This window comes from Rhodococcus sp. IEGM 1406 (assembly GCF_030056745.1).
Classification (GTDB): domain Bacteria; phylum Actinomycetota; class Actinomycetes; order Mycobacteriales; family Mycobacteriaceae; genus Rhodococcus_F; species Rhodococcus_F erythropolis.
This window is the reverse complement of sequence record NZ_JASHKO010000002.1, coordinates 715283-772241: the sequence shown is the minus strand read 5'-3', so window position 1 is coordinate 772241 and position 56959 is coordinate 715283. Positions and strand designations below refer to the sequence as shown.

General features: G+C 62.2%; 59 protein-coding genes (2 of these 59 cut by a window edge). 28 read left to right on the top strand and 31 right to left on the bottom strand.

What is annotated here, in order from left to right:
• A protein-coding gene (locus QM596_RS12950; RefSeq protein WP_283309322.1) for a multidrug effflux MFS transporter crosses the window boundary here: on the bottom strand, positions 1–78 show its 5' portion. Its footprint begins 1095 nt before the window's first position; 78 of the gene's 1173 nt are visible here — the first part of the coding sequence; the start codon lies at positions 76–78; the stop codon falls past the left edge of the window.
• A gap of 84 nt (positions 79–162) precedes the next feature.
• On the opposite strand from QM596_RS12950, the gene QM596_RS12945 reads away from it, so the two are divergent.
• Both QM596_RS12945 and QM596_RS12940 read left to right on the top strand, forming a co-directional pair.
• Complete coding sequence (locus QM596_RS12945) at positions 163–1089, top strand: tyrosine recombinase XerC (protein WP_031331262.1); 927 nt, start codon at positions 163–165, stop codon at positions 1087–1089.
• A 122-nt stretch (positions 1090–1211) separates the two neighbouring features.
• Complete coding sequence (locus tag QM596_RS12940; protein WP_019747985.1) at positions 1212–2321, top strand: MinD/ParA family ATP-binding protein; 1110 nt, start codon at positions 1212–1214, stop codon at positions 2319–2321.
• A gap of 25 nt (positions 2322–2346) precedes the next feature.
• Here QM596_RS12940 and QM596_RS12935 read toward each other — a convergent pair whose 3' ends face one another.
• Complete coding sequence (locus tag QM596_RS12935) at positions 2347–2847, bottom strand: M23 family metallopeptidase (protein ID WP_024487342.1); 501 nt, start codon at positions 2845–2847, stop codon at positions 2347–2349.
• A 307-nt stretch (positions 2848–3154) separates the two neighbouring features.
• On the opposite strand from QM596_RS12935, the gene rpsB reads away from it, so the two are divergent.
• The 6 genes from rpsB (at position 3155) to QM596_RS12905 (ending at position 8202) form a co-directional block, all read left to right on the top strand.
• Positions 3155–4012, top strand: a complete 858-nt coding sequence (gene rpsB, locus QM596_RS12930) for a 30S ribosomal protein S2 (RefSeq protein WP_003942709.1) — start codon at positions 3155–3157, stop codon at positions 4010–4012.
• Between the two features lie 152 nt (positions 4013–4164).
• Positions 4165–4992 carry a translation elongation factor Ts gene (gene tsf / locus QM596_RS12925; protein WP_019747987.1) on the top strand — a complete coding sequence of 276 codons (828 nt, stop codon included), beginning with the start codon at positions 4165–4167 and terminating at the stop codon, positions 4990–4992.
• A gap of 200 nt (positions 4993–5192) precedes the next feature.
• On the top strand, positions 5193–5921 hold the full coding sequence (gene pyrH / locus QM596_RS12920) for a UMP kinase (protein ID WP_019747988.1): 729 nt from the start codon (positions 5193–5195) through the stop codon (positions 5919–5921).
• Positions 5922–5964: 43 nt separating this feature from the next.
• Entirely contained in the window at positions 5965–6522 is a 558-nt protein-coding gene (frr, locus tag QM596_RS12915) for a ribosome recycling factor (protein WP_003942777.1), read from the top strand.
• 48 nt (positions 6523–6570) lie between these two features.
• A complete protein-coding gene (locus QM596_RS12910; RefSeq protein WP_003942673.1) occupies positions 6571–7467 on the top strand; it encodes a phosphatidate cytidylyltransferase in 897 nt (298 codons plus the stop codon).
• A gap of 6 nt (positions 7468–7473) precedes the next feature.
• The gene (locus QM596_RS12905) at positions 7474–8202 is read left to right on the top strand and encodes a class I SAM-dependent methyltransferase (protein WP_029255139.1); all 729 of its coding nucleotides are present in this window, start codon (positions 7474–7476) and stop codon (positions 8200–8202) included.
• A 79-nt stretch (positions 8203–8281) separates the two neighbouring features.
• On the opposite strand, the gene QM596_RS12900 is transcribed toward QM596_RS12905, so the two are convergent.
• Both QM596_RS12900 and QM596_RS12895 read right to left on the bottom strand, forming a co-directional pair.
• Positions 8282–9124, bottom strand: a complete 843-nt coding sequence (locus QM596_RS12900; RefSeq protein WP_030244636.1) for an HpcH/HpaI aldolase/citrate lyase family protein — start codon at positions 9122–9124, stop codon at positions 8282–8284.
• Between the two features lie 95 nt (positions 9125–9219).
• Positions 9220–9630 carry a LapA family protein gene (locus QM596_RS12895; protein ID WP_020969349.1) on the bottom strand — a complete coding sequence of 137 codons (411 nt, stop codon included), beginning with the start codon at positions 9628–9630 and terminating at the stop codon, positions 9220–9222.
• A gap of 102 nt (positions 9631–9732) precedes the next feature.
• Here QM596_RS12895 and rlmN point away from each other — a divergent pair, with 102 nt between their 5' ends.
• Positions 9733–10842, top strand: a complete 1110-nt coding sequence (gene rlmN / locus QM596_RS12890) for a dual-specificity RNA methyltransferase RlmN (protein ID WP_019747992.1) — start codon at positions 9733–9735, stop codon at positions 10840–10842.
• A gap of 80 nt (positions 10843–10922) precedes the next feature.
• Here the strand turns inward: rlmN and QM596_RS12885 are convergent, their stop codons facing one another.
• A complete protein-coding gene (locus tag QM596_RS12885) occupies positions 10923–11192 on the bottom strand; it encodes a DUF2631 domain-containing protein (protein ID WP_283309178.1) in 270 nt (89 codons plus the stop codon).
• 120 nt (positions 11193–11312) lie between these two features.
• Between QM596_RS12885 and dxr the strand changes: the two genes are divergently transcribed.
• The 5 genes from dxr to QM596_RS12860 all read left to right on the top strand — a co-directional run bounded on the left by dxr (position 11313) and on the right by QM596_RS12860 (position 17766).
• Entirely contained in the window at positions 11313–12470 is a 1158-nt protein-coding gene (gene dxr, locus QM596_RS12880) for a 1-deoxy-D-xylulose-5-phosphate reductoisomerase (protein WP_020969350.1), read from the top strand.
• A gap of 7 nt (positions 12471–12477) precedes the next feature.
• Positions 12478–13689: a M50 family metallopeptidase gene (locus tag QM596_RS12875; protein ID WP_141487410.1), complete on the top strand. Its 1212-nt coding sequence runs from the start codon at positions 12478–12480 to the stop codon at positions 13687–13689.
• Positions 13690–13776: 87 nt separating this feature from the next.
• Complete coding sequence (gene ispG, locus QM596_RS12870; protein WP_283309177.1) at positions 13777–14934, top strand: flavodoxin-dependent (E)-4-hydroxy-3-methylbut-2-enyl-diphosphate synthase; 1158 nt, start codon at positions 13777–13779, stop codon at positions 14932–14934.
• 111 nt (positions 14935–15045) lie between these two features.
• The gene (locus QM596_RS12865; protein ID WP_003942692.1) at positions 15046–15882 is read left to right on the top strand and encodes a GNAT family N-acetyltransferase; all 837 of its coding nucleotides are present in this window, start codon (positions 15046–15048) and stop codon (positions 15880–15882) included.
• 69 nt (positions 15883–15951) lie between these two features.
• Entirely contained in the window at positions 15952–17766 is a 1815-nt protein-coding gene (locus QM596_RS12860; RefSeq protein ID WP_020907378.1) for a penicillin-binding transpeptidase domain-containing protein, read from the top strand.
• A gap of 4 nt (positions 17767–17770) precedes the next feature.
• Here the strand turns inward: QM596_RS12860 and QM596_RS12855 are convergent, their stop codons facing one another.
• On the bottom strand, positions 17771–18580 hold the full coding sequence (locus tag QM596_RS12855; protein WP_046378400.1) for a LuxR C-terminal-related transcriptional regulator: 810 nt from the start codon (positions 18578–18580) through the stop codon (positions 17771–17773).
• A 178-nt stretch (positions 18581–18758) separates the two neighbouring features.
• Between QM596_RS12855 and QM596_RS12850 the strand changes: the two genes are divergently transcribed.
• Positions 18759–20381 carry an AMP-binding protein gene (locus QM596_RS12850; RefSeq protein WP_019747998.1) on the top strand — a complete coding sequence of 541 codons (1623 nt, stop codon included), beginning with the start codon at positions 18759–18761 and terminating at the stop codon, positions 20379–20381.
• A gap of 57 nt (positions 20382–20438) precedes the next feature.
• On the opposite strand, the gene QM596_RS12845 is transcribed toward QM596_RS12850, so the two are convergent.
• The 6 genes from QM596_RS12845 to QM596_RS12820 are packed head-to-tail and all read right to left on the bottom strand — an operon-like array spanning position 20439 to position 26181.
• Positions 20439–21224, bottom strand: coding sequence for an ABC transporter permease (locus QM596_RS12845; protein ID WP_029255145.1), 786 nt, complete (start codon positions 21222–21224; stop codon positions 20439–20441).
• The gene (locus QM596_RS12840; protein ID WP_019748000.1) at positions 21199–22101 is read right to left on the bottom strand and encodes a 2-aminoethylphosphonate ABC transporter permease subunit; all 903 of its coding nucleotides are present in this window, start codon (positions 22099–22101) and stop codon (positions 21199–21201) included. Before QM596_RS12840 ends, QM596_RS12845 begins: the two co-directional genes overlap by 26 nt.
• A complete protein-coding gene (locus tag QM596_RS12835) occupies positions 22098–23273 on the bottom strand; it encodes an ABC transporter ATP-binding protein (RefSeq protein WP_283309176.1) in 1176 nt (391 codons plus the stop codon). Before QM596_RS12835 ends, QM596_RS12840 begins: the two co-directional genes overlap by 4 nt.
• Before the next feature lie 2 nt (positions 23274–23275).
• Positions 23276–24325, bottom strand: coding sequence for a 2-aminoethylphosphonate ABC transporter substrate-binding protein (locus tag QM596_RS12830; RefSeq protein ID WP_003942754.1), 1050 nt, complete (start codon positions 24323–24325; stop codon positions 23276–23278).
• Positions 24326–24350: 25 nt separating this feature from the next.
• Positions 24351–25028 (bottom strand): phosphonatase-like hydrolase, encoded by a 678-nt coding sequence (locus QM596_RS12825; RefSeq protein ID WP_003942707.1) that lies wholly within the window; start codon positions 25026–25028, stop codon positions 24351–24353.
• A gap of 25 nt (positions 25029–25053) precedes the next feature.
• Entirely contained in the window at positions 25054–26181 is a 1128-nt protein-coding gene (locus tag QM596_RS12820; protein ID WP_003942786.1) for a TIGR03364 family FAD-dependent oxidoreductase, read from the bottom strand.
• 96 nt (positions 26182–26277) lie between these two features.
• Between QM596_RS12820 and QM596_RS12815 the strand changes: the two genes are divergently transcribed.
• Both QM596_RS12815 and QM596_RS12810 read left to right on the top strand, forming a co-directional pair.
• Entirely contained in the window at positions 26278–27021 is a 744-nt protein-coding gene (locus QM596_RS12815) for a GntR family transcriptional regulator (RefSeq protein WP_283309175.1), read from the top strand.
• Positions 27021–27623 (top strand): methyltransferase domain-containing protein, encoded by a 603-nt coding sequence (locus QM596_RS12810; protein ID WP_283309174.1) that lies wholly within the window; start codon positions 27021–27023, stop codon positions 27621–27623. The genes QM596_RS12815 and QM596_RS12810 overlap by 1 nt, the downstream gene beginning before the upstream one ends.
• Before the next feature lie 20 nt (positions 27624–27643).
• Here the strand turns inward: QM596_RS12810 and QM596_RS12805 are convergent, their stop codons facing one another.
• The 7 genes from QM596_RS12805 to QM596_RS12775 all read right to left on the bottom strand — a co-directional run bounded on the left by QM596_RS12805 (position 27644) and on the right by QM596_RS12775 (position 36073).
• Positions 27644–28771, bottom strand: a complete 1128-nt coding sequence (locus QM596_RS12805; protein WP_283309173.1) for an FAD-dependent oxidoreductase — start codon at positions 28769–28771, stop codon at positions 27644–27646.
• 9 nt (positions 28772–28780) lie between these two features.
• On the bottom strand, positions 28781–29467 hold the full coding sequence (locus QM596_RS12800) for a TetR/AcrR family transcriptional regulator C-terminal domain-containing protein (protein WP_283309172.1): 687 nt from the start codon (positions 29465–29467) through the stop codon (positions 28781–28783).
• 305 nt (positions 29468–29772) lie between these two features.
• Positions 29773–30918 carry a serine hydrolase domain-containing protein gene (locus tag QM596_RS12795; RefSeq protein WP_283309171.1) on the bottom strand — a complete coding sequence of 382 codons (1146 nt, stop codon included), beginning with the start codon at positions 30916–30918 and terminating at the stop codon, positions 29773–29775.
• Positions 30919–31044: 126 nt separating this feature from the next.
• Positions 31045–31950: a hypothetical protein gene (locus tag QM596_RS12790; RefSeq protein ID WP_283309170.1), complete on the bottom strand. Its 906-nt coding sequence runs from the start codon at positions 31948–31950 to the stop codon at positions 31045–31047.
• Positions 31951–32075: 125 nt separating this feature from the next.
• Positions 32076–33434, bottom strand: coding sequence for an L-serine ammonia-lyase (locus QM596_RS12785; protein WP_283309169.1), 1359 nt, complete (start codon positions 33432–33434; stop codon positions 32076–32078).
• Positions 33431–34645, bottom strand: coding sequence for an amidohydrolase (locus tag QM596_RS12780; RefSeq protein ID WP_283309168.1), 1215 nt, complete (start codon positions 34643–34645; stop codon positions 33431–33433). The genes QM596_RS12785 and QM596_RS12780 overlap by 4 nt, the downstream gene beginning before the upstream one ends.
• A gap of 84 nt (positions 34646–34729) precedes the next feature.
• Positions 34730–36073 carry a DUF3100 domain-containing protein gene (locus QM596_RS12775; protein WP_069146081.1) on the bottom strand — a complete coding sequence of 448 codons (1344 nt, stop codon included), beginning with the start codon at positions 36071–36073 and terminating at the stop codon, positions 34730–34732.
• A gap of 136 nt (positions 36074–36209) precedes the next feature.
• Between QM596_RS12775 and QM596_RS12770 the strand changes: the two genes are divergently transcribed.
• Positions 36210–37208 (top strand): Lrp/AsnC family transcriptional regulator, encoded by a 999-nt coding sequence (locus QM596_RS12770; protein WP_235867880.1) that lies wholly within the window; start codon positions 36210–36212, stop codon positions 37206–37208.
• A gap of 36 nt (positions 37209–37244) precedes the next feature.
• Here QM596_RS12770 and QM596_RS12765 read toward each other — a convergent pair whose 3' ends face one another.
• Genes QM596_RS12765 through ppk2 form a run of 4 tightly spaced genes read right to left on the bottom strand, consistent with a single transcriptional unit; the run spans position 37245 to position 43570 of the window.
• Entirely contained in the window at positions 37245–38210 is a 966-nt protein-coding gene (locus tag QM596_RS12765; RefSeq protein WP_283309167.1) for an endonuclease/exonuclease/phosphatase family protein, read from the bottom strand.
• Positions 38211–38258: 48 nt separating this feature from the next.
• Positions 38259–39953 carry a SulP family inorganic anion transporter gene (locus tag QM596_RS12760; RefSeq protein WP_166502178.1) on the bottom strand — a complete coding sequence of 565 codons (1695 nt, stop codon included), beginning with the start codon at positions 39951–39953 and terminating at the stop codon, positions 38259–38261.
• Positions 39954–39970: 17 nt separating this feature from the next.
• The gene (locus QM596_RS12755) at positions 39971–42712 is read right to left on the bottom strand and encodes a cation-translocating P-type ATPase (protein WP_283309166.1); all 2742 of its coding nucleotides are present in this window, start codon (positions 42710–42712) and stop codon (positions 39971–39973) included.
• Positions 42713–42739: 27 nt separating this feature from the next.
• Positions 42740–43570, bottom strand: a complete 831-nt coding sequence (gene ppk2, locus QM596_RS12750; protein WP_225320393.1) for a polyphosphate kinase 2 — start codon at positions 43568–43570, stop codon at positions 42740–42742.
• Positions 43571–43761: 191 nt separating this feature from the next.
• On the opposite strand from ppk2, the gene QM596_RS12745 reads away from it, so the two are divergent.
• Entirely contained in the window at positions 43762–44013 is a 252-nt protein-coding gene (locus QM596_RS12745) for a three-helix bundle dimerization domain-containing protein (RefSeq protein WP_007734945.1), read from the top strand.
• Positions 44014–44146: 133 nt separating this feature from the next.
• Complete coding sequence (locus QM596_RS12740; RefSeq protein ID WP_020969370.1) at positions 44147–44524, top strand: SHOCT domain-containing protein; 378 nt, start codon at positions 44147–44149, stop codon at positions 44522–44524.
• Here the strand turns inward: QM596_RS12740 and QM596_RS12735 are convergent.
• Complete coding sequence (locus QM596_RS12735) at positions 44502–45947, bottom strand: hypothetical protein (RefSeq protein ID WP_283309318.1); 1446 nt, start codon at positions 45945–45947, stop codon at positions 44502–44504. The genes QM596_RS12740 and QM596_RS12735 overlap by 23 nt on opposite strands.
• Before the next feature lie 78 nt (positions 45948–46025).
• Positions 46026–46424, bottom strand: a complete 399-nt coding sequence (locus QM596_RS12730) for a DUF7144 family membrane protein (protein ID WP_019748023.1) — start codon at positions 46422–46424, stop codon at positions 46026–46028.
• 162 nt (positions 46425–46586) lie between these two features.
• Between QM596_RS12730 and QM596_RS12725 the strand changes: the two genes are divergently transcribed.
• Positions 46587–47180 carry a GNAT family N-acetyltransferase gene (locus tag QM596_RS12725; RefSeq protein WP_283309165.1) on the top strand — a complete coding sequence of 198 codons (594 nt, stop codon included), beginning with the start codon at positions 46587–46589 and terminating at the stop codon, positions 47178–47180.
• Between the two features lie 17 nt (positions 47181–47197).
• Here QM596_RS12725 and QM596_RS12720 read toward each other — a convergent pair whose 3' ends face one another.
• From QM596_RS12720 to QM596_RS12705, 4 genes are all read right to left on the bottom strand, one after another.
• A complete protein-coding gene (locus QM596_RS12720; protein WP_225989566.1) occupies positions 47198–48274 on the bottom strand; it encodes an ABC transporter substrate-binding protein in 1077 nt (358 codons plus the stop codon).
• Positions 48275–48416: 142 nt separating this feature from the next.
• Positions 48417–49235 (bottom strand): helix-turn-helix transcriptional regulator, encoded by an 819-nt coding sequence (locus QM596_RS12715; RefSeq protein ID WP_020907402.1) that lies wholly within the window; start codon positions 49233–49235, stop codon positions 48417–48419.
• Positions 49236–49289: 54 nt separating this feature from the next.
• Complete coding sequence (locus tag QM596_RS12710; RefSeq protein WP_019748027.1) at positions 49290–49616, bottom strand: DMT family transporter; 327 nt, start codon at positions 49614–49616, stop codon at positions 49290–49292.
• Positions 49613–49963, bottom strand: coding sequence for a DMT family transporter (locus QM596_RS12705; RefSeq protein ID WP_283309164.1), 351 nt, complete (start codon positions 49961–49963; stop codon positions 49613–49615). Before QM596_RS12705 ends, QM596_RS12710 begins: the two co-directional genes overlap by 4 nt.
• Before the next feature lie 53 nt (positions 49964–50016).
• Between QM596_RS12705 and QM596_RS12700 the strand changes: the two genes are divergently transcribed.
• From QM596_RS12700 to QM596_RS12680, 5 genes are all read left to right on the top strand, one after another.
• Positions 50017–50736 carry a transglutaminase domain-containing protein gene (locus QM596_RS12700; protein ID WP_283309163.1) on the top strand — a complete coding sequence of 240 codons (720 nt, stop codon included), beginning with the start codon at positions 50017–50019 and terminating at the stop codon, positions 50734–50736.
• 29 nt (positions 50737–50765) lie between these two features.
• Positions 50766–51623, top strand: a complete 858-nt coding sequence (map, locus tag QM596_RS12695; protein WP_007734970.1) for a type I methionyl aminopeptidase — start codon at positions 50766–50768, stop codon at positions 51621–51623.
• An 8-nt stretch (positions 51624–51631) separates the two neighbouring features.
• A complete protein-coding gene (locus QM596_RS12690; RefSeq protein WP_283309162.1) occupies positions 51632–53143 on the top strand; it encodes a cobyric acid synthase in 1512 nt (503 codons plus the stop codon).
• Positions 53144–53227: 84 nt separating this feature from the next.
• Complete coding sequence (locus tag QM596_RS12685) at positions 53228–53797, top strand: RNA polymerase sigma factor (protein WP_021333021.1); 570 nt, start codon at positions 53228–53230, stop codon at positions 53795–53797.
• A gap of 76 nt (positions 53798–53873) precedes the next feature.
• Entirely contained in the window at positions 53874–54707 is an 834-nt protein-coding gene (locus QM596_RS12680; protein WP_019748033.1) for a GAF and ANTAR domain-containing protein, read from the top strand.
• On the opposite strand, the gene QM596_RS12675 is transcribed toward QM596_RS12680, so the two are convergent.
• Entirely contained in the window at positions 54704–55129 is a 426-nt protein-coding gene (locus QM596_RS12675; protein WP_029255162.1) for a DUF6069 family protein, read from the bottom strand. The genes QM596_RS12680 and QM596_RS12675 overlap by 4 nt on opposite strands.
• 88 nt (positions 55130–55217) lie before the next feature.
• Positions 55218–56012 (bottom strand): PhzF family phenazine biosynthesis protein, encoded by a 795-nt coding sequence (locus QM596_RS12670; protein WP_283309317.1) that lies wholly within the window; start codon positions 56010–56012, stop codon positions 55218–55220.
• A 197-nt stretch (positions 56013–56209) separates the two neighbouring features.
• Here QM596_RS12670 and QM596_RS12665 point away from each other — a divergent pair, with 197 nt between their 5' ends.
• Positions 56210–56671 (top strand): PPOX class F420-dependent oxidoreductase, encoded by a 462-nt coding sequence (locus QM596_RS12665; RefSeq protein ID WP_283309161.1) that lies wholly within the window; start codon positions 56210–56212, stop codon positions 56669–56671.
• Between the two features lie 46 nt (positions 56672–56717).
• Positions 56718–56959 carry the start of a TetR/AcrR family transcriptional regulator gene (locus QM596_RS12660; RefSeq protein ID WP_283309160.1) on the top strand. Its footprint extends 379 nt past the window's final position, so only the first 242 of its 621 coding nucleotides appear in the window; it begins with the start codon at positions 56718–56720; its stop codon lies beyond the right edge, outside the window.

Sequence of the window (56959 nt, the reverse complement as noted above, 5' to 3'; positions counted from 1 at the left end):
CATCAAAGGTAGGCCGGGCAGGTACATGTCGATGGACAGTGGAGCGATTGCGGAAATCAGTGCCAGTACACACAACATCTTCAGAGGAATTGCTCGATTCACCGATCAACCCTATCGGCGAGGCAGCTTGCGGTTTCAATCGCGGCGAGCGAGCGTGTGTTCATGACTGACGCATTGCCGGCGAGCTTGAGCGTTCACCTCGACGCGTATGCCGAGCACCTCCGACTGAGCCGAGGCCGGTCGGAACACACGATCCGCGCCTACGTCGGTGACGCGCGGGCATTGCTGACCCATTTCTCCGCGGGTTCGGAGAATGCAGATCTCGACCGCCTCGACCTAAGTGTCATGCGTTCGTGGTTGGCCGCCCAGAATGCCGTAGGAACGGCACGTACGACGGTAGCTCGACGGGCTTCTTCGGCGCGTGGTTTCACTGCGTGGCTCGCGCAGACCGGACGTATTTCCGTCGACCCGGGCACACGTCTGGCGGCTCCACCTGCTCGTCGCACGCTGCCGACGGTGCTGCGTCAGAGCCAGGCCCTCGACGCAATGGATGCAGCGGAAAGCGGTGCGCAGCAACAAGAGCCGCTCGCCCTGCGAGACCGACTCATCGTGGAATTGTTGTACTCCACCGGAATTCGCGTCGGCGAGTTGTGTGGACTGGACGTCGAGTCGGTCGATGCTGATCGACGTTTGCTTCGTGTCCTCGGCAAGGGGAACAAGGAGCGATCGGTGCCATACGGCCTGCCCGCAGAATCGGCACTGAACGGGTGGCTCGAGCACGGACGACCCGCGCTGAGTTCGGATAGGTCCGGGCGAGCATTGCTCCTCGGAGTTCGAGGCGGCCGGCTCGATCAGCGTCAGGCGCGTTCGGTGGTCCACGAAACCATGGCTGCAATTCCAGGGGCTCCGGACATGGGTCCGCACGGGCTTCGGCACTCGGCTGCGACACATTTGCTGGAGGGTGGTGCAGACCTTCGTGTGGTCCAAGAACTCCTCGGGCATGCGAGTTTGGCGACCACTCAGCTGTACACGCACGTGTCGGTCGAACGCCTTCGATCCGTCCACGATCAGGCCCATCCACGCGCCTAGATTGTGAAGCGACGCGAGTTCTCGGCCGGTATTTGGTAGCGTCGCAGCTCAGAAGAGTGAACAATCGGCAAGTTCGATCGTCGTGTCGAGACACTCGATGACATGCGAAATCCGGGGGATTCGTGAACCGCCAAGATGTGAAGCACCTGCCGAACAGCGGCCAACCGGCCTGGCTGTCCGAAGCGCCACAACCGGCTCCCGAGCCGGCGCCGACGCCGGAGCCTGTGGCACGACTGCAAGAGGTCTGGACCACGCCACCGCCACCGTCGAGCCAACAGCAGGTGACAAACCAGGATCTGGTTGCCGAAGCTTTACTGAAACGCCCTAAACGGACGCCGCGTGGCGGATGGCGTAGAGGATTACATCGTGCGACCGGAGGTGTGGTCAATCTGGGAGATTCGACCAACGAACAGCGCAACCGTGCACTGGCCGCCCGAATCGAGCAGCCGATCCGTAACGACTACCGAGTCGCTTTGCTCTCGCTCAAAGGGGGCGTGGGCAAGACGACGGTCACGGTCGGACTCGGTGCGACATTTGCTTCGCTTCGTGGTGATTGCGTCGTGGCGGTTGACGCCAATCCCGATTTCGGAACTTTGGCGCAACGTGTTCCGCTGCAGACCAATTCGACGGTGCGCGATCTGATTGCTGCTAGACCGGACATAAAGAGCTATTCGGACGTTCGAGTGCACACATCCCAGTCGTCGAGTCGTCTCGAGGTCCTGGCGAGTGAGCAGGATCCGGCGATTTCGGAGGCATTCAGCGAGGCGGACTATCGCCAGGTCATCGACATCTTGCAGGTCTACTACAACATCATCCTCACTGATTGCGGTACCGGGATCATGCACTCGGCGATGAACGGCGTTCTCGATCTTGCCAATTCGTTGGTTCTCGTCAGTTCGCCGGCAATCGACGGAGCGCGCAGCGCAGCGGCAACGCTCGATTGGCTTCAGTTGCACGGATACGGCCATCTGGTCGAACGGACCGTCGTCGTCATCAGCGCCGCCCGACCAGGGTCGAGCGTGATCGACATGGACGCTTTGGTGGACTATTTCATGCGTCGATGCCGCGCCGTCGAGGTCATTCCTTTCGACGAGCATCTCGCGGAGGGGTCGGTGATGGACCTCGAGTTGATGCGACCGGCCACCAGACGAGCGTTCATGGAACTGGCAGCGATGGTGGCCGACGACTTCGCGGACGCTGTGGGTCGGCACGCCGTTTCCGAGTGGCACTGATTCTGCGACCGATTTCTGCGACCGATCAGCCTCCTTTCAATGGCTTGAGCCTGAGCGGTTGCGTCCGAACGAGTCCGAGTGGATCGAGATACTCGCGTCCACGGCGCAAGCCCCAGTGCAGACACGCTTCGACAGCACACCCTTCGTGCCCGGTTTCGAGGGTTCCGATCACGGACCTGGCGGCGACGCGTTCACCTGCGCGAACGACTGCTACGACGGGTTCGTAGGTCGTGCGTAGGCCGCCGGAATGATCTATCGACACCGTCGGCTTTCCGGCGACCACTCCCGCGAACACCACAATGCCGTCGCCGGCCGCGAGGACGGATTGGCCGGCACTGCCGCCGAGATCGACCCCGCGATGACCCGGCAGCCAATTCTTGGCCGGTTTGTCGAAAGCGCGTTCCACGTGCGGCCGGGGAGCGAGCGGCCAGTCGAAACGCGTGTCTGCCGACGCCGTGCCTACGGCGACACAGCAGGAGATCACGGCAACGACCACTCCTCGTCGCGCTCCGCGAAACATCGTCATTCCTTGATCTTGCGTGGAGTCGCACGCGCTTCAATACAGATCAGACGGGTAATCCACAAGATGACCGCCGATCCACAACCGCCGGTTCGGTCTGTTGCTTCCGGGGTGGTTATGGCATCGGCGGACGAGGACGTACACTTGTCGAGCGGTCTGTGCTCGCACAGTCCGACTTCGCGCGCCCGCGCACGTTTTCCGGCCTCGGCTGGTCCTGGTTCTCACGAAACAGGTCCGACGGCCGTGCGGGTGCCAGGGCAGGGATCACCCGATCGCCTGCATCAACCGGATTGAAAGTTTGAGGTACACAGCCATGGCTGTCGTAACCATGAAGCAGATGCTCGATAGTGGAACCCACTTCGGACATCAGACCCGTCGCTGGAACCCGAAGATGAAGCGATTCATCTTGACCGACCGCAACGGCATCTACATCATCGACCTCCAGCAGACGCTGACGTACATCGACAAGGCGTACGAGTTCGTCAAGGAGACCGTTGCCCACGGCGGCACCGTCCTCTTCGTCGGCACCAAGAAGCAGGCGCAGGAGTCCATCGCTTCCGAAGCGACTCGCGTCGGAATGCCCTACGTCAACCAGCGTTGGCTCGGCGGCATGCTCACCAACTTCACCACCGTTCACAAGCGTCTGCTTCGCCTCAAGGAGCTCGAGGCAATGGAGCAGACCGGTGGATTCGAAGGTCGCACCAAGAAGGAAATCCTCATGCTCACGCGTGAGATGACCAAGCTGGATCGCACCCTCGGTGGTATCCGCGACATGGCCAAGGTTCCTTCCGCGGTGTGGATCGTCGACACCAACAAGGAGCACCTGGCAGTTGCCGAGGCTCGCAAGCTGAACATCCCGGTCATCGCGATCCTGGACACCAACTGCGACCCCGACCTCGTCGACTACCCGATCCCGGGCAACGACGACGCCATCCGTTCCGCAGCACTGCTGACCAAGGTTGTCGCTTCCGCGGTTGCCGAAGGTGTGCAGGCACGTGCAGGACTGAGCGCCGACAAGGACGCGAAGCCCGAAGCCGGCGCAGGCGAGCCCCTCGCCGAGTGGGAGCAGGAACTGCTCTCGCAGGCAGCTCCGGCTGCAGAGGCTGAGGCAGCTCCGGCTGCAGAGGCTGAGGCAGCCCCCGCCGCAGAGGCACCGGCCACCGAGGCCTGATTCGTTGAAACCGGCCCTGACCAAGAGTTCTTTTGGTCAGGGCCGTTTCACCGTTAGGCCCGAGCACCACCGTCAGGCCGTGCTTCACCGCTAGGCCGTGCTTCACCGTTAGTCCTAGGTCCGAAACAGACACATGAGGAGGCTCGCTAATCATGGCGAACTACACCGCCGCTGACGTCAAGCGGCTCCGTGAGCTCACCGGCTCCGGAATGATGGCATGTAAGAACGCACTCGCAGATGCAGACGGCGATTTCGACAAGGCCGTCGAGCAGCTGCGCATCAAGGGCGCGAAGGATGTCGGAAAGCGCGCAGAGCGCACCACCGCTGAGGGTCTCGTCGTCGCCAAGGACGGCGTCATGATCGAGATCAACTGCGAGACCGACTTCGTCGCCAAGAACGACGAGTTCATCAAGCTGGCCGACGAGATCGTGACCGTCGCTGCTGCTGGCAAGCCTGCGGATCTCGACGCTCTCAAGGCGCTCGAGCTCGACGGCAAGACCATCGACACCGTCATTGCGGAGCAGTCCGCGAAGATCGGCGAGAAGCTCGAACTGAGCCGCGTCGCTTCCTTCGACGGCCCCGTTGCCGTTTACCTGCACAAGCGCAGCTCCGACTTGCCGCCCGCTGTCGGCGTTCTCATCGAGTACACCGGCGAAGGCGATGCTGCTGCTGAGGCCGCTCGCGGCGCTGCAATGCAGGTCGCAGCACTCAAGGCAAAGTACGTCACGCGTGACGAGGTTCCCGCTGAAATCGTCGCTTCCGAGCGTCACATCGCCGAGGAGACCGCCCGCGCAGAAGGCAAGCCCGAGCAGGCTCTGCCGAAGATCATCGAAGGCCGCGTCAACGGTTTCTTCAAGGACGTCGTTCTGACCGAGCAGTCTTCGGTCACGGACTCCAAGAAGACCGTCAAGGCGATCCTCGACGAGGCAGGCGTGACCATCAAGCGCTTCGTGCGTTTCGAGGTCGGCGCCTCCGCTTAATTCGGAGCCCGTACACATGGACCCCGCCTGAAGAGCATTTGCTCTACCGGCGGGGTCTACGTGTACCTGGGGCCTCCGATGAGGCAGGATAAGAGTGCTTCGGGACGAGTCCCGGGGGCTTTCCTATGTCGCGGTGTCCGATTCGGCGGCAGAAGAAGAATGAAGGACCTACAAGGTCTTGTATCGAACTGAGGAGAACAATGTCCGAACCAGCCAACGAACGTCCAGGATTCAAGCGGGTCCTGCTCAAACTCGGCGGCGAAATGTTCGGAGGCGGCAAAGTCGGTCTCGATCCCGACGTGGTCACCAAGGTGGCTGAGCAGATCGCAGAGGTCGTTCGATCGGGCGTACAGGTTGCAGTGGTCATCGGCGGCGGAAACTTCTTCCGCGGAGCGGAACTGCAGCAGCGTGGCCTCGATCGCGCGCGCTCCGACTACATGGGCATGCTCGGCACCGTCATGAACTGCCTCGCACTGCAGGATTTCCTGGAGAAGGCCGGCGTCGATTCTCGAGTGCAGACGGCAATCACCATGGGACAGGTCGCCGAGCCGTACCTTCCGCTTCGCGCACGTAGGCACCTCGAGAAGGGGCGCGTAGTCATCTTCGGTGCCGGGATGGGTATGCCCTACTTCTCCACCGACACCACTGCTGCGCAGCGCGCGCTGGAGATCGGTGCCGAGGTAGTGCTGATGGCCAAGGCCGTCGACGGCGTCTACTCGGCCGACCCGCGTATCGACCCGGACGCGACGATGTACGAACAGATCACGCACCGCGAGGTCATCGAACGTGAGCTCAAGGTCGCGGACGCGACGGCGTTCAGCCTGTGCATGGACAACTCGATGCCGATGATGGTGTTCAACCTCCTCACCGAAGGAAACATCGCTCGCGCGGTGTCCGGTGAGAAGATCGGCACCCTGATCAAGTCGTGAGTGACACCCAAAAAATGATGCAGAACAACATGGAGGAACAGCCGTGATCGATGAAGCGCTCTTCGAGGCAGAAGAGAAGATGGAAAAGGCTGTCACGGTAGCCAAGGACGATCTCGGCTCGGTTCGCACCGGACGCGCGAACCCCGGTATGTTCTCGCGCATCGTGATCGACTACTACGGTTCGATCACGCCGATCACGCAGCTCGCGAGCATCAACGTCCCCGAGGCCCGCATGGTCATCGTCAAGCCGTACGAGGCTTCGCAGCTCAACGCGATCGAGACGGCGATCCGCAACTCGGATCTCGGTGTGAACCCGTCCAACGACGGCAGCATCATCCGCATCTCGGTTCCGCAGCTCACTGAAGAGCGTCGTCGTGAACTGGTGAAGCAGGCCAAGTCCAAGGGCGAGGACTCGAAGGTCACGCTGCGCAACATCCGCCGCAAGGCGATGGACGAACTCGGCCGGATCCAGAAGGACGGTGAAGCCGGCGAGGACGAGGTCGGTCGCGCAGAGAAAGAACTCGACAAGACCACGGCGAAGTACGTGCACACGGTCGAGGAACTCGTCAAGCACAAGGAAGCAGAGTTGATGGAGGTATAGCCTCCTCATTTGCAGTGTTTGTCGTCGGGAGTAGATCAGGGAGTTTGGGTGCACGCACAAGAGGGAACCGCCGGTGGTCCCGTCACGGACGGGCCTACGGGCGGCGCTGAGGGCGCGCAACCGCCGAAGTCGAAGGCGGGCAGGAACCTACCTGCCGCCATCGGCGTCGGAGCTGGTCTCGGAGCCTTGGTCATCGGCACTTTGATCTTCCTGCCCCCGGGATGGATCGCTGTCGTCGCGATCGCGATGTTCATCGCGACGTGGGAGGTCACAACGCGGCTTCGTGAAGCCGACATCGAGGTGCCGCGAATTCCCCTTCTCGTCGGAGGGCAAGCCACGATCTGGCTCGGCTGGCCGTGGGGACCGGTCGGGGTGCTCAGCGGATTCACCGCAACCGTCCTGGTGTGCATGGTGTGGCGGTTGTTCGACCACGGGCTCAAGGCGACCCCGAAGAACTTCCTGAGAGACACCTCCATCACGGTGTTCGTTCTGGCGTGGATCCCGCTGTTGGCGTCATTCGGTGCATTGATGGTGCTCGAAGACGACGGCCCGGGTCGCGTCTTCGTCCTGATGATCGGTGTCGTGTGCTCCGACATCGGCGGTTACGCGGCCGGAGTGCTGTTCGGGAAGCACCCGATGGTGCCGGCTGTGAGCCCGAAGAAGTCCTGGGAAGGATTTGTCGGCTCCCTCATTTTCTGCGTCATCGGCAGCCTGCTTTCGGTGACGTTGATCCTCGACGCGAACTCGATGATCGGCGTCCTGCTCGGTGTCGTCCTGGTGGTAGTCGCGACGGTCGGCGACCTGATCGAATCGCAGATCAAGCGTGAACTCGGCATCAAGGACATGGGAACCCTGCTTCCCGGCCACGGCGGAATCATGGATCGCCTGGATTCACTCCTGCCGTCGGCATTTGTCACCTGGCTGATTCTGTACGCACTCGTCTGATTTCGCGTGCGTGATTTCTTCTCCGGCCGTTCCAAGCCGATCCCCAGCCCGAACATCTGGCATTGGCCGGACGTGTACGAAATCGAGAACCGCGCGCAGGACGTCGACGGTTCCATTTGGGCCGCGATGCGAGCCCAGGTCGACTGGTCTGGACGCGACGTCGTCGACGTCGGCTGTGGGGCGGCGTTCCATCTACCGGAGTTCGCTCGTACTGCCCGTCGTGTTGTCGGAGTGGAGCCGCACGCGCCGCTGGTGAAGGCCGCGCGGGAACGAACCCGCGATTCGGCGTCGATCGACGTAGTCCAGGGTTCAGCAGAGTCCACGGGTCTGGTGGATGCTTCAGTCGATCTCGTTCATGCCCGTACGGCGTACTTTTTCGGCAAAGGCTGCGGCCCGGGAATTCGTGAAGCCATGCGCATCCTGAGGCCCGGGGGAGCCCTGCTGATCGTGGATCTCGATGTGAGCGCCGGCCCGTACGGAGAGTGGATGAGGGCGGATCTGCCCAAATACGATCCCGCGGCGGTCGAAGGATTCTTCGAGGCTCAAGGTTTCTCGCTTACCCGTGTCGACGCCCGGTGGGAGTTCGAGAATCGAGACGACTTGCGGCGGGTACTCGGAATCGAGTTCACCGAGAAGACTGCCGAGCGTGCGTTCTCGCAAGTAACGGGATTGGGCTTCACGGTGCGATACCGAATCCATGTTCGGTCCAAACCACGATCACTTGAACTTGCGTGAAAGCGGGCTCGAAAGACGAACGTCAGGCGCTCCGACTTGAGCGCCTGACGTTTTCTGCACCGATTCAGTAGTAAAAAAATCAGTGATCGGTGGGGATGTGGAACAGGGTGGCGAGCTTGTGAATCTTCTTCGCCTTGGCGAGCTTGGGCAGGTCGCTGCCGTCGCGCACGCGTGAGCCGTCTTCGCCGAGATCGTCGATGACATTCTGGGCCCAGATCGCGTCGGCCACGGAGGGACTCAGTCCCGCGTTCACGGGGGCAGTCTGCGCGGTGGTCATGCAGAGTTTGCCGGCCATACCGAGTGACAAGGTGATCGCACAGTCTCGGGCGAGCAGATCCAGATCGGGGCCGAGCGTGGGACCGTCGATCGGCGGAGCGATGCGTGCCGCGCGGCTGGCGATGGTGAGCCGCGAACGCGGGTACGACATCGACGTGGGGGAGTCGTCCATCCCAGTGTCGCGCCGGAAGTCGCCGCTGCCGAATGCGAGACGGAAGATGCCGTCTGTGCGTGCGATCTCGGGCGCAGCCTCGAGTCCTACCGCGGATTCGACGAGAGCAAGAATCTTGGTGCCTTCGGGAAGTCGCTCGGCCGTGGCGTCGGCCTGCTGACCGCTTTCGGTCTTTGCGAGCATGACACCCTCGAGTCCGGGGAGGCCCGCGAGTGCGGCCAGATCCTCTTCCCAGAACGGTGTCGTGGCGTCGTTGATCCGAACCCAGGCGTGATTGTGTTCGCTCAGGAATGCGGCGACGTCGCGGCGGGCCGCCGGTTTGTTGGGTGCGGTGACGGCATCCTCGAGGTCGAGAATGACGGCGTCGGCCGCACTCGCGAGTGCGGCGTCGAAGGTGTCCGGTTTGGACGCGGGGACGAGGAGCCAGGATCTTGCCTGCTGTGGGGCAATTCGCGAGGTCACAGGTCTCTCCATGTGAGTAGTCACATCAGGGCCTTTCCGGTGATTTCCACGACATCAATGATGCCTGCTGGCCCATCGATCGACCCAATTGCGTAACTAGATTTCAGTCACATCTGCCGCTTCGCTGCGCGCCGGATCTGAATGATGCGAACCCCGCCTGCCAACGCCATGATCAATGCGCCCGCGATCGCGGAGAGCAGGATCGTGATTCCGAGCGGAAAGTCGATCTGCCAGGCGAGGATCTTGACGGAGACGCTCTCGAGGTTCTGCAGGATGAACACCAGAAGTAAGATCAGCACAATTGCGCCTATGACCAGGCCAACCCAGGTCGTCGCAGCTCTGGTTCGGTCGGTGACCGACGTTCCGGTCGGCACCGGTTCAGGCGTCGGTGTCGGTTCCGGATCGTGTTTTTCCACTGCCTTGTCCTCGCCCACCTTCGGAAGTTCCGGATCGGGACCGAAACCGTCGGCGGGGCCGTACACGGGGGAGTTCGACGGATCCTCTGGTGTGGTTGACATGACATGATCATCACGCAACCTGCGCAAAGTTGCACGGGTAATCCGGCCACAATCGGGTGGCAGTGGGGTAGCACCCCAAAACAATGGGACAATGGTGTAACTATGGCTGCCTCTCTTCCCCTCGTTTTCACTGCACCCAAGCGCGGAATGCCTCCACGGCACCTCGCCGATCTCGATTCCGCCGAGCGCAAAGAAGCGGTGAAAGAGCTCGGCCTTCCGGCTTTCCGGGCCGATCAGCTCGCGCGTCAGTACTACGCGCGGCTCGAAGCCGATCCGGAGAAGATGACCGATCTCCCCGCATCGGTGCGCGAGAAGGTGGGGGAGTCGCTGTTCCCGACCTTGTTGACCCCGATCAAGCACCTCGCGTGCGATTCGGGCGACACTCGCAAGACCCTGTGGAAGGCGCATGACGGAACGCTGCTCGAAAGCGTCCTGATGCGCTATCCCGATCGGGCGACGCTCTGTATCTCGAGTCAGGCAGGCTGCGGAATGGCCTGCCCGTTCTGTGCGACGGGTCAGGGCGGCCTCGACCGCAACCTTTCGACCGCCGAGATCGTCGATCAGGTTCGCGAGGCAGCGGCCGCAATGCGCGACGGTGATGTTGCCGGCGGACCCGGCCGCCTCTCGAACGTCGTGTTCATGGGTATGGGCGAGCCTTTGGCGAACTACAAGCGCGTGGTGGCAGCGGTACGACGCATCACTTCGCCCGCACCCGACGGGCTCGGCCTGTCTCAGCGGTCCGTGACGGTCTCGACCGTCGGCCTCGCTCCCGCTATCCGCAAGCTCGCTGACGAAGGCCTGAGCGTCACGCTGGCGGTATCGCTGCACACACCGGACGACGAACTGCGCGACACACTTGTGCCGGTCAACAATCGCTGGTCGGTGTCGGAGGTACTTCAGGCTGCCCGGTACTACGCAGACAAGACCGGTCGGCGTGTGTCCATCGAGTACGCGATGATCAAGAACGTCAACGATCAGCCGTGGCGCGCGGACATGCTGGGCAAGAAGCTGAAGAAAGCACTCGGCGGGTTGGTGCACGTCAACCTGATTCCGCTCAACCCGACTCCGGGTAGCGAGTGGGACGCGAGCCCCAAGGACGTCGAGCGTGAGTTCGTGCGTCGGGTCATCGCCCAGGGTGTCTCGTGCACTGTGCGCGATACGCGCGGTCAGGAAATCGCCGCAGCCTGTGGCCAGCTGGCAGCCGAGAACTGAAACCCTCCAGGCCTGAAAAACACATAAAGAGAAGGCCTCCACGAACTTTCGTTCGTGGAGGCCGTCTCTTTGTCAGGTGTCTAGCGCGGGCGGCGCCCGATGGCGATGTCGCGGACCAGAACGAAGATCATCAATCCGGCGGTGCCGATGAGCCACAGATCCTCGACCTTGCCGTGATGGTTTCCGATCATCATCAGAAGCAGGAATATTGCGAAGAACCATCCGAGGAAACGGAAAAACTTGAGTCCTTCACCACTCCACCCCCATGCGGCAGAGGGGACCTCGGCCTCATCGACGTGCGAGACCACGACGGGGGCGCTGGACTTGACGTCCAACTGGGTATCGGCCACGGTCGATCCTCCTGCTCATTCGGTTGCACTACTGCCCAATATGGTGACATACGACTGCCTGTCGTACGTAGTTGGGCGTCGATAAGGTTGTTCTCAGGTGTTATCAGGAACAATGGGCGAGTGCAGGAAACCACACGTACCCGCGTCCTCCTCCTCGGCAGTACCGGTTCGATCGGTACCCAAGCGCTGGAGGTCATCGCAGCCAACCCCGATCGTTTCGAAGTAGTCGGTCTCGCAGCGGGCGGCAACAACGTCGAGTTGTTGGGCGAACAGATTCGTGCAACCGGCGTCACGGACGTCGCCGTCGCCGATCCTGCAGCGGCATCGGCGCTGGAATCGGTAACCGCCCGTTCGGGACCGAGCGCCGTGACGGAACTGGTTCGGGACAGCGGTGCCGATGTTGTCCTCAATGCACTCGTCGGTTCGTTGGGACTCGAACCGACTCTGGCGGCGTTGAACTCGGGAGCGCGCCTTGCGCTGGCGAACAAGGAATCGCTTGTCGCCGGCGGAGCGCTGGTGACCAAAGCCGCCGCACCCGGTCAGATCGTGCCGGTCGACTCGGAGCATTCGGCGCTTGCCCAGTGTCTACGTGGTGGAACAGGCGACGAAGTGGCTCGGTTGGTTCTCACCGCTTCGGGTGGACCGTTCCGTGGCTGGAGCGCCGAGGATCTCGAAAGTGTGAATCCAGCTCAGGCGAAAGCGCACCCCACCTGGTCGATGGGGCCCATGAACACCCTCAATTCGGCAACTCTGGTCAACAAGGGCCTCGAGCTGATCGAGACGAACCTGCTGTTCGGGATCGACTACGACCGCATCGACGTCACCGTGCACCCGCAGTCGATCGTGCATTCCATGGTCACCTTCTTCGACGGGTCGACGCTGGCGCAGGCAAGCCCGCCGGACATGAAGCTCCCCATCGCTCTCGCTCTAGGCTGGCCGGACCGCATCGAAGGTGCTGCGTCGGCATGCGACTTCACCACCGCCTCCACCTGGGAATTCGAGCCGCTCGATTCGTCGGTGTTCCCCGCCGTCGATCTGGCGCGAAGCGCGGGCAAATCCGGCGGTTGCTTCACCGCGATCTACAACGCGGCCAACGAAGTGGCGGCTCAGGCATTCCTCGACGGTGTCATTTCCTTCCCGGCGATCGTCCGCACGGTGGCCGCTGTTCTCGACGATGCAGGTCAATGGTCCGCGGAACCGGTTACCGTGGACGACGTTCTGGCCGCAGACGGCTGGGCACGCACACGAGCGCGTCAGCTCGTGAAGCAGGAGGGCTAGAGCTTTCATGGTTTTTGCACTGGGCGTAGTGCTGTTTGCCCTCGGCATCGGCGTGTCCATCGCCCTGCACGAAGCCGGCCACATGTGGACGGCCAAGGCTTTGGGAATGAAGGTTCGCCGCTACTACATCGGCTTCGGACCGAAGATCTTCTCGTTCCGTCGAGGTGAGACCGAGTACGGCCTCAAGGCGCTGCCGCTCGGTGGATTCTGCGACATCGCCGGTATGACGGCTCTCGACGAGATGACACCCGAAGAAGAGCCGCACGCGATGTACAAGAAGGCGGCGTGGAAGCGCGTCGTCGTCATGTCCGGCGGTATCGCGATGAACTTCATTCTCGGGTTCCTCCTGATCTACGCGTTGCTCCTCGGTTGGGGCCGAACTGAACCCGCTCAGCCAGTGGTCCAAGAGGTCACATGTGTAGCCCCCGATCAGCTGGGCCAGGACGGCAACTTCGAGCTGACAGAGTGCTCGGGTGGAGGCCCCGCAGGAGATGCGGGCCTGAAATCGGGGGATCGGATCACCGCAGTCGATGGAAAGTCGACGAGTACCTTCCCCGAGGTGGCAGCTGCTATTCGAGGTGTGGATGGCCCGATCGTGTTGTCGGTTGATCGCGACGGAGAGGCGTTGTCGATCACGGTCGTCCCCGAACGAGTCCAGCGATATGTGAACTCGGCCAGTGGCGTTCCCGTGAAGCAGGAAGTATCCGCTGTCGGAATCGGTGGTCCGGGCTCGGCGCTGGTCGAGTACAACGCGCTCTCTGCTGTTCCGGCAGCCTTCGACTACACCGGACAGATCATGGTCGACTCGGTGAAGGCGTTGGCTGACATTCCGTCGAAGGTGGGGGCTCTGTGGGAGTCGATCACGGGCGGCGAGCGGGCGCTGGACACACCTATCAGCGTGGTCGGCGCCAGCGTGATCGGTGGCGAGGCCGCTGATCGAGCCGAGTGGCCGATGTTCGTCGGACTGCTCGCGTCGATCAACTTCTTCCTCGGTGTTTTCAACATCCTGCCGCTGTTGCCGCTAGACGGCGGTCACATCGCGGTGGTCTTCTACGAGAAGATCCGCGATTGGTTCCGCGCTCGCCGCGGCTTGATTCCGGGCGGTCCCGTCGACTACACGAGACTCCTTCCGATTACTTACGTATTCATCGTGATCGGTGGCGCGTTCATGTTGCTGACACTCACGGCTGACATCGTCAATCCGATCAAGATCTTCTGACCGTGTGAGCATGGCGACGGTTGCCGCGCGGTAGTGCGGCGATCGCCCGGCTAAACTTGCAGTGAAGCTATGAAAGAAGGCACAGACGTGACCATCCCTATCGGACTGGGAATGCCCTCGGCACCCGCAGCGATTCTTGCTCCTCGACGCAAGACACGGCAGCTGCAGGTCGGCACGGTAGGTGTGGGCAGCGATTTCCCCATCTCGGTGCAGTCCATGTGCACCACGAAGACGCACGACGTCAATGCAACGCTCCAGCAGATCGCGGAACTGACCGCGTCCGGTTGCGACATCGTCCGTGTCGCCTGCCCGCGTCAGGAAGACGCGGACGCGTTGTCGATCATTGCGAAGAAGAGCCAGATTCCGGTTATCGCCGACATCCACTTCCAGCCGCGCTACATCTTCGCGGCAATCGATGCGGGATGCGCTGCGGTGCGCGTCAATCCGGGCAACATCAAGGAATTCGACGGCCGTGTCAAAGAGGTAGCCAAGGCTGCCGGTGATGCAGGCATTCCGATTCGTATCGGTGTCAACGCGGGATCGCTCGATCCTCGGTTGATGGAGAAGTACGGCAAGGCGACGCCCGAAGCGTTGGTCGAGTCCGCGCTGTGGGAGGCCGGGTTGTTCGAAGAGCACGGCTTCGGTGACATCAAGATCTCCGTCAAGCACAACGATCCGGTGATCATGGTCGAGGCTTACCGCCAACTCGCCGCGAAGTGCGATTACCCGTTGCACCTCGGCGTCACGGAGGCAGGGCCGGCGTTTCAGGGCACGATCAAGTCCGCGGTCGCCTTCGGTGCGCTGCTCGCGGAGGGTATCGGCGACACCATCCGGGTTTCGCTCTCGGCTCCGCCGGCCGAGGAAATCAAGGTCGGTAACCAGATTCTGCAGTCTCTGAACCTGCGTCCCCGCAAGCTCGAGATCGTCTCTTGCCCCTCGTGTGGCCGTGCACAGGTCGATGTCTACACACTTGCCGACGAGGTCTCTGCCGGCCTCGACGGCATGGAGATCCCGCTGCGCGTGGCAGTCATGGGTTGCGTCGTGAACGGACCGGGTGAAGCACGTGAGGCTGACCTCGGTGTGGCGTCCGGCAACGGCAAGGGCCAGATCTTCGTCAAGGGCAAGGTCATCAAGACGGTGCCCGAGGCGCAGATCGTCGAGACTTTGATCGAAGAAGCGATGAAAATTGCCGAAAGCATGGAGGGTGACGCTTCGGAGGGTGCGCCGGTCGTCACCGTGAGTTGAGTGATTGCCGGATGAATCTTCCCCGTCGGTGTCAGGTTCGTGGCAATCTGAGTGCATCATGATCGGGTAGTGATATTCGTGGACGCGCAGTCGAGTCGAGGGGGTTGACGGATGCTCAAACTCCTCGGAGCCAAGCAGGTCGGAAGTCGAGATCTCGAAGACGTCCGACGGGTACTCGACGCCGATCCGGTGGCCGCCTGCATGATTGCCGCGCGCGTCGAAGAATGCGGTGTCGACCCACGAATGATTCACGGCGAGCTGTGGAGTCGAGGCGGGCCGTTGTCCTCGCTGTGCTTTGCCGGGGCAAATCTGGTTCCACTTCGAGGCGATCCGGATGACATTCGGGCATTCGCTGACCGCGCCTGTCGGATTCCGCGCATGTGCTCGTCGGTGGTCGGCCGCGCCGAATTGGCGTTGCCGCTGTGGGAGATGCTCGAGCTCGATTGGGGAACTGCGCGGGAGGTTCGCCCCGAACAGCCGTTGCTCGCGGTATCCGAGCCGCTGGCATGCCCGTCGGATCCACTGGTCCGGCAGGTTCGCTCGGACGAACTCGAGATCTATCTGCCTGCCGCGATCGCGATGTTCATCGAAGAGGTTGGCGTCGATCCGCGTGCAAACGACGGTGGGCGCGGATATCGACATCGTGTGGCAAGCCTGATCGCCGCTGGTCGAGCGTGGGCGCATATCGAGGACGGCCAGGTCGTTTTCAAGGCTGAGGTCGGCTCGATGTCTGCTCGCTGTGGCCAGATTCAGGGCGTGTGGGTCAACCCGGAATTTCGTGGGCAGGGCTTCGGCGTGACCGGTACAGCGGCTGTAGCGGAGTCGATCATGGCGACCGGTCGCATTGCGAGCCTGTACGTCAACAGCTTCAATACGATTGCGCGGTCGACCTATTCGCGGGTGGGGTTCCGGCAGGTCGCGACCTTCTCGACGGTGCTGCTCGACTGAGCGTCCAAGCTGCGTGCAATGGTCGCGCCTACGCTGGGTGGAGCATTTGTCGCCCTACTATGGGGCTCGATGAACACTCGGCATTTCTCTCGTAGTCGCTCGGCCCAACTGTTGGCCTCCTGCACCGTGATCTTTTTGGCGGTGGGGATCAGTTCGTGTACTCCGAAACCCGCCGGCCCCGAGCCCGTCGCGCAGCAGTTCCTGAGTGCGTTCGGTGACAGGGACATCGACGAGGCAGCAAAAATGACGGACCGGCCTGATTCCGCGGGTCCTGTATTGAGTGACACCTGGGATGCGCTTCAGGCGGAGTCGATGACTGCCGAGACCACGTCGGTGAAGATGAACGGTGACACTGCGACGGTCGGCTACACCTACGAGTGGCACCTGCCGAAAGACCGCGTCTGGACGTACGACGGCGAGCTGCAGATGGGACGCAAGGACGGCGACTGGTCCGTCCGTTGGAGTTCGACGGACGTTCATCCGCGCCTCGGTGACAAGCAGACGATGTCGTTGCGGGCAACCGCGGCGCCGCGAGCGCGGGTCAACGAGCATTCGGGGACCGACGTCCTGGTGCCGGGAATCGTCTACCGAGTGAAGTTCGATCGCTCCAAGAGCAACGACATCATAGGTTCCGCGAACAGTCTCGCAAGTGTTCTCGGGCGGTTCGATGCGTCGCTGACCGGTCAGTCGATCGCCGAATCCTCGACGGCCGTCAAGGGTGACTATCTCGTGACGCGGCTGCGCAGTGATGACTACGACCAAGTTTCGGCGCAGTTGGGTGCGATATCGGGAGTATCGGTATCGGACGAATCGGATCTCGTGTCGACCGACCCGGAGTTCGCGCCTGACCTTCTCGGGCAGATCAAGAAGACGATCATCGACGAGGTCGACGGCAAAGCCGGCTGGAGTGTCGTCACGGTCAACCAGAACGGCGTCGACACCGACGTGTTGACCGAGACTGCGCCACAACCGGTTCCGTCGTTCAGTATCAGTCTGGACCGCAACATCCAGATCGCCGCTCAGCGCGCGGTGAACGTGAACAAGGATCAGGCGATGATGGTGGTGATCGAACCGTCGAGTGGCGCGATCCTGGCCGTCGCGCAGAACAAGGCAGCTGACCGCGACGGGCCGGTCGCGACGATGGGTCAGTACCCGCCTGGTTCGACCTTCAAGATCATCACGGCAGGTGCGGCAATTTCGACCGGTCAGGCGACCCCCGACACGATGGTGCCATGCCCGGGCCGAATCGAGATCGGCGAGCGCAGCGTCCCCAACTACAACGAGTTCGCACTCGGCACGGTGCCGATGGCAACGGCCTTCGCGCGTTCGTGCAACACGTCCTTCGCCAAGTTGGCCAGCGAGATGCAGGCAGACACGTTGACCACTGCCGCAGCGCAGTTCGGCATCGGCCAGGACTACAACGTGGTGGGATTGCCGATCGATTCCGGTTCGGTGCCGCCTGCGTCGGACCTGGTCCAGCGGACGGAAGACGGGTTCGGTCAGGGCAAGGTCGTGGTCAGTCCGTTCGGAATGGCGATGGCAGCTGCGACGGTCGCGAACGGTTCGACTCCGGTGCCGCAACTGATTTCGGGGCGCGAAACCACCATCGACGGTGAGCGCCCGGCGATCACGCCGGCCATGGTCGACGGCCTGCGCGGCATGATGCGACTCGTGGTCACGAGCGGTACTGCAGAACGCGTCGAAGATCAGGGTGAGGTGTACGGCAAGACCGGTGAAGCCGAGGTCGACGGGGGATCGCATGCGTGGTTCGTCGGCTATCGCGGCAACCTGGCCTTCGCCACTCTGGTTGTGCGGGGCGGAAGTTCGGACAACGCCGTCGCAGTCACCCGCGACATGCTCACCGCCCTGCCGGAAGGCTACTGACCCCTCAGGGGAGCAGTCCCAACCTGCGAGCGGTAACCACGGCTTCGTGGCGTGAGCTCGCGTCCAGCTTTCCCATCGCGCTTCGCAGATAGCTCTTGACTGTTTCAGGTCGAAGGGAAAGCCTTTGGCCGGCTTCGATGTTGGTGCAGCCGAGTGCGACTTGCGAGAGAACATCCACTTCACGTGGGGTGAGCGCGACGTCGGATTCGGCGTCGGCGGTAGGCCGCAGCAGGTTGGCCAAACGCTGGGAAAGTCCGCGGAGCTTGGTCTGCAAGTCGGTGTCGGTCACGGTCTGGGCGACACTGCGTAGTTCGGCGTGGACTCCGCGGATCTCTTCCGAAGACATACCGTCGGCGGTGGTCGCGGCGGCGGCCTGAAGTAGTTGCAGGCGACGATCGACCTCGTCGCGGATGGCGAACTCCATCCCGAGACGCCGGGATGCGCTGACCATGACGTCTGCTGTGCGATCGCCGAGAGGCGCGGAATCACGGATCGCGGCGTAGAGGACAGCGCGCGATTTGCCGGACACCATGACCGGAACGGCGATGATCGAATGCAGGCCCTCGCTGAGAACAGGCCGGTCGAAGTGATGAGTGATGGACTGCGAATTGCCGTAATCGTTGACGGTGATCGGTGAACCCTGGGCGACGACGCGTCCGCCCATGCCCGAGCGCGGCGGGATGGCCAAGCCCTTGAGATTGTTGGTGCGGGTGCCGACGAATTCGCTCAGGTGCAGGGTTCCGTCCTGGACCTCGCCTCCGAACAGCACGGGAACAACGCCCTGAGCTGCAATCGTTCGGAGTTCACCTCGCATAGCGTCCCCGTCGCGGGGACGCAGAAGTGACGAAGCATGTCGATTCACGCAGGTACCCCTTTCTGGGGGTAGTGAAGTTCTCTTGTGAGCTAGATCATAGGGGGTGAACAGTACGTATGACGAGCCGCCAACTTAACCGGTCGGGCCAACCATACGACGATCGATAAGGAGCAAGTTGATGAGCACCGATCCCACCGCACGGGTGCGCGAGCTGCTGGACCAGTACGACACCCCGCATGCCAGCGCCGCAGAATTGCTCTGCGATCGGCATCCCGCGGATGGCGTTGCATTCACCGTCGTCGAGGCAGACCTTAGCTCGGTGGACCTCACATACGGTCATCTACGTGAGCAGTCCGCGCGTTTCGCGGCAGCTCTGGCGGACCTCGGAGTCGAGCCGGGTGACAACGTCGCGACCTTGATGGGCAAGTCTGCGGACCTCGTGGTCGCGCTCCTCGGAATCTGGCGCCGCGGCGCGGTCCACGTGCCCTTGTTCACGGCGTTCGCTTCGCCGGCCATCGCTTTCCGCTTGACGGCCAGTGGCGCGAAGGTGGTCGTTTCCGACGCCAATCAGCTCGACAAGCTCGCGCCGGGCGAGGACATCCCCGCCGACGCAGCGTGGCAGGTCATCGTCGCGGGCGGCGCGGCCGGTGACGAGTTGGACTTCGATGCACTTGTCGCAGCTCAGGATGCCGAAGACCCGAAGGGCGCTGCTCAGGCAGTCGGCGGCAACGCACCGATGGTGCAGTTGTTCACCAGTGGCACCACGGGGACACCCAAGGGCGTGCCGGTTCCGGTGCGCGCGCTCGCGTCGTTCCACGCCTACCAGGAGTTCGGCCTCGACGTCCGTCAGGACGACGTGTTCTGGAACGCCGCAGACCCGGGCTGGGCGTACGGGCTGTACTACGCGTTGCTCGGTCCGCTTGCCGCGGGAACGCGAAGCATTCTGCTGCACGCCGGATTCTCCGCGCCGCTGACGTGGCAGATCATCGAGAAGTTCGGTGTCACCAATTTTGCCGCTGCTCCGACCGTGTACCGCAGTCTGCGTGCCGACAAGGCGCCCGTTCCGGAAGGCATCTCGCTTCGCCGCGCGTCCTCGGCCGGTGAGCCCTTGACTCCGGATGTTGTTGCGTGGTCGAAGAACTCGTTGGGCGTCGAGGTTCGTGATCACTACGGCCAGACCGAGCACGGCATGTTCATCGTCAACGCCTGGGCCGACGGACTCCGCGAGGACGTCCGTCCAGGATCCATGGGTCGTCCGTTGCCGGGCTGGTCTGCCGCTGTGCTGGAGGACAATTCGGATGACATCGCACCGGCTCGCACTCAGGGACGCGTGGCGATCGATACTCACAACAGTCCGTTGATGTGGTTCACCGGGTACGTCGATGCGCCGGAGAAGACGAAGCAGCGATTCAGCGAAGACGGTCGCTGGTACATCACCGGTGACGCCGGAATGACGGACGAGGACGGATTCTTCTTCTTCTCCTCGCGCGACGACGACGTCATCATCATGGCGGGCTACCGCATCGGTCCCTTCGACGTCGAGAGCGTGCTGGTCATGCACGAGCACGTCATCGAGGCGGCAGTGGTGGGCATGCCCGACGAGTTGCGCGGTGAGGTCCTCGAGGCGTTCGTCGTACTTCGCGAAGGTGTCGACGGTGACGACGAACTCGAGAAGGAACTGCAAACCCTGGTGAAGAAGAAGTTTGCAGCGCACGCGTACCCACGCACGGTGCACTTTGTTCCGAACCTGCCCAAGACCCCGAGCGGCAAGGTTCAGCGGTACATCTTGCGGAAGGGATAAACCCCTTGCTGTGCGCCTTTATTAACCCCCGGCGGTTAATAAAGGCGCACAGCAAGGTCAGCGCCGACGGATTCTGCCGACCACCATGAGGGCGATCAGGGTAACTGCAAGCAGCAGTGTCGTATTTGCTGCGGCAAGAAATACCTGGCCGCGGTCGGTGAGTCCGAAGATGCTGACCGGCAAGGTCTTCCATGTCGCCGGGTAGACCATGACCGTTGCGCCGAGCTCACCCATCGACAGTGCGATGGAAAGCCCGGCGGCCGCACCCAACGCTGGGAGCAGCAGCGGTAGCGTCACCCGCGTCAGCACCCGCACTGGGCCGGCGCCGAGTGATTCGGCAGCTTGACGGTAGGCGGGATCGAGCCGTTCGAGCGCGGCCGATACGGAACTGAAGGCAAAGGCAAGCACCAAAACCGTGTGAGCGAGAATCACGATCCATTTGGTGCCGCCGAGCAGTAGTGGGCGCTCGTTGAAAGTGATGAGCAGACCCAAGCCGATCGCGACCGACGGAACCGCAATCGGTAAATGGAATACGGCATCGGTGATGCGCCGCAGCCACATCGGTGCCTCACGAGAGGCCAGCGCGGCCCACGTTCCGACGATCAATGCCAATGCACCCGCGATGAATGCAGTCTGCAAACTGACGATCAGGCTGGCGAAGTTCTCGTCGGACAGCGCCGTGGAGAAGTTCTTGCCGCCGAGATTCGACGGAAGTGGACCGGTCCACGATCCGGCCAAGGCAGCCGCGACGACGGTGGCGATGGGCGCGACAAAAACCACCGCGACGACCAGGGTGAAGAATCCGAGTACGAGGGCCCTAGAGCTTCGTGTCCACAGCAGCACGGCTGCCTCCCATCAATCTGTTGAAGGTGAATCGGTAGAGGCAGTACAGGCCGAGTGAGAGTGCGACCTGGACCGTCGCGATCACTGCCGCGCCGGGCAAGTCGAAGGTGACGATGCCGCGGGTGTAGATGAGGACCGGAAGAGTTACGACGTCTTTTGCTCCGGTGAAGAGCACGATGCCGAATTCATTCAATGTCATCAGAAGTACGAGTGATCCACCGGCCAGGAGGGCTGGCCACGCTTCCGGCATCACCACCTGCCGCAGAACTCGGACGGGTGACGCGCCGAGGCTGGCTGCAACGTCGAGCTGTTCACGCGGAATCTGGGTGAACGCGGCCAACAGTGGACGCACGACAAAGGGTGTGAAGAAGGTGATTTCGGCCGCGATGACTCCGAACGGAGTGTTCAGGAAGTTCAGCGGGCCGCTCGCGTCGCCGGTGATGCTGATGATCAAGGCGTTGACGGCGCCGGCCGTGCCGTACAGAAACGTGAACGCCAGCGTGATCAGGAATGACGGCAGGGCGAGCACCGTGTCGATCAATCGCCCCACCACCTTGGATCCGGCGAATGGAACGAAGGCAAGCACCAAGGCGAGGAAGGTTCCCAGGATCAGGCACCCCAGGGTCGACGCCACGGCGATCTGGATGGTCCGCCACAGTGCGGTTCGGAACAGTTCCGAACCGAGCACGGACGACCACGTGGACAACCCGGTGCCGCTTCCGGTGCTCAGCGATTCCGTGAGGACACGCGCAGTGGGATAGACAGCAAACACGAGGACAAGAAGCAGCGGCGGTAGCGTCCACCCGATCCGGCGCCACGGGATCGGGTCTTTGTGCTGGGGCACAGCGGTTTCAGGGCGTTCCAAGGTTGTCGTCATGGGTGGCGATCCGCCGGCACCAGGACACTGCCGTCCGTGGGCAAGACGACGCCCACTTCGGTGTCGACCGGTCGTTCGTCGTGCCCTGGAACATCCGCGTCGACGCGGACGTCGTCGAGGCCACGGACAGCCAGCGTCAGTCGCGTCGTGGAACCGCGCCAGACGCTCGAGACGATGCGCGCCGGGAATGATCCTCGTGCGCCGACGCCGGTTACGCCTACCGCGTGTGGACGAACACACAGGTAGGCGTCCATGTCGGACTCCCATTCGATGTGCCCGATCTCGGGCTGCGGGGCGTGAGCGGTGAACGGCGTGCCACCGATCGAGACCAGTGCGGAGGTGCCGATGACGCGTGTGACGCTGCAGGGCAGCAGGTTCGCACCCCCGAGGAAGGCCGCGGTGAAGCTGGACGGCGGGCGTTTCCACAAGGCCTCGGCGGTGTCGATGTCCGCGAGTCTGGCGTTGCGCATCACTGCGATTCGGTCTGCGAGCGCCAGGGCTTCACTCTGATCGTGCGTCACATAGAGCATGGCTGTGTCAGGTAGTGCGGCGCGCAGTCTCGCCAGTTCGCCGAGCATGCTCTCGCGAAGTTGCGCATCCAGGGCGGCCAGTGGTTCGTCGAGGAGGAGTACTCCAGGGCGAATTGCCAAGGCTCGGGCGATTGCGATTCGCTGCTGTTGACCGCCGGAAAGCTCACGGGGAAGGCGCTTTCCGTACGCCGACATCCCGACCATGTCGAGGGCTTCGGCTACGCGAGGGCCGATCTCCGAGCGCGGAACGCGATGGGCTCGGAGTCCGAAGGCTACGTTCTCGGAAACTCGCATGTGCGGGAAAAGAGCGTACGACTGAACGACGACGCCGATACCGCGTTGTGCGGGAGGCAGATTGGTGATGTCTCGGGTGCCGAGCTTGACGGAACCGGACGTGGGGCGGACAAATCCCGCGAGGGCCTTCAGCGCGGTCGACTTGCCGGATCCACTGGGCCCCAGCAGTGCCACGGTTTCACCCGGCGCCACTCGTAGATTGAAATCGACGAGTGCATGGGTTGCGGTCTTCCCGCGGCCGTAGGCGACGTTCACACGATCGAACGTGATGGCCGGAGCAGAATGTTCGATCGCTCCGTGAACACCGACGGTCTCGGGGAGCGTCCGCCCCAGTCTGGTTCTTGCCATGATCAGCTCCCGGTGGCTTTCTGGTAAGCGGCGATGTCGGCGTCGAGCGAGCTGAGGACGTCGTTCCAGTTCGGGGTCCACACGTTGACGCCCTGCAGAACTCCGGAAGGCGTGTTCTTGTCGGTGGATTCACCGGCAGCGCTTCGGACGTCCTCGCGGACCGATACGCCGAGTGCATCGGTGGCGACGGTCTTCTGGGATTCTTCGGAAAGCAGGAACTCCATCAACTTCTTGGCTTGTTCGCTGCTCGGTGCGCTCTTGGCGAGGCCCATCACGTAGGGCAGTGCAATGGTGGTGCGAGTGCCGTCGGCTCCAGCGGGGAAGAAGATGTCGAACTTCGATCCGTCGTCGGCGATGGAGGCGAGGTTCATCTGGACGTCACCGTTGGCGACCAGCAGCTCTCCGTTACTGACCTTGGGCTGGAGCTTTCCGGTGGAAGACGAGGGTCCGACGTTGTTGGCCTGGAGCTTTCCGAGGTAGTCGAGTGCTCCTTCCTTACCCATCAGGTGCTGGAGCAGCAAGAGCACCGCGGTGCCGTCGCCGGCCTGGCCGGGCGTGGAGTACTGCAACTTGCCCTTGAACTGGTCAGTGAGCAGATCGTCCCAAGATTGTGGGGCGGGTGATGCAGTCGGATTGGCGATGAACGAGAGGTAATTCTCGACGACGGGTACGTACTTGCCGGCGTCGTCCTTCTCGTCGGCAGGAACGGCGGAGGTGTCGATTCCGCTGGGCTCGAGCAGACCTTGGGCGTCGGCCTTCTGGATGAACGGGGGCAGCGTGATGATCACGTCTGCCTGTGGGTTGGACTGCTCCTTTTCGACGCGGGAGACGACCTCGCCGGATCCGGCTTCCACGAGGTTGACGGCGATACCGGTCTGCGCGGTGAAGGCGTCGAATCTTCCCTTGTACCAACCGGACAGGCCGTCGGCGCTGTATACGGTGACGGTCTCGGTGTCTGATCCGGCAGCAGTGCCGGTGCCACCGCAGGCAGTGGTGAACGAAAGGACGGACACGGCGAGAGCGGCCGCAGCGATGCTCGGGCGTAGACGCATGACGATTCCTTTTTCGGAGGTGAGATCAGGAGTGGGTGAGGAGTTCGGCGAACTCCGTCACGGACGGGACGATGTGGGTGGCTCCGGCGTCGCGAAGCTGTTGCTCGTCGTGTGCGCCGGTCAGAGTTCCGGCGACGATGGATGCGCCGGAACGAATGCCGCTGAGCACGTCGTTGGACGTGTCGCCGAGTACGGCGATCTGGTGGACGTCGTCGATCGAAAGTTTGAGCAGGGCAGTCAGAATCAGGTCCGGGTGCGGTCGACCGCGACCGGCCTCGGCGGGGGAGAGGGTGAGATCGGCGAGGGTTTCCCAGCCGAGCGCGACGAGGAGTTTGTCCTGGGTCGATCGGCTGAACCCGGTGGTCAAGGCAACTTTGATGCCGGCCTCGCGCAAAGTGGTGATGGCTTTCTCGGCGCCGGGGATCGGCTCGGCCAGGCCCTGGTCGATGAGGGAGTCGTACGTGGTTTCGAAGGCGGCGTTCGCGGCCTGGGCGCGGTCTTCGTCACCGAAGATCGCCCGGAACACGACGATCTTCGACTGGCCCATCGTGTCGAGGACGTACTGGCGAGCGGCGTCGGCTTCCGGGCCTTCGGCGGGCAGTCCGCCGGCTTCAGCGGCGGCAGCGAAGGCGCGAAGAACCAGTCCGTCGTCGGCGACGGTGGTGCCGGCCATGTCGAGAACGGCAAGGGTGATCGGAGACATGAGAAGTCTTTCTTGTCGGAGAGATTCAGAGACCGAGCTGGTCGGCGGTTTGTTCCGCCAGTGCCGGGCCGAGCGTCATACCGCGGCCACCGGGGCCGGCAACCACCCAGACGTTGTCGGCGGCTTGTGCGCGGTGTACAAGTTGTGAGGGGTCGATGCACTGGCTGTAGACGCCCGCCCAACGCTTGACGATTGGCGGAAGATCGCGTCCCAGAAGTGTTTCCACGACTCCGGACAGATGGCGATAGGGCGCCTCGTCGACATCGAAGTCGAAGGGTTCCTCGTATTCGTGGGTGTCGCCGATGGTCAGCCCGCCGTGCAAGCGCTGCACGCACAGGAGTTGCATGCGGTGTTCCTCGGCAGTCGGTTCCTGCGGCTGCACTGTGCGGAGATGATCGAGGGCAGATCCGGCGAAACCGGGGTAGTAGCGGAAGCTGTCACCGTCAGCGATTGCGGTGGTGAGCTTTTCGCCGAGTGGGGCTGTCTGCATCATCTGCAGGCGCACACGGCGCAACGGGAGATCGCCGGCGAGATCGCGAGCCAATCCGCCGAGTGTCGCTCCGGGGCAGACGATCACGAGATCGGCGTCGAAGCTGCGACCGTGGTCGTCGCGGATGTGTACGCCGGAGGTGGTCGTCGTGATCTCGCGGGCTTCCGTTCCGGCGTGGAAGGTGTAACGGCCGGTGGATTCGAGGTAAGAACGGATGGCGGGGAGCGCTTGCCGTGACTCGACTGCGGCGTCCAGCGTGCAGTGCAGTCCGCCGAGAAACTTGCCCCGGAGCGCGGGGTTGACGACGCGAACGGCGTCGGGATCCAGGAGCGCGAACCCTCGGTTGTCGGCGTCCGGCCGAGAGAACGCTTCCTGCGCGACCGCGACCTCCTCCTCGGTGCGCATGAGGGTGATGGAGCCGGCTGGGCGGTATCCGACGCCGGGGACACGGGCGGCAAGGTCTGCCCACAGTTCGCGCGAGCGCAGCGCAGCTTCGAGTTCGTGCGGGGCTCGCCCGGATACCCAGACGAGGCCGAAGTTCCGTACCGTGGCACCGCGGGCTTCGGGCTCACGTTCGAGATGGATGACGTCGTGTCCCCGACGGATTGCCTCGTCGGCGTGCGCCGTTCCGAGGATCCCTCCGCCCACAATCAAAATTCGCATGTAGAGATAGTGACGTTTGGTCTAGACCAATAGGGGGAATCGAGACGAACTCCAGGTTAACAATTGGTATAGACCGAATTCTTGTACGCTTGCGCCATGAATCAGCAGACGTCCACCGGGCCGGGGACCTCGAGCGTCGTGATCGAACCGGAGTTGAAGTACTACCGGGTGCGCACCGAGATCGAGACCATTCTCAGTGGGCTCGAGGAGGGCGACGCAGTCCCGTCCGAGCGGGAATTGGCGGCGCGGTTCACAGTCGCTCGCGAGACGGTCCGTCAAGCGCTTCGTGATCTGCTTGTCGAAGGACGGATCGAGCGGCGGGGGCGGGGCACTGTCGTCGCGAGTCCGAAGTTGGTTCAGCCGCTCTCGATTCGTTCGTATACCGAAGGCGCACTGAGTGCTGGGCGAGTGCCCAGTCGTAAGGTTGTGACGTTCGAACGAATGTCAGCCGACGACGGTCTCGCCACGGAGTTGGGTATCGAGGTGGGCGACAGCGTCGTTCATCTCGAGCGTGTCCTCTTCGCCGACGGCGAGAAGATCGGACTCGAATCAACCTTCCTGCCGGACAGCAGGTTCGGTGAAATGCTCGACGCTTTCGATGCCACGACGTCGCTGTACGCGGCTATCCGTTCCATCGGCGTGGTCTTTGCCTCCGCAACCGAACGGATCGAGACGGTGCTCGCTTCACCGCGGGAGGCAATGCTCGTCGAGTCCACGACCTCGATGCCGATGCTTCTGCTGCACCGGACCTCCGTCGATCCGGAGGGTGTGCCGATCGAGCGGGTTCGCTCGCTCTACCGCGGCGACCGCATTGCCTTCTTGACGACGTTGCGGGAGTGATGGCCGTGGACGACGCAGGCGACATCACACTCGCGAGTTATGAGGCCGGTGCGAATCTGTATGCAGCTAGACCGTATGTCATGGGGGAGGCGATGGTCCGGTACCTTGCCCGGATCGCCAAGCTGGTGGACGGAGGGACGATTCTGGAACTCGGCAGTGGTCCCGGCCGTGATGCCGAGTACCTCGAATCTCTCGGAGTATCGGTGGCGCGCACTGACGGCGCACTCGCCTTCGTGGAAATGATGAGGGCAGAGGGTTTTACAGCTGAGGTTCTCGAAATGCGAACTGGGCAGTTCAACGGAACGTACGATGCCGTGGTGGCAAATGCAGTCCTGCTTCATTTGCGACGCGACGAGTTCGAATTCGTCGCGAGAAAGTCGCGAGGTGTAGTCGGGGCAGAGGGAATTTTCGCGTTCACGGTCAAGAGGGGCGACGGAACCAGTTGGAGCAAAGCGAAATTGGGGTTGCCGCGCCACTTCACATTTTGGCAGGAGGACCAACTTCGTCAGGTGCTCGGCAGAAGCGGGTGGGAAACTTTGTCAATCGACGCCGTGGTCGGTCCCACTGCCGATTGGTTGCATGTCATTGCACGGGCGAACTGACAATCAGGCAACGGCTCCGGTCACGCGTGTGAGGTGAACATGTCCATGAGCCCCTGGGGTGCGTTCTCGCCGAAGCACATGTCCAGTCCATCAGCGGACTGTTGTGCCGATGCGGCGCTGCGTGGGAAGAGGCGCTCTTCGTAGACAGCTAGCCCTTCCTCCGTGCTGCTGTGCGAAGCGATCGCCTGGCCGAGTTCCGCGCCGTCGAGCATTGCCAGGTTCGCACCCTCTCCGGCAAACGGCGACATGACGTGTGCCGCGTCCCCGAGCAGAGTGACCCCGGGAGTACGGCTCCAACTGTGCCCGATGGGAAGAGCATGGATGGGGCGAGGGGTCAGCGAGCTGTCCGCTTCGACGATCAGTGACCGCAGCGACTCGTCCCAGCCCGAGAAGTGTTCCAGCAGAACCTTCTTCGCAATGTGATCGTCGGAGAAGTCGACACTCGCTGACCAGTTCTCGGGAACTCGCAGGGCGGCGTAGATGTGCAGACTGTTGTCGGTCTCACGGTGGGCAAGGAAGCCCTTGTCGGCACTGAGTGCGAACATCATTCCGCCGCCGACGGTTTCAGCGGCATCCACGTGCTGGTTGTCGGCGTCGTCGAGGTCGAACTCCACGAAAGATATTCCGGTGTACGCAGGAGTGTCGTTTGAAACCAGTGGGCGAATTTTCGACCACGCACCGTCTGCGCCGACCAGGAGATCGGTGGTGAAGTGGGTGCCATCCGCGAGGTGAACTTCGTGTCGACCATCCGGCAACGGATGAGCACTGCGGACCTTGGCTCCCCAGTGGATTGTTTCCTTCGGAATTGAGCTGAGCAGTAGGTCACGCAGCTGGCCGCGGTCGATTTCCGGGCGGTCGCCGTCTCCGGTGTCCTGCTCGCTCAGGTGCACGACGGCATTTCGATCGAGGACGCGTGTCTCTTCCCCGCCTTGATGAACGAGGCCGCGGAACTCCTCATAGAGGCCGGCGGCATGAAGCGCGATCTGACCCGAGTCTTCGTGGATGTCGAGCATCCCGCCTTGAGTTCTGGCTGTCGGTCCGGATTCGAGATCGAATACCGCCGAATCGATTCCGCGGAGATGGAGGACTCGGGCGAGGGTGAGGCCACCGAGGCCGGCGCCGATGATTGCGATGGGGTAGTGGTTCATGGTGGGTTCCTAAGAAGTGAGTGGGGTGTTCTCGATGCCCGTGATGAGCGTGCGGAATCCCCAGGAGAGACGCGCGGTGGGTTCACCGGCAAGTAGAGCTGTTGCATGGCCTGCGACGAGTGGGTGCGTTTGCGGGTTTGCGTTCTGGATTGCGTCGGTCAACGCGCTCCATCGGGCATCCGCGTCGGCGGAATTGTTCGGCGCCGAGTGTTCGGCAGCAGTGGACGTCGCGTACTGCAGTAGCAAGTCCACGCCCCACGCGGCCTGACCTGGAGGGACTTCGCCTTCGTCGAGCAATGCCAGCAGGCGCTCGAGCAGGCGCACGTAGTGAACTCCGCTGGGCCGGGAAACGAGAGCCGACTGGGCAAGGCCGGGATGATCGAACAGTACGGCCGTGTAGGACGTCAGCACCCGTTCGAGGCGCGCTTGCCAAGTGCCGGAGGAATTTTCGGCGAGGTCCACGACTCCGAGGAGTTCGTCGAGAACCGCGGCATGCAGTTCGACTGTGTTGCGCACGTACACATACATCGATGCCGGCCCGGTGTCGAGTTCGAGGGCGAGTCGACGCATCGTCAATTTCTGCAAGCCCTCCGACCGCAAGATTTCCACCGCGGTACTGACGATGCCCTCGCGTGTCAGAGCGGGTTTGGCCGGACGATTGCGACGGCTCGACGGACCTGTTGGCTGAGTGGGCATGATTTCACCGTACACGAACATGTTCGTAACGAACATGTTCGTTGGATCACGCACTGAACGTCCACCGCTGTGCGGAGCCATATCGGGAGCGGTGGGTTACATGCCTGTACCGCCGGAGAGCATTGCGATCGTCAGTAGGATGCCACCCACAATCCCCACGAGCGGGCTGTCGCTGTCGAGAAGCCAGTCGTTCAACGATCCCATGAGCGCCTCTTTCGGGTTTCGATCTGCCGACGGTCGAGCCTATCGACAGATCGAACCCGATATGTCACTTTCGTCCGAATTGTGGATCGGACCCGAGGTGATCAGCCGTAGACGTTGCCCGGGCTGATCAACTTGGTGATCGGCACCATCAAAGCACTGGTCAGATCAGTCTCGCCGTCGATGTCGGTGTTGATGAAGACGACCAGGGTGGTGTCCTTCTCGGGCAAGTAGACCGAGACTGTCTTGTAGCCGGGCAGGCTTCCGTTGTGACCGATCCAGCCGCCGCTGTTGAACAAACCGAGTCCGTAGCCGGAGCTGTCGTCCCCTTCGCTCAAGCTCACGGTTTGCAGGCGCTGCTTCTGAGTGGCGTCGGTCAGGAGATCGCCTTTGGCCAGCGCCGGAACCCAAATGCGCATGTCGTCCAACGACGAGATCATTGCACCCGCGGCGCCGCCCCACGACGGATTCCAGTCCGTCGCCGCGGTCACGGATTCGTCGAGCGTTTGGTTGGTGTACCCCTGAGCGTGTGGTGTCGGGAACGCGTTGGTGGTGGGAAAGCTGGTGTGCTCCATTCCGAGTGGTGTCGTGATCTTGGTGTCGATGACTTCCGACAGTGTTGAGCCGGTGACCTTCTCGATGACCATGCCGAGCAGAAGGGTGTTGGTATTCGAGTAGTCGACAGTGGTTCCTGGTCGAATTTGGAGTGGGAGGTCCTTGACGTATCCGAAGAGCTCTTCGGATGTGAATGATCGGCGAGGGTCGGAAAGAACATCCATGACAAACTGTTCGGACGTCGTGTAGTCCACGAGGCCGCTGCGCATCCCCGCCAGCTGGCGCAGGCTGATCGCATCACCTTCCATGACGCCGTCGACGTATTTGGAGATCGGGTCGTCGAGACCGATCTTTCCCTCGTCGACCAATTGCAGCAGGGCGGTCACGGTAAATGTTTTGGTGACGCTGCCGATCCGGTGGTAGAAGTCGGTTTCCATCGGCGCTTTGGTTGCCGTATCCGAGACTCCTGCAACCTTGACGTAGTTGCCGTCGGGCCCCCAAATGCCCACCATCGCACCGGGAATCCCGGTCGAATTCACCGCTGCGTCGACGATCGAATCGAGCTGGTCGGTGATGGTCGAGTCCATGATCTTGTCGGATGTGTGTGTGGATTTGTCCGTGCTGCAGCTGATTACAGCTCCAACCATGGCGCTGCACAGGCCGACAAGCAGGATGCGTCTTGCTCCGGTTTTCATGAGTCGAACTCTGCCTGTCCGAGGGCACTCACACATCGACCCCGGGTACGGCAGACGCAGTCCCCAGGTACCTCCTCAACCGGTACCGGGGGACTACGGAACCCTGGCCTGAACCCTTGACTTGGGTCAGAGTCCGCCGTCGAAGAACGCCGCCAGTGCGGGTGCCGGGTCTGCCGCGGTGCCCATATTTGCTACGCCGACAACGATCAATCCCAGCGTGAACAGTGCAGTGAGAAGACCGATCGACCCCGACACGAATCTCGTCCGTCGCTCGGATCGCGCCGTTCTCGCGAAGCGTGCCCACACGACCACAGTCACGGTCAGTGATATTGCTGCCGCGATCAGCGCGATCACCGCCATGGCCAAGTGATACCGCGCGAAGTCGCTGATCATCAGTTCGAGGACAGGGCTTTGCTGGTTTCCGGTGCCCGTCGACTGAGCGAGCTGTTGGCGGACCTGCCCGACAGTGTCGCCAAGTGCCCCATCCGCCTGGGCCACGGGCAACATCGAGATCAGCGAAGAGAAGGGTGCAACGACACCTTGGACATTTGCCATCACGAGTACCGAAGAGAACAGCGCGAGGAGCGTGACCAGGCCTCCCGCCGAGACGAATGCGAGTTTCTTTCCAACCGTCAGAGGGCCGGCGTTCACGAACGACGCCTTGACCATGCGGCCGAGTGCGAGCAGAACCGTCAGCAGGATTACCGCAATCACAGCCTTGGCCACGTGGTAGCGCAGCCAGTAGTCGACAGCGGACTCCAAGCTCGGAGAGAAGGCTTGGACACCGGAACTCCAGTATTCGACGAACGCGGCGCGGACCGTCTCGACGAGTTCCCCCTGGCCTACGTACCCATCGCCCGGCCTACTCGTCAGCATGCCCGGGGCGAGAACGAAGGCAGCGGAGAAACCGGCGACCAACGCGATCAACGCGGCGATCTTGCGACCGGAGGACTGCGTCGAGCGCGACGGCCCCGCAGTGTTGTGCAGTGGAGAGTTGTGCAGTGGGATTCCTCCAGCGTGATGAGCGATCATCTGGTCACCGTCCACAAGGTCATGTCAACGAGTGTAGAAATCGGTACACCGGACTTCATCGTTCGAGAGGATGATATTTCCGGTGATGGCGTCCGCCCGCCGTCGCCGCTGCCGTCGACATCCCCTCAGCACTCGACGACATTGACGGCGAGTCCGCCTTCACTGGTTTCCTTGTAACGCACGGACATGTCGTTTCCGGTTTGGCGCATGGTTTCGATGACGGTATCGAGGCTCACCACATGCGTCCCGTCACCCAGGTATGCGAGCTGAGCTGCGGTGACTGCAGTCGAGGCGGCTACGGCATTTCGTTCGATGCAGGGGATTTGGACCAGGCCACCAACCGGATCGCAGGTCAGCCCCAGATGGTGTTCCATGGCAATCTCAGCTGCATTCTCGATTTGTCGTGGTGATCCGCCCATGACAGCGCACAAGCCGGCTGCCGCCATCGCGCAGGCAGCTCCGACTTCACCCTGGCACCCCGCCTCCGCACCCGAGATCGAGGCATTCGCCTTGATGATCGATCCGATTGCGGCAGCGGTGAGGAGAAAGGTTCGAACGTCGTGAGCGCCGGCGCCCGTAGCGCGTATGTGGTGATAGAGCACCGCCGGCACGATGCCCGCAGCGCCGTTCGTCGGAGCCGTTACCACGCGGCCACCTGCTGCATTTTCTTCGTTGACCGCCATGGCGTAGACGGTCAGCCACTCGCGTGAGGAGGGGTCGCAGTTACGTTGTTCCAGTTGAGTGTTCGCAGACCGTGCTCGTCGGCGAACTCCGAGACGCCCGGGCAATACACCTTCGGTCTGGGTGCCGCGTTCGATGCATGCGCGCATCGCGGACCAGATCGCGTCGATGCCGGTGAATGCTCGATCCTGGCCATGCATCGCGATTTCGTCCGACAGTGCCAGCTCGGCGATGGTTCCGGAGCCGCATTCCGCCAGTAGCTCTTTCGCGGTTCGATAGCGTGAGTTGATCGAATGCGCGCTTGCTTGCGTCTCCGTTCCGGCGCGCAGTACGAATCCGCCACCGATCGACAGATATGTACTCGTACAGACGATTTCGTTACCCTTGAAGGCTGTCAGTGTCATCGAGTTGGGGTGCCCGTGACGGCGAACGAGTGGCTCGAACACCATGTCCTCGCGAGTGAACACAACATGTCCGAGTGAACCGCCGACTAGCATCACCGATCCGCCGTCCGACAGTTCGGCCCATCGCCCGTGAACGTCGGTCGGCTCGCACGTTTCAGGATCCAACCCACGAAGTCCCGCAATCACCGCGTCGGGAGTGCAGTGACCTATTCCGGTGGCGGCGAGAGAGCCGTGCAGGTTGCAGCGAATTCGGTCGACCGACGCGGTCAAGCCGGCGGTGGAGAGCTCGCCGCCGAAAGTGCGAGCGGCGCGCATCGGACCGACCGTGTGTGAACTGGAGGGTCCGATGCCGATGGAGAAGAATTCGAGAGCGGAAACATAGACGCCGGTGGTGCTCATTCGGCGCTCGTGACGGTGGTCGCTCCTGACTCGCGCTGGGCCGCAATCGTCAGGAGGTTGGAACGCGAGTCCCCGGTGGCGGCTCGGATCACTGTGCGCGCCATTGCGATTGCTCCGTGCAGAACAGCTTCGTCGCCCGCGGCGGAGCGGGCATCAGCGGCAAACTCGATAGTGTGAGGAACTCCGGTGACGCCGCGCAACGCGATCATCGGGTGGATCGAGGGGACCACCTTCGACACGTTGCCCATGTCCGTCGAGCCGCCGGTCAGGGGAGTTCGGGCGGCCGCGGTGCGGCCCAGGCTCGCGATCTCCTCGTCCCAGATCGTCGCCAGCACGCGATGTTGAACAAGCTCCTCGTAGCGCGGTTCGGCGCGTTCGGTCGACCAGGAGCAGTCGCTGGCCACAGCTGCGCCCTCGAAGCAGGAGAGCATGCGACGCTTGGCGTCCAACAGCACGTCGAGTTCTGCGGCCCGAACTTCCGCTCGCACCAACGTCGAGGCCGGAATGATGTTTGTTGCTTCGCCGCCGTGCTCGACATAGGCGTTGAGCCTGACGTCGGACGGAAGTTGTTGACGGAGAAGTCCGATGGCGACCAAGGCGATCGTGGCGGCGTCACCTGCGTTGATGCCCTTGTGTGGCGCAGCGGCCGCGTGTGCGGCTCGTCCGGTGTAGGTCACGTCGAACCGGTCGACTGCCTGCGTTCCGGTGACGGTGCAACTGACGTCTTCACCTGCAGCGCCGTGGACCATGATCGACATCGCCGCGCCCTCCCATGCGCCACGTTCGAGCAGCAAGACTTTCCCGCCGCCATGTTCTTCGGCCGGCGTACCGAGAAGGACGACGGTCAGGCCGTGTTCCTCCGCGACCTCTCCGAGCGCGATCGCTGCTCCCAGTCCGGCAGCGGCGATGACATTGTGTCCACACGCATGACCGATGTCGGGAAGGGCGTCGTACTCGGCGCAGACTACGACGCGGAAGGGGCCGGAGCCTCGCACAGCTTCGAATGCCGTCTCGAGGCCGTAGGCGGCGCGAGTAACCGTGAAGCCGGCTTCCTGTGCGGCGTCCGCCAAGAGGGCGGACGCCCGATGCTCTTCGAATGCCAGCTCTGGGTGAGCATGGATCGTGTGGCTGACATCGATGAGGCGTGATGCCCACTTCTCGATCGTGCTCGAAACCGAGTCTGTGCGGGTGAGGGTGTCAGCGATGGACATGGGTATTGCTTCCTTTCAACATCTTTGGTTCTCTGTGTCTTCGGATCGCGGTGTCTTCAGTTCTGAGCGTCTTCGGGTGCAGTTCTAGTGCCAGAGGCCCAGCGCGAACTCCGCGACGACCACGGAAAGTAGGTAAGAGGCGAGGATCGCGACGATTCCGACGGGCACGATCTTCCAGCCGATCGTCTTGAGCAAGGGAAGGTCCTTGCCGAGGCTGAGACCTGCGACAGTCAAGGTGAGGGTGCAGATCGAGAGAAAGTCGACAGTCCCGACGGTGCTCGAGACGAAATCACCGATGGGGGACCACGGTGTTGTCGCCAAGGCGCCGATGGTGATGATTGCGATCATCGCCGCGATCTTGCCGCGCGTCAGTCGGGCCACGCCGACGCCCAGGAGCAACAATCCGGTGAGGATCAGGTAACCGACGATGATCGATCGAGATACGCCACCCGCTGCGATCGAGGAGACGATGACCCCACCGACGAACAGAATCGGAACGATGGTGGTCAGCGGCACGGTGACGCTCGGCGAAACCGCTCGTGGGGCAATGTCGGCTTTCCGTTCGCTGGTCGTCTTCGAGCGCTTGGTGAGTGCGCCGTAGATTCGATCGGCAAGGGGGAGTGCGACATACATGCCGACATACACGCCGAGGAGGCCGGTGATGATGTTGGATGTTGCCGCTACGGCGAGTACCTGGTCGGCCATCTCGGGGTGCGCCGAAACGACGCTGGCGGCAGCGGCAGCCATCATCGAGCCGGATCCGACCCCAGCACCCATCGCCAATGCAAGGGGGTCGAAGATGTTGAAGGATGTAGCCAGCGACGCAATCAGGCTGATCAGCACGGCACCGAACAGAGTGCCGAAGACGTACATCGACAGGACACCACGGTACTGGTCGGAATCGGGACCGTAGCGTTCACTGACCATCGCGAAGGACCCCTCGCGGTCGATGGAGAAGGTTGCTCCGACGGTGGCCGGTCCCATCCGAAGGAGTACCGCCAGCGGGAGTGCGAGAGCGATAGTGCCGAACAAGTGCCCCAGTTCCTGCAGTAGCAGGGCAGGGCCCGCCTCGAACAACAGTTGGATGTTCGGGCCGATGGTGAAAGACAGTCTTGCGCAAAGCAAGAGAACAGCCAGCCCCATGATTGCCGAGGCTGCGGCCTGAAGATCGAGGCCGAGAGGTTTCCACTTCTGACTCGAGACGACACCGCCGGCAATCAGTCCCCACACCATGGGCAAGATCGTGATGGCGGCAGCGCCGACAGGAATCACTGCGGGGCCGATCAGTTGGGCACCTGCCGCAAGCGCGAGGAGCAGAATCGCCACGATCCACAGCCGTGGCGACCTCAAGGCGAAAACGATCTTTTGCGTCGGGGTTTGATCGCTGACCGGAGAATCGTCATGCGAGACAGGGAATGCTTCGGTCATGTCGGTGTCTTTCTCGAGGGGGCGAACGAACGCAAGAAGCAAGCGTTCTCGAGGTTCAGGATTTGGTGGACTATTGATGTGATGAAGTTAGGATCGATGCGTTTCGATCCTGTTTCGGTGCAGCATTCTTTTGAAAGTGAGGTCCTCGGTGCAGGATCAGGTGCTCAAGGACGAAGATCTTCGACTGTTGAACGCACTGCAGATCAGGCCGCGAGCCTCGTGGTCCGAGCTTTCACGCGCGATCGGTTCCGACCCGGTCACCCTGACCAGGCGTTGGGAGCGTCTGCACTCGCAAGGGATAGCGTGGATCGCTGCGTACCGTGGGGGTCCCATCGTGTCGGCGACCGCACTGCTCGAGATCGAATGCGCACCGGCACAGACCTTGAGCGTGGCCGAACAGATCGCGCACGATCCCGAAGTTCTCACAGTCGATCTCACAACCGGCAATCGGGATCTACTCGTCACGCTCACCTGCACTGACCTCGATCAATTGTCCAGGTATGTCTTGGAACGAACACGATCGCTGCCGATGGTCACTGCGATGCGAACTCAGATCGTGTCCTCGGCGAATTCCGACGCACGAAACTGGCGTCTACGTGCTCTCGATGCGGAAGAAATTGCCGCGCTCGAGTCGGCCCCGGCGGCGAAGAATCGTGGGGTACGCGCCAGCGAAGAGGAACAGTCGAAGCTGTTCGACATCCTTTCTCGCGAACCACGAATCACCGTCTCGGCCCTCGCTGCAGCCCTCGGCGTCACGCCGGCTCGCGCCGGGGCGCTCCTTTCTCACGAGCTGTCGACGGGGCGCCTGGTCGTCCGCACGGAGATTGCTCGGCCCTACTCCGGCTGGCCGGTCTACGCCTGGTATTTCTTACGTCTCGAGGGACGAAAGGAAGCCATTGCTCAGCGCCTTTCCCTCCTGCGTGAGGCGAGGCTTGTTGCTTCGACGATCGGCAGCTACGACATCGCACTGGCGGTGTGGCTGCGCTCGATCGACGACGTGCAGCGTTTGGAAGGTTATCTCGCCGAGCAGTTTCCGGGCGTATCCGTGGTGGACCGGTCGATCGTCCTGCGTACGCCGCATCATCTACATCGAACGATCGATGTGTCGGGTCGAAGCATGCCGAAGCACGGGTGATCCGCAACGCGTTTGCGCGGATCGGGTGCTCTCCGGTTACTGGGGGATCGCCACGTCGACGATCAAGCCGTAGTGATCGGAACCTTCGATCTCGATGCGCTCGAGAGACTTCGCCTGTGCACCCCGCAGAAGTACATGGTCGATGCCGACGATCGCGGGAAATTTTTTGTCCGCCGGGTAGGTGCGAACGATGCCGACTCCCAATTGGTCTGCGGCATCGGAGTAGCCGACATCGAGGAGGTCACGGAATTGCTTGTGCGTGAATGTGGTGTTGAAGTCGCCACTGACGATGACGGTTTCCTCGGCGGCAGCAGCGTCGAGCGCGTTTCGCAAAGTGCTCAGCTCGGCAGTCCACACGTCGGGCGGGGTCACGTACGCCGGTCCGGGGTGAACCGCCAGAAGGGTGAACGGAGTCGAGAAGCCCACTTCGGCAACAAGATTGGTCGGTCCGAATCCGTTCAATTCCCGAGTGTCCGTCAGCGGATAACGGCTGTAAATACCGGCGCCACCCCCGCCGGCCTCGTCCGGTACCAAGTAGTGATGCGGCAGCAGTTGCTCGAGTCCTTGATCTCTGAGAGAGCCTTCGAGTGATGTGGTCAGTTCCTGAACCGTCAGGACGTCGACTGCCTTCTCGCGCACCGTCGCAGTCAAACTGGCGGGATCTGCCTGCCCGAAGAGAAGGTTTGCTTGCATTACGCGCAGAGTCGGCCCGTCGATTTCGGAACTGTTTGCCACATACAGTGGACTGATCACCGACGCGCCCACCGCAATCAGTACCACCGAGATCGCCAGCAGGATCCAGCGGCGAAAGACCAGGCATATCAGGGACGCTGCGAGTGTGACCGCAAGCAGTATCGGGACGAAGGAGGCCACGGCGATCAACGGGTTGATCGGCTTGGTGGAGTACAACGCGATCAGCGCGACAACGCCGACGGCGATACCGCCCACGCCGGCGACCTGAGCGATACGGCGTGCCGGAACATTGTCCGTCGTGAATCCCATACCAAACGGTACCCAATGCAGCCACGGCTCCCGACTGCCTGGCGTTTGTCAGTCGTCGGTTCGGGTGCGGAATGCGTTCACGGCGGCTTCGACGGTCGGGTAGAAGTGCGTCGAATCGAATCGATCCCCGACTCCGAATCGGATGAGTCGATCCTTGATCGGACCTTTCATCTCTGCGAATGCCAACCGAATTCCTTTGCCTTCGAGGAATGTATCCAGATCGACGAGTTCGTCGACTGCCGTTGTATCGAGTCCGGTGATCGGTTCGGCGGCTATAACCACCCAGTCGACCGGATCTGGCGCCTTGGCGACGACGGAGCGAACGTACTCGTCGAAGATCTCGCCGTTCGCGAAAAACAGTGGCGCGTCAAACCTCACCAACACCAGGCCGGGGATGCGATGCCCATCTGGATGGCGTTCGATGTCGTGGAATCCGGCGGGTTCGCCCGTCTCGACGAGTTCGGTTCGATGTGGCTGCCATACCTGCGCGATGACCGCTGCGAAGGACAGTCCGATCGCTACAAGGATGCCTTGTAGCACACCGACCAGGGCGACGCCCAGAAACGCCGCGACGGCGAGGCCGAATTCCACGGTGCTCATGCGCCACATGCGGACCATGCCGCCCACGTCGATCAGTGCACACGCGGCGACGATGACGACGGCGGCCAGTGTTGCATCGGGCAGATATGCCGTGAGTCCGGGAGCGACGAGGACGAACACCAGGACCGCGAGCGCCCCGACGACGCCGGCCAATTGTGTGTGCGCCCCACTCTGTTCGGCTACCGGAGTTCGTGACCCGCTCGCCGAGATCGGGAACCCGCCGAACAGTCCGCCGGCCACGTTCGCGACACCGATCGCCTTCATTTCGGTACTGCCGTTCACGTCCTCGCCGTGGCGGGCGGCGAAGGTGCGCGAGAGAACGCCGGTGTCGGCGAAGGCAATCAATGCGATACCGGCGGCGGGCCCGATCAGATGGCCGACGTCCTGCCAGGTGACTCCACCGACGGAAGGGAGGGGGAGTCCTTCCGGCAGTGCGCCGACCATGCCGATGTCATCGGTGAGACCGGCGGCAGCGGACAAGACTATGGCCGCGACAACGGCCACCAGAACGCCGGGAACAACAGGTACCCAGAGCCGGAAGGCGACTATGACGACTAGCGAACCGACACCGATGGCGGCAGCGAGGGGGTCGACGTCGCCACCCAACAGGGCCTTTGAGATCCCGCCGATTTCACCGAGTAGACCGGACGCGTCGACGGAGAATCCGAGCAGCTTGGGAATCTGACCAACTACGACGACGAGTGCAATGGCGTTGAGGTAGCCGAGGCGGATCGGTTTCGAGAGGAGTTCGGTCACGAAGCCGAGACGAAGGAATCCGCCGATCACGAGGATGAGTCCGACAAGAATGGCGAGAACACCGGCTAGTGCAAGCGCATTCTCCGAATCGCCGACCACTGCCAGCGGTATGACCGCGGCGGCAATCAGCGGCGCCAGTGACGAATCAGGTCCGAGTACAAGGATTTTCGAGGGCCCGACTACCGCGTACGCGAGCAAAGGCACGATGGTGGCGTACAGCCCGGCGTACGCAGGCAACCCGGCGGCCTCGGCGTAGCCCATGCCTGCCGGGATGAGCAGGGCAGTCAAGACGAGTCCGGCAGTGACGTCTGTTCGCAACCACTCGCGGCGATACCCACGGGCAGTCGCGACGCCCGGTAGCCGACCTAGACTCTCCGCCCACATCATCGTTTGATTGTCCTCCCTCAGTGGAGCGAACGGGCGCGCTCGGGGGCAACCGCGGTGGTCGCAGGAAGGGGCGCAGGTGCCTGTGCGAGGCGGCGGCGTCGAATTGCCTTGTCCAACTCGACGACAACCGGGATGATCAGCGACCAACCCAGGCAGGCGAGCCACTGGGCGCCGGTCAGTGAGGTTGTCATGAGGAGGTCCTGGAGGACGCCCGCCTCGACGGCGAATACGGTCACGACCGTGGGGATCGTCAAGATCTTGATGGCACCGAGAACCGGTGGAACCACGCCGGACTCGGGATCACGCCGCATGGTCAGCCCCGCGAGAATCGAACCGAGAGAGAGCACTACGAATGCTGTGGTCATGGGAACATTCGCCTCGGAAGTACTCATTTCACCGGGTGCGAGAAGCATCGCCGCGAGTGTCACGGCAAATTGCAGGACACCGTACGCGAGCCACTGAGCGACTGCGCTTCGATGTGCGATCGGCATCTTGGGATCGCGCGGAGGCTTGTTCATCAGATCCGGTGGCGGCGGGTCGAGCATGATCACGGCGACGGGGAACAGTGTGATGAAGAAGTGCTGGAACAGCACCATCAGTGGCGTCAGTGCCACACCCTCGTTGATGTTGAAGATGCTCGCAGCGAGGAAGAGGAGAACCAAGGAGAAGAGTTTCGACATCTGGTACCGGATGTATGAGACGATTTTTCCGTAGATGTTGCGGCCCAAAGTGATCGCGGTGATGAGGGTACCGAAGTTGTCGTCGGTGAGCACCATCTTGCCCGCCTGTTTGGTCACCTCACTGCCCGAGCCCATGGCGACGCCGATGTCTGCCTTCTTCAGCGCGGCGGCGTCGTTGACCGCGTCTCCGGTCATCGCGACGACGGCGCCACCGCTCTGCATGACATCGACCAAGCGAAGTTTGTCCTGCGGAGTGACGCGGCCGAACACGTGCAGGTTCGGCAACGCGTTCGACAGTTCTTCATCGGTCATCGCTTGCAACTCGCCGCCGCCCACCGAGCCCGGGCCGAGTCCGAGTTCGGCACCGATCGCTGCGGCGGTGATGGCATGGTCGCCGGTGATCATGCGGACCTCGATGCCGGCCCGGTGGGCGGTTCGCACCGAATCGACCGCCTCCGGACGCAGCGGGTCGATGATGCCTGCCATACCGACAAACGTCAGGTACTCGACAAAGGACATGGGGTCGGCCACGACAGCGTCTGCCCGTCCGTCGAGGCGTCTGACCGCGAATGCCAGCACCCGAAGACCCTTTTCGGACATGGACTGATTTGCTGCCGTGAGTTCGTCTCGGACTTCCTCGATCGGGACCTGCCGACGGCCGGGGAGAAAGGCCGAAGAACACCGAGCGAGGACGACATCGGGTCCGCCCTTGACCAGTCCGACGAACTGACTTACGCCGTCGACTTCGAGATGGTGGTACGTGGCCATGAACTTGTACGCGGAATCGAACGGAACCGTCGCCACCCGCGGGTAGGTCCGTCTGGTGAGTGGGGCGTCGGCACCGATCTTTGCCGCGAGCACCACGAGCGCGGCCTCGGTCGGGTCGCCGACAACTTCCCCGGAATCGGAAACCGTTGCATCGCTGTCGAGACACAGTCCGTATGCGAGAAGGGTGAAGTCGGGCGGTGCCTCGCCGGCAACCTGCGTGATCCTTCCCGCTTTGGCGTAGCCTTCGCCGTCGACCGTGTACCAACGGCCGTGGACGTACAGCGATCGGACGGTCATCTGGTTCATGGTCAGCGTGCCGGTCTTGTCCGAGTTGATTGCACTGGTCGCGCCGAGTGTTTCGACGTCGGTCAGGTTCTTCACGACGGCCTTGGCGTCGGCCAGTTGACGGGCACCGTAGGCCAGCATCGCCTGGACGAATGTTGGCAGGCCGGTCGGAATCGCGGACACTCCCATTGCGATACCAAGGAGCAGAAGCGTAGTCAGGTCCTGCCCACGAAGGAGCCCGATGACGACGATGACGATCACTGCCGTCCACGCGATGATTCCGAGAAGTTTGGTGAGAGAGTCCAATTCACGTTGAAGTGGCGACTTGCCAGGGGCGACCGCCGACAACATCGACGCGATCTGGCCTATCTGCGTCTGCATCCCGGTCTCGGTGACCACCATGGTCGCCGTGCCGCGGGTGACCGAGGTGTTCTGGAAGACCAGATTGCTGCGGTCTCCGAGCGGAATATCCGCGTTGTTCAGCGTATTAGGGTCCTTCGGTATCGGCGCGCTTTCCCCGGTCAATGCGGCTTCCTGCGTCTCCAGGGTGGTGGTGGCGAGCAACCGTCCGTCGGCAGCGATGATGTCTCCTGCCTCGACTTGGACGATGTCACCCGGCACCAGTTCGGTAGCGTCGAGTTGAATCAGGTTCCCGTCACGAATGACCCGTGCTTGGGGCGTCTGCATCTTGGCGAGGGCGTCGACGCTGGCCCGTGCCTTCAACTCCTGTCGAGTTCCGAGGACGATGTTGAGCACGACGAGCACCGCCACCACGATTGCTGTCGGCACTTCACCGATGGCGATGCTGACCGCGGCCACGGCGACGAGCATCAAGTTCATCGGATCTTTCAGCTGCAACAGCGCGATCGACCACGTCGACGGCGGTGGCGTCGAGGTGATTTCGTTCGACCCGTAGCGTCGTCGCCGTTGGTCGGCCTCATCCGACTGCAGTCCGCGCTCCGGGTCCGACTGCAGTACGGACACGACTGATTCGCCACTCTGCGCATGCCACGGGGTGGGGCTCATGACCGCACATCCTTTCCTTGGCGATCGTCAATACCGGGTCGGAATCCAGTGCAGCGGTTGTTTGGGAGTCTGGTAGCCGTGAGCCTTCTGCCGTTTCGGCAGGGTGATGTCCGTGGATTGCACGGGCTCGTAGGGGATCTGACTCAGAATGTGGCTGATGATGTTGAGTCGTCCGCGTTTCTTGTCATTGTTGTTTGCGACATACCATGGCGCCCAGCCGGTGTCGGTGAAGCGAAACATCTCGTCGCGGGCACGCGAGTAGTCGTACCAATGACTGAACGACTTCAGATCGAGATTCGACAGCTTCCAGATCTTTCGAGGGTCGTCGATCCGGCTCTGCAGACGTAAGAGCTGCTGTTCTTCGCTGACCTCGAGCCAGTACTTGAGCAGAATGACTCCCGATTCGACGATCGCGCGTTCGACGGTCGGAATGAGCTGGAGAAATTGATGTGCTTGTTCTTCGGTGCAAAAGCCCATTACTCGTTCTACACCGGCACGGTTGTACCAACTTCGGTCGAAGATGACGATCTCACCGGCAGCCGGAAGATGCGGGACGTAGCGCTGGACGTACATCTGCGAATGCTCTCGCTCGGTCGGGGCGGGTAACGCAACGACCCGGAACACTCGCGGACTCACTCGCTCGGTGATGGCTTTGATGACACCGCCCTTCCCCGCGGTATCTCGACCTTCGAATACGATGCAGACCTTGGCTCCAGACGATTTGACCCACTCCTGCAAAGCCACGAGTTCGCCGTGCAACGGCTTGAGTTTGCGGCGGTACATCTTGTTCTTCATCGGCTTTTCTGCCACGGGCGGCGCGTCGTCGGTAAGGGTCGACGGGGTGTCGTCGTGAAGAATCCGAGCGTTCTTTCCCACTTCCACTCCCTGGCATCATGAGCGCAACGCGAGCGCGCGGGGAACCGTCCGCCCTTATGTGTATGCCCCATATTCGGTGAACCTATTCTCTTCGCAATCGAGACCCGAATCGTGTTGTTTTCGAACCCTTTCCGAGTCTTGACGTGCTCGGCTGGACGGACGACCATTAATGGATGACTGGCGACGAAGAGTTGCTCCACGTCGAGCGGGTGATCACTCGCCTGATTTCCCGCTATCCCGCCGTTCCTCCACCGGAGATCGAAAACAGAGTGCGAACAATTCACCAGCGTTTTGCGGGATGTCGGATCCGCGACTTCGTGCCTCTTCTGGTCGAAAAGGCGGCCAGACAAGAGATCTCGGATCGGAGAATCGTGATTCCGATAATGGATGAGCGGTCGGCGAGTCTGAACTCTCTCGAGCTGTAGCCGGAACGGGGATCGTCGGCGCATACTGAAATGACCTTGGACCAGGGAGTTCTGGCCGAATGCAGGAGCTCAGGCGCGGAACGTCAGCCTCCCGAACTCCTGATGTGTAAAACCGAGTACAGGGAGCGTTGACATGGAAGGCTTCTGGGAATTCTTCTGGTTCATCTTCGTCTGCTTTGCCTTTGTGGCGTACTTGAGCGTGTTGTTCTCGATCATCACCGACTTGTTCCGTGATCACGAGACTTCGGGCTGGGCCAAGGCGTTGTGGATGATATTCCTCTTCGTCATTCCATTCCTGTCCGCGATGATCTACGTGGTCGTCAAGAATGACGGAATGACGAGGCGGTCGATGGAGGCCGCTCAACAGCACATACACGCGCAGAGTGACTACATTCGAACCGTCGCCGGCAGGTCTCCGACTCAGCAGATCGCCGACGCCAGAGAGCTTCTCGACTCCGGCGCGATCAACGAAGAGGAATTCCAGGCAATCAAGGCAAAGGCGCTGGCGTAGTTTTCGTATCTTCTGCCCCAGGCCTGGCGTCGTCGGTTCCGGCGTCGTCAGGCCGGGCGTCCTGCGCGGCGGCGCGTGCGGGACGAACCAGCACTTCGAGAGCTACGAGTGCAACCAGCGCAATGACGACGATCCAACCCACGACCAGACCGGTGGGGTAGCGCCAGAAGAGCAGCAACAGTGCGGCGATGCCGATGATGGCGCAGCGCAGCGGAACACGAAGCTGATTGGCCCACCGCTCCACCTGATTCGGCGTACGGCCGCTTGAAGAATGCCGGACGAAGTCCAATGCCTGCCCGTAGCCTCGTCGAACGGCGATCGCCGACGACGACCCACCGACCAGGTAGGCCCCGAGCCCTATCACCACGCCGAGGACCGCGACCGCTCGCAGGCTCGTGCGCAGTGGTACCAGAACTGTGTCGATGACGGCAGTCGCGGCGTCTGGCGAGAGGATATCGGTGGGCACACTGTCGAGGTAGATTGCGCGTCCGATGAGAATTCCGATCGCGAGAACCAGCATTCCCAACGCAATCGACAGGCCGACCAGGGACAGTGCGCGGAGCCTGCGACCGGTTGGCGCAACGGCGACAGCGGCTGCCGCGCAAGCGATTCCCAACCACGGCAGCACCGCTGAGACCTTGTCGAGTGCCGAGACGGCTCGCTGAGCCTTCACCAGTTCGGGGGACTGGAAGAGAACAAATTCCTTGTCCACGGAGGGGATTTTGTCTGCGAAGGCGAAGCCGCGGTCGATCAAAGCTGCTTTGACCCTGTCGATGATCGTACTGAGCGAAATGCTGACGGTTCCGCTCTGATCGACTTCGACGGAATTGGGGCCGTAATCTCCGGTCATGACCGAGACCAGTGCGTTGTGCGCCGATCGGTTCGCTTGAATCCACAAGTCCTCGAACTGTTGTGACCGAACGAGCGAGCCCACCGTGTCATGAACAAAGCTCTTTGCCTGGCCGGCGATCACCGGTGCCAACCCCACTACGGCTTGATCCAGACGCGGCGCGTTGGCCGCAAGATTCGACACGTCGGTCAGTGCGGTGAGTGCGTCGGTGGTGAGCCCCTCGACGTCGACACGATCGAAGATCTCGTCGGTGATCTGATTCGTGATCTCGGCCTGAACGGCGGGGTTCTCGCCCAGTGGCGCGACCGTACTGACGTAGCGGTCCGTGTCGAGTATCTGACTACGGGTGAAGCGGGTGGTCACGGACAAGACGGCAAGGAGCGCGACCAACACCAGCAGTATCGCCACGGCAGTCCACCGCAGTCCGTGTCGAGGTGGCCGGGAGACTTGCTCGACGGTCGTTTCGCGGGCGCTGGGAGTCTGCTCGCGGAGCGTTGCAACCTCTTGCCGCAACCTGGATAGTTCGGCACGTTCGTCCTCCTGGAGTGGGCCGTCGTTCGTGCCGTTTGCCATCATGTTCCTCTCCGGAGGGAAACTGCTGCCGCACAGATGAAAACGCTGAATTCGATGGGTGGATCCGGAGTCGAGACCTCAGATCACGTCGGGATTCCATGTCGCGACAGCCCAGATGACGAATACGTCGAGCGCGATGATGGTGATCGACCACCACGGAGAGTGGGGTAGCCACAGGAAATTCGCGAGGATCGACAGCGAACAGAAGATTATCGCGCCTACCCGTGCCCACGTCGCGCCGGTGAAGAGCATGATTCCGACAGCGGTGACGAGCACGCCGAGTACGAGGTGAATCCATCCCCAGGAGGTGAGGTCGAATTGGTACGCGTATTCAGGGCCGACGACGGTCACATCGTCTTTGGATATCGCCGAGATGCCTTGGAGAATTTCGAGCACGCCGACGGTGACGAGAAGAACGGCTCCGCCCAGCGCGCTTCCTTTTGCCACACCTTGCTTGACCAGTGATTCCTCGGCCATGACCGCCCCTTGGTATCAAGTGCGAAATTGCCTGGCGTAACTCCGTATTGCGACTATTTACGGTGGTGAAGTATCCCGCCACGGGGCAAATCAAACATTGAGCGCTGGACATCCTCGCGATATTCGCTCGCCCACGAATCCGAGAGGATCTACCGTGACGGCATGGATGTGGAGGACGCAGGCATGACGCTGACGACTGCGCCGGTAACAATTCGGACGGATCGACTGGTGCTTCGTACCTACCGTCCCGGCGATCATCAGGACCTTCTCACCTTCTACGGGCGTAGCGACGTGTGCCGGTATTTGTTCAACGAACCCTGGAGCCCGGACGATGCGCGAGAGGCAGTGCAGACCAGAATGTCTCGCCGCGACCTGACAGCGGGCGCGGTGGCTCTTGTCGTCGAATACGAGGGCCGGGTTGTCGGAAGCGTGAGTGCCTGGCTAGTCGACGAATCAGGGGACGCTGTCGACATCGAGCGCACCGCCGAAGTCGGGTGGGCATTCTCGCCCGACTTCGGCGGCCGAGGATTCGCGACGGAAGCTGTGACCGCTCTGATCGACCTGGTCTTCGCGACACCCCGATTGCGCCGCGTGGTCGCGCAGATGGATGCGAGAAACGAATCCTCGGCGCGACTCGCGCGGCGAATCGGGTTGCGGCGAGAGGCACATTTTCGGCAGAACGCGTGGATCAAGAACGAGTGGACCGACACTGTGGTTTTTGCAACGCTGCGCAGTGAGTGGCCTACAAGTCTCTGATCAGGAGGGCCGAGCTGCTACTTCGCAACCAGTTCGGTCAACTGGGGGACCAGCTCGTCAGTTGCCCATGGAACGCTCAAAACGCTGACGTACATGGTGGCGGCTGTCAGGCGATTGTCGGTGATCCACAAGTCCTTCCCGTTGGCGATAACCGGCCACCGTGCGAACAGGGTGTTGGCCAACGTGCTGTCGACTTCCGACTGATCGCTTGCCCATCCGAGATATACGTCGGTGTTTATCGTATCGAGCTTTTCCATGCTGATGCCGAACAGGAACGAGTCGCCTGCAAAGTTCTTGGCACCGTTGACCACGTCGGGAGCGACTGTGAGTCCGAGGTTTTCGACGAACTTCACGCGCGGATCGTCCGGGCCGTAGATGGCCGTTTCGGTTTCGCCTTCGCGGATGTAAGACCCGAAGGCGAACGTGACTCCATTGAATTCAGGATGGCTGGTCTTCGACTCTTCCACCGTCTTTTCGACGGACTTGATCAAATCCGCGGTCTGGGCCGGGCGCCCCAAGGCCTTGCCGACATCGGTGGCGAGGTTTTGCCACGAACTCGGCTGGTACGGCTTGGTGTCGTAGGGGAGTGTCGGGGCGATCGAGCTCAGACGCGAATAGTCCTGCTCGGAGAAACCGGAGTACGGGGCCAGAATCAGGTCGGGTGCGGCATTGAGGATCTGCTCGAACAGAAGCTCACCGCTGTCGGAGTAGTACGGCGCCGGTGTGGGCAGCGGCTGGCCCGACTTCTCGAGTTCCGCGCGCGTCCACGGGAGGAAGCCGTCGGCGTCGCCGGCCCACGAGTCCTTCTGCATTGCAATCGGAGTGACGCCAAGGGCGATGACAGTGTCGGCCGCTGCGGAATCGAGGGTGAGGATCCTGGTCGGTTCCTTGTCGATGGTGGTGCCGCCGAATGCGTGCTCGATCGTGACGGGGTATGCGCCGTCCTCGACAGCAGATGCCGACGAACTATTTTCCTGGGCGTCCGATGACGACTGCGTGCAGGCGGTCAGAGGCAGTGCGGCCGCCACCATCAGCGCAACGACAATTCGCCTCTTCCGTTGGGGACGAATTCTCTGACGGGCAGATCTGAACACGCGAAACTCCTCGGGATAGATCGGGGAAGTGCTTGCACGACTCAGCGCGGTACGCACATGAGAGCAGGCTTACCTAAGTGAATCTAGGGCGCGTGCGTGTAGCGAAGGGGCCAGCAGATGTCGACAACAGGTCAGGCTCGAGTCAGTTGACAGCGGCGAGCGCATTGCCAGGGGTGTAGCCGACCGTCTTACGAAAAGCAGCGATGAACGAGCTCGACGTCCCGTACCCGACTCGACGGCTGACGGCGTTCACACTCATCCCGGTCCCCAGCATGCCCAGCGCTGTACTCATGCGAACCAGAGTGCGCCATTGCGCAAAACTCAGCGCAAGTTCCGCGGCAAAAATCCGGGTGACCGTGCGTCGGCTGAGGTTGAGAACGTGCGCCCACTGGTCGAGTGACCGATCGTCGGCGGGATCCGACAACACTTTGTCGACGAGTTGTCGAAGCCGGGGATCGCGGGGGATCGGTACGTCGAAGTGAGGTGCCGATGCCGGGGTGAGGAGATCGACACAGACCTGCTGTGCCCGAAGGCGTTGTTCTGCAGGCATTCCGGTATGGGCGAGGTGTATCAGCAGTACCCGGGCTGCCTCACTCAAGGTCACGATGCACGGTTCGTTCCAGGTGGGAGTCCACAACTCGGGGGTGAAGAGAGTGGCGCGGAATGCGACGTGGGGATTGGCTTGACCTTCGTGGAGGACCCCGCGAGGGATCCACAGGCCGACGCCGGGCGTGACGGTCCAGAGTTGATTGTCGATGATCATGTTGACGACGCCGCGGTCGGACCAGATGAGTTCGTGCTCGGCATGAGCGTGCTGTGGCCACTGGGTGATGTGGTCGGTCTCGACGATGTACGTCGTCAGTTGGAACGGCGCCGGGACGGCGCGCGCCATCGGAGTGTGGCGGTCGGAATCCGACAGGTGGAGGCCACCGTCGATTTCACGAAGGGCAGGGATCGGCACCGCGGACTACCTCCAAAGCAAAGTTAGGTAAACCTTACACCTTGTTTGCTGGGCTCAGTGGCCCGCACCGAGTTCGATGAGAAGCACGCCTGCCGCGATAAGGCCGATCCCCACGATCATGAGCTTGGTCAGCGGTTCGCGAAAGAGAATGCGGGATGCGATTGCTGTCAGCGCCACCCCGCAAGCAGTCCAGATGCCGTACGCAACGCCGATTGTCAGGCCCGCGTCGAGTGCGAGCGTGAGGAAAGCGAAAGCGGCGAGGTACCCCACGGTGACAACCGCGAGCCATCGTTTGTCGCTGCCGTCCTGCGACGCCATCCGTAGTGACAACGTCGCGGTGACCTCGGAAATAATTGCAGCGATCAGAAATACGAAAGTCATGCCGGGTCCGCCGGCCCGCTGTCGGCAGCAACCTGGGAACCGAGTTCAACGCAGAGGACTCCGCCGATGACCAGGGCAATGCCGACGCCCATCGTGGCTGTCAGGGGGTCGCCGAAAAGGAAAGTCGCGAACACCGCGGTCAGGACAACTCCGGTTGCGCCCCAGATTCCGTATGCAACACCGAGTCCCATGCCCTCCCGCAGGACGAACGACAACGCGGTGAATGCTGCGAGATATCCGCCGACGACCACGAAGTACCAGGCGGGGTGATCGAGGGCCGCGCGCAGAGACAGAGTCGCGGACACCTCGGTCAGGATCGCGGTGATCAACAGGAGCCATTTCTTCACGGTTCGGATTCTGTCAGGCTCCACCGATTCCGGTCGCGCACTACGGTTGAGACATGACGTGCGTGCTGCTCGGCGGAATCCGCCAAGGTGACATCCGCCACGATGTGTCCGTTGGCGATATAACCGCGACGCCGATTCTCGACTGGGGCCACGATGACGTGGCTCGCCTCTACGAGGACATTGCAGAAGGTTCGATCCAGTCGGCGCAGGAGTTCCTGGTGTCGGCGCATCGCAGCGTCGCTGCAAATATTCGGCCGGTGTACGGCCTCGACGACCGGCAACCCGTCTCGGTGACATTGAGCCGAGGACGCGGATCCTGCAGTCAGAGACTGGCTATCGTCGAAGCGTTGGCTCGCCGCCGAGGTATCGCCACGCGAGTTCGCGGTCTCGTACTTCGTGGGGAGTTCTGGTACCCGAGATTTCGGCGTCTACATGCGGTGATTCCGAAGTCTGTGCTGCTGGCGTGGCCGGAATTTCTGGTCGACGGACGCTGGCAGGACATCTCCGAGATCGTTTCACCTGCGGTGGTCTCAGCGCTCGAACCGTTCACGAACACCGGCGAGGAGACACTGTTCGACGCGATCGGACGCGCTCCGATCAGTTGGGGCAAATCAATTTCGTGCGATTGCTTGGACTTCTCCGAATTCGTCGACCGTGATCTGGGCACCTTCGAATCTCGCGACAAGCTCTTCGAGGAATTCGGACAGACGATGTCGACCCCCATCAGAATTCTCGTCGATCCGGTTTTCCGGAACTGGAGTGCATCCGGCTGACGCGCGACGCGAGGTCTAGGCTGTTCTGCATGTCTGTGCGTACCCCATTGGTCCCTGGAACCGTCTCTCCCGTCCTCGCTGTGCCCTCGAAGATCGAGCGGCCCGAGTACGCGTGGAAGCCGACCGCCAAAGAGGGCAACGAGCCCTGGGTTCAGACGCCGGAGACGATCGAGGCGATGCGCATCGCCAGCAAGATCGCTGCCGGCGCGCTGCAGGAAGCCGGCAAGGCTGTCGCTCCCGGTGTCACGACCGACGAGCTCGACCGCATCGCACACGAGTTCATGCTCGACCACGGCGCATACCCGTCGACGTTGGGCTACAAGAGCTTTCCCAAGTCGTGCTGCACGTCTCTCAACGAGGTGATCTGCCACGGAATCCCCGACTCGACCGTGATCCAGGACGGAGACATCGTCAATATCGACGTCACCGCGTACATCAACGGGGTGCACGGGGACACCAATGCGACGTTCCTCGCCGGTGACGTGTCCGAAGAGAACCGCTTGCTCGTCGAGCGCACACACGAGGCAACGATGCGGGCCATCAAAGCCGTCAAGCCCGGCCGCGCGCTCAACGTGATCGGACGCGTCATCGAGTCCTACGCCCATCGGTTCGGGTACGGCGTCGTCCGGGACTTCACCGGACACGGAATCGGCGAGACCTTCCACAACGGCCTCGTGATCCTGCACTACGACGAGCCCGCGGTCGAGACGATCATCGAACCGGGTATGGTCTTCACGATCGAACCGATGATCAACCTCGGTGGTATCGACTACGAGATCTGGGAGGACGGCTGGACCGTCGTCACCAAGGACCGTAAGTGGACGGCGCAGTTCGAGCACACCTTGGTGGTCACCGAGACCGGTGCAGAGATTCTCACCCTGCCTTGAGTTCGGCGATGCGCGGCGCTCTGCTGGTAGCCGGCACTACTTCCGACGCAGGCAAGAGCGTTCTGGTGGCCGGATTGTGTCGCATGTTGGCGCGTCGAGGCGTCCGAGTGGCGCCGTTCAAGGCGCAGAACATGTCGAACAACTCCGTGGTCACGTTGGACGGCGGAGAGATCGGCCGTGCGCAGGCACTTCAGGCGCGGGCATGCGGTCTGGAGCCGAGTGTTCGATTCAATCCCGTGCTGCTCAAGCCGGGGAGTGACCGCACTTCGCAACTGGTCGTTCGGGGCAAGGCGATGACCACAGTGGGTGCTCGCGACTACATGCAGCATCGGCAGTGGCTTCGCGCCGTCGTGGCCGAAGATCTCGAATCGCTTCGATCCGAGTTCGACGTCGTGATCTGTGAAGGCGCCGGTTCACCCGCCGAAATCAACTTGCGCGCAACGGATCTTGCCAACATGGGATTGGCTGAGGCTGCGCAGATTCCGGTCGTCGTCGTCGGTGACATCGATCGCGGCGGCGTCCTGGCCCATCTGTTCGGGACCGTTGCTGTGCTCTCGCCGAGCGACCAGGCATTGATCGCGGGATTTGTGATCAACAAATTCCGCGGTGACGTTGCACTGTTGGAACCCGGACTGGATCAACTGCGCAGCCTCACCGGTCGACCCACTCTCGGAGTGATCCCGTTTGCCGACGATCTTTGGCTCGACGCCGAGGATTCGCTTGGCGTCACCGGCAACGCCCCGGTAGGGCGCCCTGGCCCACCCGTCGGTTCGGCCTGGCTCACCGTTGCTGCGGTTCGGCTCCCGCGCATCTCCAACTCGACGGATGTCGAGGCGCTGGCATGTGAACCGGGCGTGGCAGTTTCGTGGGTGACCGATCCGTCGCGGATCCGCGACGCAGACCTCGTGGTGATCCCCGGTAGTAAGTCCACCGTGAGTGACCTCGAGTGGTTGCGGAGTACCGGCCTGGCTGACGAGATCATCGCCCGAGCGGGCCGCGGGCAGGCAGTGCTGGGAGTCTGCGGCGGATACCAGATGCTGGGTAATTCGATCGTCGACGACGTCGAATCAGGATCAGGGATCACCGCAGGACTCGGTCTGCTGGACCTCGACATCGAATTCGCTTCGGACAAAGTGCTGGCGCAGGTAACCGGTTCCGCCGACGGTATCTCGGTGTCGGGGTACGAGATTCATCACGGACGCGTCGTGCGCAACGGGGACCGCCCATTGCTGGCGGACTCGAGCGGTGTGCCGGAAGGCAGTGTGCGAGGGTCTGTTCGAGGGACACACTGGCATGGTCTCCTGGAAAGTGACGACTTTCGGCGCAGCCTGCTGCGTGAGATCGCGGTTCCCGGTTTTGTTGCTGCACCCGACACCTCGGTTGCCGCGGTGCGAGAACAGCAACTCGACCTTCTCGCTGATCTCGTCGAGCAGCACCTCGATCAGGATCTACTCGAGAAACTGATCAACGGTGGGGCGCCGATCGGGCTTCCCGTCATTGCCTCCGCACTCGAAGCCTGAGAGCGCTCCCGCGGGCGTCGACGTGGACGCGGTAGAATAGCCAGGCCTCACTCCCGCGACGGCTCCCTAGTAGGAGTGTGCGCGGTGACAGATCAATTCGACGGCTTGCTTACCGACTTCAGTGACGAGGTGCTGGTCGACTCGGCAATGCTCGGCGATCATGCGGCCTTCGACGTCATCGTTCGCCGATACGGCCCGCACTTGTATCGATTTGCCCGTCGACTCGTCACCAGTGAGAGTGACGTCGACGACATCGTCCAGGAAACCTGCGTTGCCGCCTGGCGCCAACTTCCGGGGTTTCAGCGGCGCTCGAGTATCAAGACCTGGTTGTTCGCGATCTGTTCTCGCAAGATCTCGGATGTCCATCGAAAAGTCGGCTCCTGCGCCGCCGATGTGGACGGACTTCGGGACGAAGTCGATACTCGATTGCGCGATCCGAGCGAGGAAGTATGCGGCACAGCATTTCTCGACGCTCTTGAAGCCGAACTCGATCGTCTACCGCTGCGTCAGCGCGCCGCCTGGGTCTTGCGGGAAGTCGAGGGCATGACGTATCCACAGATCGCAGTTGTCCTGGAACTGAGTCCGGACGCGGTTCGTGGCCAACACACTCGGGCGAGGCGGAATCTGGGTCTCGCGCTCGACCGATGGCGATGACGACTCGGCGGTTTGCCGGGTTCTGTCACCGAACTCACTCTCCTGACGGCCCGGGTAGCTGGAAGAATGCTTCGTCGTGGATACCGCTTTCGACCCCAGAGGCTTCGACCCGAGAACCGAGGATTCGGTGCCGTCGGTAATGCCGGACGATGCGACGGCAACGGGTGCTGACGTCGCCGTCGAGGCTGCGGAAACTCGGCTGACTGCAAGCGCGGTCCGGGAGTTGCTGGCAGCGCTCGGAGGAAGTATCGGCGACGAGGACGAACTCGTGGTTTTGCTCCAGCGCGCCGTCGAAATCGCGAACGACGCCATCGAGGGCGCCGACAGCATCGGCGTCACCATCGATCTGGCCGGGCAGACCTACACCGCCGTTCATACCGATTCGCGGACTCTGCGTGTCGACATCGAGCAATACGACGCCGGCGACGGACCATGTCTGCACGCCGCTCGAACCGGTGAAACCGTTGTCGTCGATGCCGAGACCAGCGCGGAACGCTGGCCGCGGTTCGCGGCGGCGGCGAAGGACGAAGGGATCAAGTCCTTTCTCGCGGCGCCGCTCTTCACGCCGGATCAGCGACTGGGTTCGTTCAACCTGTACGGACGCGCCTCAGCGGCATTCGACCGCGTCGACGCGGATGTCATGGAGATTCTCACGACAACGGTCTCACGCGCGATCGGCGACTTCTCTCGTTTCAAGTCCGCCAAGGCGGTGGCTGATGCCTTGCAACGTGCGCTCGAGACCCGGGCGCCGATCGAACAGGCCAAAGGCATGCTGATGGCCATCCATCGGATCGACGCCGACACCGCATTTCACATGCTGCGCAAGCAGTCTCAGACGACGAATACCCGGTTGCGCGACGTGGCAGCCGAGATCGTCGAGACGTATTCGGCGCCGCCTACCGCTGTCTAGTTCGAGGGGGACCGACGTACAGCCTCGAGCGCGACGACGACGCCCGCGGCGACAACCACGTGCATCAGCGCGAGCATGACCGTGCTGGCGGCGTCGAAGTCCGCGGCAATGGTCAAAGCGATGGTGCCGAGCGCCACGACTGCACCCACGATCTGGGCGATGCGGATGATCGGCTCCCACTTCAGTGAGATCAACATTGCGACCGACAAACCGACCAGCAGTGGCACCACCGTCAATGTGATGACCCCACCAGGCGCGACGCTCGCCGGCTTTCCCTGATCTGTCATCTCGAAGGATCCGCCCAATGCGAGGCCGATCAACCACAGGATCAGATTGACGACGAGAGCAATTACCGTGGCGCCGAGTACGGCACGTGGCTTGGTGACGTGGAGGTTGTGTGCGGTTGACGTGATTGCAGACATGGTGTTCTCCCGGCTCGATGCGATGGTCTTGTGACGTCGCTCTGGTGAATAGACCCGCCGGCGGGCAGAAACTCATCGCTGAGGTTGACTATTGCCCGTCGACGACGGGCACTGCGGTGCCGGTGACCGAGATACCGCCGTCGACTGGGATGTCGACCTCGAGCACACTGGGACGCCCGACGTGTCGGCCCTGGTGGATGGTGATCCGCCGCAGAGTGGCCGCGGGTTCGAGTTTGCGCAGGTAACCGCCGGTCGACGCCGCTGCGGACCCGGTTGCAGGATCCTCGACGATGTTTCCCACCGGAAACAGATTTCGGGCTTCGAAGGTGTTGTCGTCGAGGGGATGCAGGATTGTCACCGTGCCGGCCCACCCCTGCGCGTCCATCAGAATTCGCATTGCGGATGGATCGAAGGTGAACTCGTCGAATGTCGACTGATCACGAAGTACGACGATCGGGTGAGTGTTGCCGGCGTACGAGAGCATTGCGGGATACCGCGCGTCGAGCGCAGACGAATCGACGCCGATGAGCCCGAGCAGCGCTGTCAGCACGGCGTGATCGATCGGCGAGACCGACGGTTCGACGCTGGTGAAGGTCGCGGTCGACCTTCCGTCCTCGTCGGTCGCCGTGTCGATGGATACCGGTCCGATCGGTGTTTCGAATGTGAAGGTTCCGTCGCCGTCTCGCTCGGTGAGAGCGATGGCCGTCGCAATAGTGGCATGACCGCAGAACGGTACTTCGGCGATAGGGGAGAAGTACCGGATCCGGCTGTGGCGCGGGTTGCCTCCGAGTTCCGGTTCGATGAGGAACGCCGTCTCGGCATACCCGACTTCGGCTGCAACGGATTGTAATTCGGGGTCGTCGAGCCCGCGGGCGTCGAGCAGTCCGGCCGGCGGGATTACCGCCGGCCGGATCCGAACTGAACGCAGTCAGTCGGAGGATGTCGTGAGAAGTTGCCATGTCGACCATCTTTGTCCGCTGTCCTCCATCGGGGGAAGAGACATCGCGCGATTGCGGTCCGCAATCTTCGAACTGGCCTGCCTCCGGAACAAACCGGCCGCACGGCGTCGTTGGTGCAGATATGAGCAATGACACAGACACCGACGACGCGTTGTTCGCACTCGTGGCCCGGGGAAAACAAGGCGTGCTGGCAACCGTCAAGCGTGACGGCCGCCCACAGTTGTCCAACATCATTTACCGCTGGGACGGCGAGTCGAAGACGGCTTCCGTGTCCATCACAGCCGATCGCGCCAAGAGTAAAAATGCGATCCGCGATCCGCGGGTTTCCCTTCACGTCAGCGCGCCCGACTTCTGGAGCTACGCCGTGATCGAAGGACTTGCCGTGGTGACACCCGTCGCGGCCGATCCTCACGACGAAGTGTCTGACGCACTGGTCGAGCTGTACCGGGACATCAGCGGCCAGGAGCATCCTGATTGGGAGGAGTACCGCGAAGCAATGGTTGCGGAGCGTCGACAGATCCTCACGGTGCGCGCTGATCACGTCTACGGAATGACGAGGCTCCCCAAGCCGTCCGGCACCTGAACTGCGTTCGTTCAGGTAGGGAGATAACGTTACGAGTTAATATGTAATGGTGAAAACCGAGTCTCCCGCCCGTATCGGACGGCCACGCGACCCAGGCAAGGACGAGGCTGTGCTGCTTGCAGCTCGCACACTGCTGGCCGAAGTTGGGTATCAGCAGACGACCATTTCGGCGATTGCCAGGACTGCCGGTGTCAATACGCCGGCCATCTACCGTCGCTGGCCGTCACGGGAGGCCCTGATCGAAGAAGCAGTGCATGGACCGGGCGGACATCCGTTGCCTCGGCCGAC

Coding starts and splice junctions, on each gene's coding strand:
- QM596_RS12945 (WP_031331262.1), top strand. CDS start 163: ATGACTGACGCATTGCCGGCGAGCTTGAGCGTTCACCTCGACGCGTAT.
- QM596_RS12935 (WP_024487342.1), bottom strand. CDS start 2,847: ATGACGATGTTTCGCGGAGCGCGACGAGGAGTGGTCGTTGCCGTGATC.
- rpsB (WP_003942709.1), top strand. CDS start 3,155: ATGGCTGTCGTAACCATGAAGCAGATGCTCGATAGTGGAACCCACTTC.
- tsf (WP_019747987.1), top strand. CDS start 4,165: ATGGCGAACTACACCGCCGCTGACGTCAAGCGGCTCCGTGAGCTCACC.
- pyrH (WP_019747988.1), top strand. CDS start 5,193: ATGTCCGAACCAGCCAACGAACGTCCAGGATTCAAGCGGGTCCTGCTC.
- QM596_RS12900 (WP_030244636.1), bottom strand. CDS start 9,124: ATGGAGAGACCTGTGACCTCGCGAATTGCCCCACAGCAGGCAAGATCC.
- QM596_RS12895 (WP_020969349.1), bottom strand. CDS start 9,630: ATGTCAACCACACCAGAGGATCCGTCGAACTCCCCCGTGTACGGCCCC.
- rlmN (WP_019747992.1), top strand. CDS start 9,733: ATGGCTGCCTCTCTTCCCCTCGTTTTCACTGCACCCAAGCGCGGAATG.
- QM596_RS12875 (WP_141487410.1), top strand. CDS start 12,478: ATGGTTTTTGCACTGGGCGTAGTGCTGTTTGCCCTCGGCATCGGCGTG.
- QM596_RS12865 (WP_003942692.1), top strand. CDS start 15,046: ATGCTCAAACTCCTCGGAGCCAAGCAGGTCGGAAGTCGAGATCTCGAA.
- QM596_RS12860 (WP_020907378.1), top strand. CDS start 15,952: ATGAACACTCGGCATTTCTCTCGTAGTCGCTCGGCCCAACTGTTGGCC.
- QM596_RS12855 (WP_046378400.1), bottom strand. CDS start 18,580: ATGCGAGGTGAACTCCGAACGATTGCAGCTCAGGGCGTTGTTCCCGTG.
- QM596_RS12850 (WP_019747998.1), top strand. CDS start 18,759: ATGAGCACCGATCCCACCGCACGGGTGCGCGAGCTGCTGGACCAGTAC.
- QM596_RS12840 (WP_019748000.1), bottom strand. CDS start 22,101: ATGACGACAACCTTGGAACGCCCTGAAACCGCTGTGCCCCAGCACAAA.
- QM596_RS12835 (WP_283309176.1), bottom strand. CDS start 23,273: ATGGCAAGAACCAGACTGGGGCGGACGCTCCCCGAGACCGTCGGTGTT.
- QM596_RS12830 (WP_003942754.1), bottom strand. CDS start 24,325: ATGCGTCTACGCCCGAGCATCGCTGCGGCCGCTCTCGCCGTGTCCGTC.
- QM596_RS12825 (WP_003942707.1), bottom strand. CDS start 25,028: ATGTCTCCGATCACCCTTGCCGTTCTCGACATGGCCGGCACCACCGTC.
- QM596_RS12820 (WP_003942786.1), bottom strand. CDS start 26,181: ATGCGAATTTTGATTGTGGGCGGAGGGATCCTCGGAACGGCGCACGCC.
- QM596_RS12815 (WP_283309175.1), top strand. CDS start 26,278: ATGAATCAGCAGACGTCCACCGGGCCGGGGACCTCGAGCGTCGTGATC.
- QM596_RS12810 (WP_283309174.1), top strand. CDS start 27,021: ATGGCCGTGGACGACGCAGGCGACATCACACTCGCGAGTTATGAGGCC.
- QM596_RS12805 (WP_283309173.1), bottom strand. CDS start 28,771: ATGAACCACTACCCCATCGCAATCATCGGCGCCGGCCTCGGTGGCCTC.
- QM596_RS12800 (WP_283309172.1), bottom strand. CDS start 29,467: ATGCCCACTCAGCCAACAGGTCCGTCGAGCCGTCGCAATCGTCCGGCC.
- QM596_RS12795 (WP_283309171.1), bottom strand. CDS start 30,918: ATGAAAACCGGAGCAAGACGCATCCTGCTTGTCGGCCTGTGCAGCGCC.
- QM596_RS12790 (WP_283309170.1), bottom strand. CDS start 31,950: ATGATCGCTCATCACGCTGGAGGAATCCCACTGCACAACTCTCCACTG.
- QM596_RS12785 (WP_283309169.1), bottom strand. CDS start 33,434: ATGAGCACCACCGGCGTCTATGTTTCCGCTCTCGAATTCTTCTCCATC.
- QM596_RS12780 (WP_283309168.1), bottom strand. CDS start 34,645: ATGTCCATCGCTGACACCCTCACCCGCACAGACTCGGTTTCGAGCACG.
- QM596_RS12775 (WP_069146081.1), bottom strand. CDS start 36,073: ATGACCGAAGCATTCCCTGTCTCGCATGACGATTCTCCGGTCAGCGAT.
- QM596_RS12765 (WP_283309167.1), bottom strand. CDS start 38,210: ATGGGATTCACGACGGACAATGTTCCGGCACGCCGTATCGCTCAGGTC.
- QM596_RS12760 (WP_166502178.1), bottom strand. CDS start 39,953: ATGATGTGGGCGGAGAGTCTAGGTCGGCTACCGGGCGTCGCGACTGCC.
- QM596_RS12755 (WP_283309166.1), bottom strand. CDS start 42,712: ATGAGCCCCACCCCGTGGCATGCGCAGAGTGGCGAATCAGTCGTGTCC.
- QM596_RS12745 (WP_007734945.1), top strand. CDS start 43,762: ATGACTGGCGACGAAGAGTTGCTCCACGTCGAGCGGGTGATCACTCGC.
- QM596_RS12740 (WP_020969370.1), top strand. CDS start 44,147: ATGGAAGGCTTCTGGGAATTCTTCTGGTTCATCTTCGTCTGCTTTGCC.
- QM596_RS12735 (WP_283309318.1), bottom strand. CDS start 45,947: ATGGCAAACGGCACGAACGACGGCCCACTCCAGGAGGACGAACGTGCC.
- QM596_RS12730 (WP_019748023.1), bottom strand. CDS start 46,424: ATGGCCGAGGAATCACTGGTCAAGCAAGGTGTGGCAAAAGGAAGCGCG.
- QM596_RS12725 (WP_283309165.1), top strand. CDS start 46,587: ATGGATGTGGAGGACGCAGGCATGACGCTGACGACTGCGCCGGTAACA.
- QM596_RS12710 (WP_019748027.1), bottom strand. CDS start 49,616: ATGACTTTCGTATTTCTGATCGCTGCAATTATTTCCGAGGTCACCGCG.
- QM596_RS12700 (WP_283309163.1), top strand. CDS start 50,017: ATGACGTGCGTGCTGCTCGGCGGAATCCGCCAAGGTGACATCCGCCAC.
- map (WP_007734970.1), top strand. CDS start 50,766: ATGTCTGTGCGTACCCCATTGGTCCCTGGAACCGTCTCTCCCGTCCTC.
- QM596_RS12690 (WP_283309162.1), top strand. CDS start 51,632: ATGCGCGGCGCTCTGCTGGTAGCCGGCACTACTTCCGACGCAGGCAAG.
- QM596_RS12675 (WP_029255162.1), bottom strand. CDS start 55,129: ATGTCTGCAATCACGTCAACCGCACACAACCTCCACGTCACCAAGCCA.
- QM596_RS12665 (WP_283309161.1), top strand. CDS start 56,210: ATGAGCAATGACACAGACACCGACGACGCGTTGTTCGCACTCGTGGCC.